At 44.6% G+C, this 57,671-nt stretch carries 42 protein-coding genes and 2 pseudogenes (1 of these 44 running past the window's edge); 26 read left to right on the top strand and 18 right to left on the bottom strand.

All coding sequences use genetic code 11. The annotated features are described in order from the left end of the window. The 3 genes from malG to malE form a co-directional block, all read right to left on the bottom strand. Nucleotides 1-10: the 5' portion of a maltose ABC transporter permease MalG gene (malG, locus tag ACED45_RS14030; RefSeq protein ID WP_019822930.1), read on the bottom strand. It extends 881 nt beyond the left edge of the window; only the first 10 of its 891 coding nucleotides appear in the window; its start codon is at nucleotides 8-10; its stop codon lies beyond the left edge, outside the window. Between the two features lie 11 nt (nucleotides 11-21). Beyond that, on the bottom strand, nucleotides 22-1,593 hold the full coding sequence (gene malF / locus ACED45_RS14025; RefSeq protein WP_017060049.1) for a maltose ABC transporter permease MalF: 1,572 nt from the start codon (nucleotides 1,591-1,593) through the stop codon (nucleotides 22-24). An 81-nt stretch (nucleotides 1,594-1,674) separates the two neighbouring features. Beyond that, nucleotides 1,675-2,859, bottom strand: a complete 1,185-nt coding sequence (gene malE / locus ACED45_RS14020; RefSeq protein ID WP_048661042.1) for a maltose/maltodextrin ABC transporter substrate-binding protein MalE — start codon at nucleotides 2,857-2,859, stop codon at nucleotides 1,675-1,677. 665 nt (nucleotides 2,860-3,524) lie between these two features. Between malE and malK the strand changes: the two genes are divergently transcribed. After that, a complete protein-coding gene (gene malK, locus ACED45_RS14015) occupies nucleotides 3,525-4,637 on the top strand; it encodes a maltose/maltodextrin ABC transporter ATP-binding protein MalK (protein ID WP_017060047.1) in 1,113 nt (370 codons plus the stop codon). A 240-nt stretch (nucleotides 4,638-4,877) separates the two neighbouring features. On the opposite strand, the gene ACED45_RS14010 is transcribed toward malK, so the two are convergent. Next, nucleotides 4,878-5,078 carry a hypothetical protein gene (locus ACED45_RS14010; RefSeq protein ID WP_010431457.1) on the bottom strand — a complete coding sequence of 67 codons (201 nt, stop codon included), beginning with the start codon at nucleotides 5,076-5,078 and terminating at the stop codon, nucleotides 4,878-4,880. 209 nt (nucleotides 5,079-5,287) lie between these two features. Then, nucleotides 5,288-7,204: a methyl-accepting chemotaxis protein gene (locus ACED45_RS14005; protein ID WP_048662415.1), complete on the bottom strand. Its 1,917-nt coding sequence runs from the start codon at nucleotides 7,202-7,204 to the stop codon at nucleotides 5,288-5,290. A gap of 456 nt (nucleotides 7,205-7,660) precedes the next feature. Between ACED45_RS14005 and ACED45_RS14000 the strand changes: the two genes are divergently transcribed. Genes ACED45_RS14000 through ACED45_RS13975 form a run of 6 tightly spaced genes read left to right on the top strand, consistent with a single transcriptional unit; the run spans nucleotide 7,661 to nucleotide 14,603 of the window. After that, on the top strand, nucleotides 7,661-8,617 hold the full coding sequence (locus ACED45_RS14000) for an AAA family ATPase (RefSeq protein WP_048662416.1): 957 nt from the start codon (nucleotides 7,661-7,663) through the stop codon (nucleotides 8,615-8,617). Between the two features lie 10 nt (nucleotides 8,618-8,627). Further along, nucleotides 8,628-9,554 (top strand): DUF58 domain-containing protein, encoded by a 927-nt coding sequence (locus ACED45_RS13995; RefSeq protein ID WP_102267585.1) that lies wholly within the window; start codon nucleotides 8,628-8,630, stop codon nucleotides 9,552-9,554. Beyond that, nucleotides 9,551-10,036, top strand: coding sequence for a DUF4381 domain-containing protein (locus ACED45_RS13990; protein WP_210441293.1), 486 nt, complete (start codon nucleotides 9,551-9,553; stop codon nucleotides 10,034-10,036). Before ACED45_RS13995 ends, ACED45_RS13990 begins: the two co-directional genes overlap by 4 nt. Next, the gene (locus ACED45_RS13985; RefSeq protein ID WP_102267590.1) at nucleotides 10,029-11,021 is read left to right on the top strand and encodes a vWA domain-containing protein; all 993 of its coding nucleotides are present in this window, start codon (nucleotides 10,029-10,031) and stop codon (nucleotides 11,019-11,021) included. The genes ACED45_RS13990 and ACED45_RS13985 overlap by 8 nt, the downstream gene beginning before the upstream one ends. Then, entirely contained in the window at nucleotides 11,014-12,918 is a 1,905-nt protein-coding gene (locus ACED45_RS13980) for a vWA domain-containing protein (RefSeq protein WP_371714291.1), read from the top strand. Before ACED45_RS13985 ends, ACED45_RS13980 begins: the two co-directional genes overlap by 8 nt. 2 nt (nucleotides 12,919-12,920) lie before the next feature. After that, nucleotides 12,921-14,603 carry a BatD family protein gene (locus ACED45_RS13975; protein WP_371714290.1) on the top strand — a complete coding sequence of 561 codons (1,683 nt, stop codon included), beginning with the start codon at nucleotides 12,921-12,923 and terminating at the stop codon, nucleotides 14,601-14,603. Between the two features lie 135 nt (nucleotides 14,604-14,738). Here ACED45_RS13975 and ACED45_RS13970 read toward each other — a convergent pair. From ACED45_RS13970 to ACED45_RS13950, 5 genes and pseudogenes are all read right to left on the bottom strand, one after another. Further along, a pseudogene (locus ACED45_RS13970) lies at nucleotides 14,739-16,883 on the bottom strand (GGDEF domain-containing protein). A gap of 336 nt (nucleotides 16,884-17,219) precedes the next feature. Further along, nucleotides 17,220-17,969, bottom strand: coding sequence for a phosphate ABC transporter ATP-binding protein PstB (pstB, locus tag ACED45_RS13965; RefSeq protein WP_004732036.1), 750 nt, complete (start codon nucleotides 17,967-17,969; stop codon nucleotides 17,220-17,222). 90 nt (nucleotides 17,970-18,059) lie between these two features. Further along, nucleotides 18,060-18,923: a phosphate ABC transporter permease PstA gene (pstA, locus tag ACED45_RS13960; RefSeq protein WP_048661034.1), complete on the bottom strand. Its 864-nt coding sequence runs from the start codon at nucleotides 18,921-18,923 to the stop codon at nucleotides 18,060-18,062. Nucleotides 18,924-18,938: 15 nt separating this feature from the next. Beyond that, a complete protein-coding gene (pstC, locus tag ACED45_RS13955; protein WP_371714289.1) occupies nucleotides 18,939-19,868 on the bottom strand; it encodes a phosphate ABC transporter permease subunit PstC in 930 nt (309 codons plus the stop codon). 111 nt (nucleotides 19,869-19,979) lie between these two features. Next, on the bottom strand, nucleotides 19,980-20,801 hold the full coding sequence (locus tag ACED45_RS13950; protein ID WP_371714288.1) for a phosphate ABC transporter substrate-binding protein: 822 nt from the start codon (nucleotides 20,799-20,801) through the stop codon (nucleotides 19,980-19,982). A gap of 466 nt (nucleotides 20,802-21,267) precedes the next feature. Between ACED45_RS13950 and ACED45_RS13945 the strand changes: the two genes are divergently transcribed. Next, nucleotides 21,268-22,911 (top strand): methyl-accepting chemotaxis protein, encoded by a 1,644-nt coding sequence (locus tag ACED45_RS13945; RefSeq protein WP_102432079.1) that lies wholly within the window; start codon nucleotides 21,268-21,270, stop codon nucleotides 22,909-22,911. Nucleotides 22,912-23,021: 110 nt separating this feature from the next. Here ACED45_RS13945 and ACED45_RS13940 read toward each other — a convergent pair whose 3' ends face one another. Together ACED45_RS13940 and ACED45_RS13935 are read right to left on the bottom strand one after the other, a co-directional pair. Then, nucleotides 23,022-23,915, bottom strand: a complete 894-nt coding sequence (locus ACED45_RS13940; RefSeq protein WP_371714287.1) for a lipase secretion chaperone — start codon at nucleotides 23,913-23,915, stop codon at nucleotides 23,022-23,024. Nucleotides 23,916-23,953: 38 nt separating this feature from the next. After that, complete coding sequence (locus ACED45_RS13935) at nucleotides 23,954-24,895, bottom strand: lipase family alpha/beta hydrolase (RefSeq protein ID WP_102432078.1); 942 nt, start codon at nucleotides 24,893-24,895, stop codon at nucleotides 23,954-23,956. A gap of 425 nt (nucleotides 24,896-25,320) precedes the next feature. On the opposite strand from ACED45_RS13935, the gene ACED45_RS13930 reads away from it, so the two are divergent. Beyond that, a complete protein-coding gene (locus ACED45_RS13930; RefSeq protein ID WP_371714286.1) occupies nucleotides 25,321-26,553 on the top strand; it encodes an SGNH/GDSL hydrolase family protein in 1,233 nt (410 codons plus the stop codon). A 171-nt stretch (nucleotides 26,554-26,724) separates the two neighbouring features. Here ACED45_RS13930 and ACED45_RS13925 read toward each other — a convergent pair whose 3' ends face one another. Further along, a complete protein-coding gene (locus ACED45_RS13925; protein WP_371714285.1) occupies nucleotides 26,725-28,056 on the bottom strand; it encodes a DEAD/DEAH box helicase in 1,332 nt (443 codons plus the stop codon). Nucleotides 28,057-28,417: 361 nt separating this feature from the next. Here ACED45_RS13925 and ACED45_RS13920 point away from each other — a divergent pair, with 361 nt between their 5' ends. After that, nucleotides 28,418-28,684, top strand: a complete 267-nt coding sequence (locus ACED45_RS13920) for an Lpp/OprI family alanine-zipper lipoprotein (RefSeq protein WP_017061882.1) — start codon at nucleotides 28,418-28,420, stop codon at nucleotides 28,682-28,684. Nucleotides 28,685-28,861: 177 nt separating this feature from the next. On the opposite strand, the gene ACED45_RS13915 is transcribed toward ACED45_RS13920, so the two are convergent. Next, nucleotides 28,862-29,836: a L,D-transpeptidase family protein gene (locus tag ACED45_RS13915; protein WP_055319663.1), complete on the bottom strand. Its 975-nt coding sequence runs from the start codon at nucleotides 29,834-29,836 to the stop codon at nucleotides 28,862-28,864. A 346-nt stretch (nucleotides 29,837-30,182) separates the two neighbouring features. Between ACED45_RS13915 and deoD the strand changes: the two genes are divergently transcribed. The 4 genes from deoD to ACED45_RS13895 all read left to right on the top strand — a co-directional run bounded on the left by deoD (nucleotide 30,183) and on the right by ACED45_RS13895 (nucleotide 35,681). Then, nucleotides 30,183-30,893 carry a purine-nucleoside phosphorylase gene (deoD, locus tag ACED45_RS13910; protein ID WP_048661021.1) on the top strand — a complete coding sequence of 237 codons (711 nt, stop codon included), beginning with the start codon at nucleotides 30,183-30,185 and terminating at the stop codon, nucleotides 30,891-30,893. Between the two features lie 82 nt (nucleotides 30,894-30,975). Beyond that, nucleotides 30,976-32,445, top strand: coding sequence for a lactate dehydrogenase (locus tag ACED45_RS13905; RefSeq protein ID WP_048661020.1), 1,470 nt, complete (start codon nucleotides 30,976-30,978; stop codon nucleotides 32,443-32,445). A 186-nt stretch (nucleotides 32,446-32,631) separates the two neighbouring features. Further along, nucleotides 32,632-34,101 carry a hypothetical protein gene (locus ACED45_RS13900; protein ID WP_371714284.1) on the top strand — a complete coding sequence of 490 codons (1,470 nt, stop codon included), beginning with the start codon at nucleotides 32,632-32,634 and terminating at the stop codon, nucleotides 34,099-34,101. Then, on the top strand, nucleotides 34,101-35,681 hold the full coding sequence (locus ACED45_RS13895; RefSeq protein ID WP_371714283.1) for a diguanylate cyclase domain-containing protein: 1,581 nt from the start codon (nucleotides 34,101-34,103) through the stop codon (nucleotides 35,679-35,681). Before ACED45_RS13900 ends, ACED45_RS13895 begins: the two co-directional genes overlap by 1 nt. Before the next feature lie 32 nt (nucleotides 35,682-35,713). Here the strand turns inward: ACED45_RS13895 and ACED45_RS13890 are convergent, their stop codons facing one another. Next, on the bottom strand, nucleotides 35,714-36,616 hold the full coding sequence (locus ACED45_RS13890) for a DMT family transporter (protein WP_017061876.1): 903 nt from the start codon (nucleotides 36,614-36,616) through the stop codon (nucleotides 35,714-35,716). A 249-nt stretch (nucleotides 36,617-36,865) separates the two neighbouring features. Between ACED45_RS13890 and ACED45_RS13885 the strand changes: the two genes are divergently transcribed. From ACED45_RS13885 to ACED45_RS13860, 6 genes are all read left to right on the top strand, one after another. Continuing rightward, nucleotides 36,866-37,261, top strand: coding sequence for a DUF3302 domain-containing protein (locus ACED45_RS13885; RefSeq protein WP_017061875.1), 396 nt, complete (start codon nucleotides 36,866-36,868; stop codon nucleotides 37,259-37,261). Further along, nucleotides 37,261-38,391, top strand: coding sequence for an HlyD family secretion protein (locus ACED45_RS13880; protein ID WP_017061874.1), 1,131 nt, complete (start codon nucleotides 37,261-37,263; stop codon nucleotides 38,389-38,391). The genes ACED45_RS13885 and ACED45_RS13880 overlap by 1 nt, the downstream gene beginning before the upstream one ends. A gap of 302 nt (nucleotides 38,392-38,693) precedes the next feature. Beyond that, entirely contained in the window at nucleotides 38,694-39,242 is a 549-nt protein-coding gene (locus ACED45_RS13875; protein WP_017066579.1) for an ECF-type riboflavin transporter substrate-binding protein, read from the top strand. Between the two features lie 6 nt (nucleotides 39,243-39,248). Continuing rightward, nucleotides 39,249-40,943, top strand: a complete 1,695-nt coding sequence (locus tag ACED45_RS13870; protein WP_371714282.1) for an ABC transporter ATP-binding protein — start codon at nucleotides 39,249-39,251, stop codon at nucleotides 40,941-40,943. Beyond that, on the top strand, nucleotides 40,940-41,779 hold the full coding sequence (locus ACED45_RS13865) for an energy-coupling factor transporter transmembrane component T family protein (protein ID WP_371714281.1): 840 nt from the start codon (nucleotides 40,940-40,942) through the stop codon (nucleotides 41,777-41,779). The genes ACED45_RS13870 and ACED45_RS13865 overlap by 4 nt, the downstream gene beginning before the upstream one ends. Before the next feature lie 224 nt (nucleotides 41,780-42,003). After that, nucleotides 42,004-42,474: a TetR/AcrR family transcriptional regulator gene (locus ACED45_RS13860; protein ID WP_371714280.1), complete on the top strand. Its 471-nt coding sequence runs from the start codon at nucleotides 42,004-42,006 to the stop codon at nucleotides 42,472-42,474. Between the two features lie 79 nt (nucleotides 42,475-42,553). Here the strand turns inward: ACED45_RS13860 and glgB are convergent, their stop codons facing one another. The 3 genes from glgB to ACED45_RS13845 form a co-directional block, all read right to left on the bottom strand. After that, the gene (gene glgB, locus ACED45_RS13855; protein ID WP_371714279.1) at nucleotides 42,554-44,737 is read right to left on the bottom strand and encodes a 1,4-alpha-glucan branching protein GlgB; all 2,184 of its coding nucleotides are present in this window, start codon (nucleotides 44,735-44,737) and stop codon (nucleotides 42,554-42,556) included. Between the two features lie 175 nt (nucleotides 44,738-44,912). Further along, nucleotides 44,913-47,093, bottom strand: coding sequence for a 4-alpha-glucanotransferase (gene malQ, locus ACED45_RS13850; RefSeq protein WP_371714278.1), 2,181 nt, complete (start codon nucleotides 47,091-47,093; stop codon nucleotides 44,913-44,915). A 175-nt stretch (nucleotides 47,094-47,268) separates the two neighbouring features. Further along, nucleotides 47,269-49,722, bottom strand: coding sequence for a glycogen/starch/alpha-glucan phosphorylase (locus ACED45_RS13845; RefSeq protein WP_371714277.1), 2,454 nt, complete (start codon nucleotides 49,720-49,722; stop codon nucleotides 47,269-47,271). 566 nt (nucleotides 49,723-50,288) lie between these two features. On the opposite strand from ACED45_RS13845, the gene malT reads away from it, so the two are divergent. From malT to rsgA, 6 genes and pseudogenes are all read left to right on the top strand, one after another. Beyond that, complete coding sequence (malT, locus tag ACED45_RS13840; RefSeq protein ID WP_285953840.1) at nucleotides 50,289-52,997, top strand: HTH-type transcriptional regulator MalT; 2,709 nt, start codon at nucleotides 50,289-50,291, stop codon at nucleotides 52,995-52,997. Between the two features lie 583 nt (nucleotides 52,998-53,580). Further along, a complete protein-coding gene (locus ACED45_RS13835; protein WP_371714292.1) occupies nucleotides 53,581-54,501 on the top strand; it encodes a DUF368 domain-containing protein in 921 nt (306 codons plus the stop codon). A 203-nt stretch (nucleotides 54,502-54,704) separates the two neighbouring features. After that, entirely contained in the window at nucleotides 54,705-55,145 is a 441-nt protein-coding gene (locus ACED45_RS13830; RefSeq protein WP_285953842.1) for a hypothetical protein, read from the top strand. Next, nucleotides 55,142-55,738 (top strand): SCO family protein, encoded by a 597-nt coding sequence (locus ACED45_RS13825; RefSeq protein WP_371714276.1) that lies wholly within the window; start codon nucleotides 55,142-55,144, stop codon nucleotides 55,736-55,738. Before ACED45_RS13830 ends, ACED45_RS13825 begins: the two co-directional genes overlap by 4 nt. Nucleotides 55,739-55,821: 83 nt before the next feature. Next, entirely contained in the window at nucleotides 55,822-56,280 is a 459-nt protein-coding gene (locus ACED45_RS13820; protein ID WP_146491016.1) for a copper chaperone PCu(A)C, read from the top strand. 403 nt (nucleotides 56,281-56,683) lie between these two features. Continuing rightward, nucleotides 56,684-57,355, top strand: a pseudogene (gene rsgA, locus ACED45_RS13815) (GTPase RsgA); the annotation flags it as partial. Nucleotides 57,356-57,671: the final 316 nt, after the last annotated feature.

Genomic DNA, 57,671 nt, shown 5'->3' with positions numbered 1-57,671 from the left:
CCATAGCCATTGTCGTGCTCCTTAATCTTGAGACAGTTTAGTGAAACGAAGGTTTAGTAACGCTAGTGCACCAACCAATAGGAAGATAAGCGTTGCGATAGCACTTGCTAGACCGAAGTCTTGACCGCCGCCGCCTTCGAATGCAATTCGGTATGTGTAGCTTACAAGCAAGTCTGTGTAACCCGCTGGCTCAGAAGTACCAATCATGTTCGGGCCACCGTTCGTCAATAGTTGAATCATTACGAAGTTGTTGAAGTTAAAGGCAAACGCTGCAATCAATAGCGGTGTAAGCGGTTTAATCATCAATGGGAACGTAATGCGCTTAAAGTTATCCAAGAAGTTCGCACCATCGATTGCTGACGCTTCGTATAAATCATCAGGAATCGCTTTAAGCAGACCCATACATAGAATCATCATGTAAGGGAAACCGAGCCATGTGTTAACCATCAACACCATGGTTTTCGCAAGAATCGGGTCTGAGAACCAGTTAGGGCTTAAGCCGAAGATATTCTCTAGCACCATGTTGATCTCACCAAAGCTTTGGTTGAATAAACCCTTAAAGATAAGAATCGAGATAAACGCAGGGACGGCGTAAGGCAGAATCAGTAGAACACGATAAATAGAACGACCTTTCAACTCTTCCCATTGCACGATGTTAGCCAGTACAAGACCGATAACTAGCGTGAACGCTACGGTACATACCGAGAAGATAACCGTCCAAATAAAGATGCTGATAAATGGTTCTTTAATGCCATCATCTTTCCATACACGCTCAAAGTTATGTGTACCAATGCTAACCACGAAACCGGGAGAGATGGTATTACCCGTAAACTCACCGTTTGCATCAACAGGCTGGTAGAAACCCACATCCATATTTGGCTTGAGAACTTCACCCGTTTCATTGTTGATTAACGTTTCTTCATCGTCTTGAAGGGTGTAAAGCGGAGCAACAGAAGCAAACTTACGTAAGCCACTCATGCGGATGTCACCACCGTCCGGTAGATTGAAATCAACACCACTGATCGCTGCTCGGTTTTGGATGATCGCTTTGATCTTCTCTTTTTCACCTTGCGCAGACTCGATGACAGATAAGTCCATCTCGGTTTCTGTCATATTGTCTAGAGAAAATACGTCAGTCGCTAACAGCTGGTCGCCATCTTTTACGACGATCTGGTGACCATCATCTGTCTTGTACAAAGTGAATGGGTAGCTCTCACCGCTTTGGAAAGAACGGTCTAAAAGAACGGTTTGAGTACGCTCAAGAGAAAGCTGGTTTTTCGCGCTGTAGTTAGTAAACGCAAGCCCTACGGTGTATGCCAATGGGAAAAGAATGAACAAGATCATTCCGGCAATACCTGGGTAAATATAACGGTGGGCGTAAGTTTTCTTACTACCAAAAATGTAAAGTGCCAAAGCCGTTAAGATCACTGTAAGCAGCGCAAAAGCGAGCTCACCGCGAGAATACATTAGAATTGTAGCGTAGCCGTTTATTAAGCCAACGCTACCAAGCAACCCCCATTTGATGAAGACGCTTTTACTGCCTGGAAGGCTTGATGGTGCTGGGATAGCATCTGTACCTTGAACTGACTGCATAGAGGAACCTGCTAGCGATATAGATAAAAAATAGAAAAGTAAGGAGAGGTTACCCCCTCCTTAAAAGGTAGTGCTTGGTTGTTACTTAGTCATGCGACCTTCAGCAGCTTTTAGTGCTTGGTCTACTGATTGACGGCCGTCAACTACGTTGCCGATCGCTTCTTCCATGCTGTACCAGAATGTTGTGAACTGAGGGATGTTAGGCATGATTTCACCGTTCATCGCGTTGTCCATTGTTGCTGCAATACGAGTATCGCTGTCTAGTTGACGTTGGAAAGAGTTAAGAGCAACTGCACCTAGTGGCTTGTCGTCGTTTAGGCTCTTCATACCTTCATCAGTTAGTAGGTAGTTTTCCATGAACTCAACAGCTAGGTCGCGGTTTGGAGAAGCAGTGCTGATACCACCCGCCCATACACCAACGAAAGGTTTAGACGCTTTACCGTTGAATTTAGGTAACGTTGTTACGCCGTAATCTACGCCAGCTTTCTTGATGTTTTCCCAACCCCAAGGGCCGTTAATTGTCATTGCAACATTACCCGCAACAAATTCAGACTCAGCAACTGAGTAATCCATGTCTGCAGAGATAACTTTGTCTTGTACCATCTTCTCGATGAAACCTAGAGACTTCTGAACACCGTCAGTCGCTACGCCCGCATCTTTAATGTCGTAACCTTCTGCAGTCTGTTTGAATGCGTAACCGCCGTCAGCTGCAAGTAGAGGCCATGTGAAGTAAGCGCCGCCACGTAGAGGCCACATGATCGCTTTTTTGCCATCTTTTTTAAGTTCAGCATCAAGTGCTGGGATTTCTTCCCAAGACTTAGGAGGGTTAGGAACAAGTGCTTTGTTGTAGATTAGTGAAACTGACTCAACCGCTACAGGGTATGCGATTGTTTTACCTTCGTATGAAACAGCGTCCCATGCGAAGTCTACGATACCTTCTTTAGTTTCTTTAGAAGGTTTGATATCAACAAGAAGCCCTGCTTCTGCATAGCCGCCAAAACGGTCATGAGCGTAGAAGATCATGTCTGGGCCATCGCCAGCTGCTGCTACTTGAGGGAATTTCTCTTCTAGCTTATCAGGGAAAGCAACGGTTACTTTAACACCAGTATCTTCTTCGAAGCGTTTACCTACTTCAGCCATGCCTTCATAAGCTTTGTCACCACCTACCCAGATTGTTAGTTGTCCTTCTTCGATAGCAGCATTTGCACCAAAAGAACCCAGAGCAACTATTGTACCTAGAGCTACAGCGCTTAGAGCGTTTTTCATGTGAATATCCTTTTTATATTTATACGTAGGGCACATCTACCAAGACGAGCCAGTTTTCGGAGGTTATGATCTGAGAAAACAGACCATAGCTCATCATCCTAGCCACTACGCCCTAGCTATTATGGCTTAAATTCGTGATCGCCATCCGGTCAGATTAGAGACTGAAATCACAAAACGTATAGTCATCGTGATCAACATCACCGTTATGTGGTGGATTTATTTGAACTGGATCGCCAATTGAGGATAACCCCATTTATCTACTCCTCCCCTCCTACTCCCCCTAGTTAATTTTCCATTAGGAGGATGTACCCTTACGCTAATTCACCGAAACTGCAGTCATCCAAGAGTGGATAGTAAGAACCCTTTACCGGCAAGTGTTATGCGTTGACGCATTATTCATTTAGTTGGCTTCACTGCTCGCTGGTGTCTTATTATTAGCATCGAGCTAAATCTGTGATTGAATCACGGGGGAGGTTTAGCTGGATGTGGGGGAAATGGACATCAGTTTGGCTATGACGGGTGGGCTTGGTTAAAGAAGCCAAGTCTCACCCACTTTTTTCTTACTCACTCAATACTTACCCATTCCTACAGTTACTGCTGACCCAAAAATTTCTTATAATGATAAGCAGTAAAACTTAAAATTTGATCGATCGAGGACAAGCTAGATGGCGAGTGTCACGTTAAAAAACGTTTATAAATCATATGGTGATGTACAGATTTCTAAGGACGTAACCTTAGACATCAACGAAGGTGAGTTCGTAGTATTCGTTGGACCATCAGGTTGTGGTAAATCGACGCTATTACGCTGTATCGCAGGTCTAGAGGACATTACGTCTGGTGATTTGTACATTGGCGACCAACGCATGAACGACGTTGAGCCATCAAAGCGTGGCGTAGGTATGGTATTCCAATCTTACGCGCTTTACCCTCACCTTAACCTATACGACAACATGTCTTTCGGCCTTAAGTTAGCAAACGCAAACAAAGCTGAAATCGACAAGCGTGTTGAGCATGCTGCAGAAATCCTTCAGCTTGGTCACCTTCTTGAGCGTCAACCTAAAGCACTTTCTGGTGGTCAACGTCAACGTGTTGCGATTGGTCGTACTCTAGTTTCTCAACCTAACGTATTCCTACTGGATGAGCCGCTATCTAACCTAGATGCTGCGCTGCGTGTTCAAATGCGTTCACAAATCACTAAGCTACAACGTCAACTTGGTTGCACGATGATCTACGTTACCCACGACCAAGTGGAAGCGATGACAATGGCGGATAAGATCGTTGTTCTTGATGGTGGTTATGTATCTCAAGTCGGTAAGCCGCTTGACCTTTACCACTACCCTCAAAACCGTTTCGTTGCGGGCTTTATTGGCTCGCCGAAGATGAACTTCATGTCAGTTCACATCGAGCAAGCTGAAGCAGAACGCGTGTTGGTACAACTTTCTAATGGCATGACTTTCTGGATTCCTGTTGACGGGACGACAGTTAATGCTGGCGATCGTATGTCTCTGGGTATTCGCCCTGAACACTTGATGTCTGCTGAATCAGGTGACGCGACGATTGAAGCTGACGTGATGATGGTAGAGAAACTAGGTAACGAAACTCAGGTTTACCTAAACCTTGAAAGTGCTGATGCTGATGTTATCTATCGCCAGCCAGACACGTTGAAAATCGAATCAGGTGACAAGTTGGCGATTGGTATTCCAGCACACCGTTGTCACCTGTTCCACAGCGATGGCCGCGCATGTCGTCGTTTGTACAAAGAATACGGCACAGACTAATCAGTTCGTCTTTTTAGGATATAACTTGCCCATATCGAATCCCTCTTACTTTGTAAGGGGGATTTTTTATGTGTGGGAGACAAGTTTCACTAACATCGAATAGTTCGTCAGTCAGCCATTCGTGTTTCGCTATCGGCGATAAAAAAGGTCTAGCAACCGCTAGACCTTTATCTGTTAGTCAGGCTATAAACCCAACCGCTAATATCACTTCTTTCAGACATGAAACCTATCTAAATCAAATTAGTGAATTGGCGTATCATTCTGTTTGTTGAACTGGCCAAAATGCTTCTCTAACACTTCAGGTGTCAGTTTGCCTTCCGCTTCTAATCGCTTGAACTCAGCAACAATTGCTTTTTGCTCTTCAAGTGATGGTAGTTTTACCTCAGGCTCATCGCCCATCTCTTGAGTCATCTGCTCTAGTTCTTTTTCAAAATCGCTCATGATACTTACCTAAATATTAAACCTAATCAGATTTTACTCATTTCCGCTCTGTGATGCTAGGTTGATTGAAAGCAAAGCCCGAAACCAGATCAAGCTAAGGTCAGTTAGAAAGAAACAAAACCACAAAATAAAAAGAGCTGGATTCATGATTAAATGAATCCAGCTCTTAGTCTATACCGCTATCTAAGCCATGTTACAGCTTGAAAGGGTTAAAGCTTAAACGAACCAACCATCTTATCTAGACGAGAAGACAAGTCACGAAGCTCTTGGCTCGCCTCTGCAAGTTGCTCAGCAGTACCGGTTGTCACTTCATTGATTGCGTTGATCTCTTCAATGTTCTGGTTGATGGTGTGAACCACGGTCGATTGCTCTTCCGTTGCCGTAGCAACTTGCGTGTTACGGTCAGTAATATCAACGATACGGTCTGAGATACCACCCAATACGTCTACCGCTTCATCCGATGCAGATACACCCTCAAGGGTAATAACCTTACCTGCACTCATTGCCGTTACCGCATCTTTCGCATCGCTTTGCAGTTGGTTGATCATCTTCTGAATTTCTTCCGTTGAATCCGCAGTACGACTTGCTAGGTTACGAACTTCATCCGCAACGACTGCAAACCCACGACCTTGCTCACCGGCACGCGCAGCTTCAATCGCAGCGTTCAATGCAAGTAAGTTGGTTTGCTCAGAAATATCACGGATAACACCCAGAATAGAGCCAATATCTTGAGTAGTAGAAGCCAGTTGCTCTACTACCTGCCCGGTGCTTTCGATGTCTTGCGCCAAACGGCTAATCGCATCTTTTGCTTTGTTAACCACAGAGCGGCCAACTTCAGTATTACCCGAAGCTTGTGTTGCCGTTTCAGCTGCGGTTGCCGCGTTCGATGCAATCTCGCTGATGGTCATACCCATTTGGTTAATGGCAGCAACCACTTGAAGGGTTTGATCACGTTGCTCTTGGCTGTTGTCATGGGTGATATGTGCTTTATTAGAAACACTCTCTGCTGCCACTTGAAGCGCTTGGCTTGTCGAACACACCTCTTTCATCGACTCGTGAATCTTTTCAATGAATCCATTGAAGCCTTTTGAAAGCTGAGCGATTTCATCATTGCCTTTCACTTCGATACGCTGCGCAAGGTCACCGTCGCCTTCACCTAGGTCGCCGAAACGCTTAGCCAAAAGTTTAATCGGCTGAGTAATACTGTTCGCCAGTACTACACCCATTAGGATAAACGCTAATGCCACAACCGCCGTCATGATCAGCATCTTTTGTGCCGTCTCATCTAGCTCAGCAAATACTTCGCCTGTTGGTACCACACCAATGACAAACCAGTCCATCGACGACACGTATAAACTCGCAACGAACAGCTCTTGGCCTTGGCTTTCAGTGGTAATCAAGTTGAAGCCTGACTTATTCAGTAGCTGACTGGCTTGAGGGCCGTAAAGTTGTTGAAGTGAAGAATCGCTGCGTGAACGTTCACGGTGAATTTGAACATCACCTTGGCTATCGGTTAAGAATACGAAGCCTGTATTCTCAATCTTAAAACCATTGAGTAGGTTAACCATGTCATCCATCGATTTTGATAGACCTGACATCGCCAAACCTGAAGGCTGTTGGTAGTTAGCAAACATCTTCACTTCGCCATTAGCTTCTTGGAACATGCTCACCATAGTCGGCTGTCCAGATTGCGTAAAGCCAAAGAACCAACCATCTTGCTGTTGGTTTAACTGACGCAGGAAACCATTTTGGTTCCAATAGTAAGCCGTTTGACGGTTCGCCACTGAAGCATCGTTTAACTGATATTGGTTACGAACATTATTCAGCTGTTTGACCAATTTGTTCTCTAGTGCAGGATCGCGATCGGTCGATTCAATCGCATCAGAAATAAATTCATTTGAAGCAATTTGCTCCGCTGCTAGCAATAGCTGAGACACTTCACGATCAATCTCGCCATTGATTCGCTCTAGCATTCCTGGAAGTTCAATATCGATCAATCGATGGCTTAATACATCTCTTGCTTGTTGTTGTGCCATCGCGCCGACAATCACTGTCGATGCAAGAACCGCAAAGGTAATTCCAAGTACAACTTTTTGCTTGATACTCAGAGAGTTAGTTTTAAACATATTTGGACCTTTAAAAAGAATCGCTCGTTATTGGTATACCCTGAACAGGACTTTTTTAGTGCACTCCAACAAGCAATGCACAATCTGAGTGATGTATCGGCCACAACTAATAAAACTAGAGACTTTTCTCTCAAAAAATTGCAAATATGATGTAACATTTAAAAACATTCACATTAAACATGAATTAACTAGACAAACACCGCATTGTCGAGAGTCGATTTTTAGCTCTCAGCCCTCAGATCTAACCGAACTCAAACCACTCTCCACCGTCGAGCTTTTGTATATAAAAACCAATTGATATGGTAATAATCACAACCTAACGATGTTTTTAGCTAAACACTTGTTAATATTTCCAATTTTGAAAAAATAAATTACGCAAATGTACTGGAACTTTTTCCTAGTAATCAGTGACCAATACTCAAAATAAAAATCAAATGGATACCCAGAGAGTCCAAAATGCACAAAACAAATTTCGAAGTCCTTCAAAACTATCTAGAGTCTCAAATTATTGGTCAAAAAGAGCTCGTTAAGCAACTGATGATCGCCCTTTTAGCGGATGGTCATATCCTCGTTGAAGGGCCTCCGGGGTTGGCAAAAACCCGCGCCGTAAAATCACTGGCTGATTGCGTTGAAGGGGATTTCCACCGCATTCAATTTACGCCAGACTTACTGCCTGCTGACTTGACTGGTACCGATATTTTCCGACCAGAGACAGGGGAGTTCACTTTCCAATCAGGCCCAATTTTCAACTCGCTTATTCTAGCGGATGAGATCAACCGTGCTCCGGCGAAAGTTCAAGCGGCTATGTTGGAAGCGATGGCAGAAAAACAAGTCACTGCCGGTCGAAAAACCTATGCGCTACCTGAACTGTTTTTGGTGATGGCAACACAGAACCCGATTGAGCAAGAAGGCACATACCCACTGCCAGAAGCCCAACTAGACCGTTTCTTACTTCACCTTGAAGTTGAATACCCAGATATGGAGAGTGAGCTTGAGATCCTGCGACTCAACCGCGGTGAAGCTCAAGGCAACGAATCTGTTCAGCCACAAGAGATATCTCAGCAAACTATCTTCGAAGCTCGCCAAGAAGTGCTCAACATTCACATGGCAGACACCATTGAGCAGTACATAATCAGACTGGTAATGGCGACTCGCCAACCTAAACAATACAGCGACCAACTTGATCAATGGTTAGACATGGGTGTTAGCCCGCGTGCAACCATCGCGTTAGACCGTTGTGCTCGCGCTCACGCTTGGCTTGCTGGCCGCGATTATGTTACTCCACAAGATGTTCAAGCGATGGCATTCCCTGTATTGCGCCACCGCCTGCTTCGCAGCTACCACGCACAAGCTGAAGGGGTCACTGCAAACCAAGTGATCGCACACCTTATCTCGTTGGTTGGCAGCGCATAGGGATACGCGCATGAATAATCAATTACCCAACCATAGTGACGGCGTCACGTTAAATCTGGATGAACTGCTGCAATACAAAGCGCAGTCTGTTCGCTGGTTGCCTCCAGCCAAGAGCCTGTGGTCGCAACTTAATGGTCAACACGAGAGCAATCGTAAAGGTCGCGGGATGAATTTCTCTGAGGTTCGTCAATATCAGGCAGGCGACGATATCCGCAGCATTGATTGGCGCGTCACGGCTAGAACAGGCAAGGCGCACACCAAACTGTTTTCTGAAGAAAGAGAACAGCCTGTGATTTTGTTCTTGGACCTATCAAGTAGTATGATTTTCGGCTCAACCTTGCTGCTTAAATCGGTTCAACTCGCACACTTTGCCAGCCAACTTTGTTGGTTAACCGTCGCTCAAAAAGACCGGATTGGCGCAGTGATAGATACTGGCCAAGAGATCATTGAGATTAAACCAAGTGCTAGCAACCATGCTCCGCTGCGTATTTTACAAAAAGTCATAGAAATCAATAACGCAGCGCTGACCAACCAAGACAATCACAGCGACACAACCTTAGAGCATGGATTGAAGTCTCTTCATCAGCTTTGCCCGAAAGGCAGCGATATCATTATGCTCAGTGACTTTGTCCGTTATAACGAAAGTAATTACTCACTTATCAATCAAATACGTCGACATAATCGAGTTCGCTTAGTGCATTTTTACGACCCATTAGAACAAGGTGTTACTTCATTCAAAGGTTCAAAACAGATCACCGATGGCAATAAAACCCAATGGTTTAACTTTTCATCAAACAGGGAAAAGGAAAAGCTCAGTCACGCATTTGATCAGAAGCAACAACAACTGATGCAAATGAGCCTTTCTCTGGCGATCCCATACAGTTCATTGTCTTGTGCGCAATCGTTAATGAGCCAAGTGTCAGGAGTTCAGTCATGAATCAACCTCTCGACTTGAGCCCTATTATTACACCAAGCGCACCGTCATGGTGGCCTTTGGCATGGGGGTGGTGGGCTGTGATTATCACGGCCATTGTTGTGATCGCCTTAGTATTTTTCATTATAAAACGCAGACAAAAGAACCAATACGCGAAGAACGAAGCACTTGCTTGCTTTCGTAACAGTCAGCCTTCAAATACCTTGTCTCCGAGCGCAGCTCAAGACATCGTTCGTCAGGCTGCATTGAGCTATTTTCCACGCGACAAAGTGGCAGGCTTATCTGGTGATGATTGGTTGGCTTTTTTAGATGCGCAATTAGCGAAGCCGTTATTTGTAGCAAAACAACCCCAGTGGCAGCAAGCGCTCTATCAAAATGCAGCCCTAATGAACGACGAACAGAAAAAGGCTCAACAGCAATTGGTTAATGACTGCGAAACCTGGCTTCGTAAAGCCCTTCCTCCAAAGCGAGGTCGTTATGACTGATCTTTTAAACACGAGCTTACTAAATATTGAATTCGTTTGGTGGTGGATGCTGTTCCTAGCGCCCTTGCCGATCCTTGTTTACTTATTCTCACCAAAATCAGAATCAAGCAGCGCTCTAAGGCTTCCGTTTTTGCCCGAGGACAGCAATACCCAAACACCGAGCAGTCGCTTACCCAAAGCCTTGTCAGTCATCATCTGGCTTTTATTGGTAACGGCCATGGCACGTCCAGTTTGGTACGGTGAACCAGTTGAGTTTCAGCCGAAACACCGTGATTTGATGTTGGTTGTCGACCTCTCCTACTCCATGAGCCAAGAAGACATGCAATTCAATGGCGAATACATCGATCGCTTATCTGCGGTAAAACATGTATTGAGTGACTTTATTGAACGACGAAAAGGCGACCGAGTCGGATTGGTGCTATTTGCTGATCACGCCTACTTGCAGACGCCACTGACGTTAGACAGAGACACGCTTTCACAACAGCTCAATCAAGCGGTGTTAAAGCTTATCGGTACTCAAACTGCGATCGGTGATGGTATCGGCCTTGCCACCAAAACCTTTGTCGATAGCGATGCCCCTCAGCGTGTAATGATTCTACTCAGTGACGGCAGCAATACCGCGGGCGTATTAGATCCACTTGAAGCTGCCGATATTGCTAAGAAGTACAACGCGACGATTTACACCGTGGGTGTCGGTGCGGGTGAAATGATGGTCAAAGAGTTCTTCATGACTCGTAAGGTCAATACTGCTCAAGACTTGGATGAACGCACCCTAATGGAAATTGCCAAACGCACTGGCGGTCAGTACTTCCGTGCGCGTGACAGCAAAGAGCTAGCAACGATTTACGACACCATCAACCAGTTAGAACCCGTGACGAACGCCACTAAGATATGGCGACCACAACAAGAGTGGTTTGTGTGGCCTCTGTCTGCGGCAATGTTCTTCGCATTTATGCTGTTAGCCATTAGGAGAAACAATGTCTAACTTTACTTTTATCTACCCATATTGGTTCTTGGCTCTTGCCGTGCTGCCCGCTATTTGGTGGCTTAGCAAGAGACAATCCAAGCAAGGGTTATTGGCGTCACACATCGCCCGTTATTTGGCTCCTGAATCGAACAAACCCTCGAAAAACCGCAGCACTTATTTCGGTGTTTGGTGGTTGGTCGGTGTCATCGCATTGGCCGGTCCAAGCTTTGAAAAAAATGAACAGCCAAGCTTTGAAAAAACGCAGGCACGAGTTGTGATCATGGATATGTCGATGTCTATGTATGCCACTGACATTAAACCGAACCGTTTAACACAGGCGCGATACAAGGCTCTGGATCTGCTTTCGTTATGGAAAGAAGGCCTAACAGGAATGGTGGCATACGCCGGAGATGCTTACACCATCAGTCCGCTAACGTCAGACATCAACACCATCAAGAACCTCGTACCCAACCTATCACCAGATATCATGCCCTTCCAAGGCGGCAATGCAGCATCGGCAGTTAAGCTCGCGATTGAGATGATGACTCGCGCTCATATCTACCAAGGCGATCTGGTACTGATTGCTGATGATATTGATGGTCAAGAGAAGAAAGATATCGACTCACTACTCTCTGGTAGTAATTGGACGTTATCAGTCTTGGCTGTAGGTACGGAAAGCGGCGCGCCGATCTCATTACCTACAGGTTCGATGTTACAGACTGACTCCGGACAAACCGTGGTTGCGAAAACCAACTTAGACAATATGCGCGACCTGACTCGTCGCTCTGGCGGCACATTCACTGAGGTACAATTTGATAACTCAGACGTTGAACACATCGCAAGTTATCTCGATCGAATTGCTACAACATCAGAAGTGACTAAAACCAATAACTCGCTCAATACCAGAGTGAACAACGGTTTCTGGTTATTGCCGTTTTTGTTACTTCCTGCCCTTGGGCTATTTCGAAAAGGGGTTATTTGGTGTGGCCTAGCTGTGCTTGTATCGTTCAGCCAGCCGAATTCTGCGTTTGCGAATCCTTGGAAAACCGATGATCAGGTGGGTTATCAGTTATATAAAGATGAGGACTTTCAACAAGCCGCAGAACAGTTCGAACAGCAAGAATGGAAAGGCATTGCGCAATACAAAGCCGGTGATTTCGAAGCGGCCGAACAGACGCTACAAAGCCTTTCCGGCGAAGATGCTCGCTACAACCTCGCCAATGCACAAGCAAAGCAAGGTAAGTACGACCAAGCGATAAAAGAGTATCAACGCATTCTCGAAAGCAACCCTGAACATGCTTATGCGAAGAAGAACCTAGAGATTGTCGAACAAGCTCAGAAGCAACAGCAACAGCAACAGCAACAGCAACAGCAACAGCAACAGCAACAGCAACAGCAAGGTGATTCTGAATCCAAAGATCAGAAAGACCAAGACCAGCAAAATGATTCTTCGAAAAGCTCGCAGGATCAACAACAAAGCTCTACTGACAATGGCAAGTCGCAAAGTCAAAGCGGCAACCAAGATCAAAGCAACAAACAAGATCAAAGTGAAAACCAAGCTCAGAATACTGACCAAAGCCAAGCTGATAACCGCTCTGATTCCAAGATGGATGAAGAAAACGACAAGCAAGCTGTGCAACAAAACAAAGCGGCTCAAGCAGGTAGGCCGTCACAAGACAAAGATGACTCTGCATCTCAGACAGCTCAAGCTCAAGAGGCTGCTAAGGAAGACAGTGATAACAACACTCAACAAACTTCAGCACAAGTATCAGGTCAACCTATGTCGAGCGATCCTGATATGCGAAAACTTGAACAAGTAGAAAGCGCCCGTGATCCGAGCCAACTGCTTAAAGCGCAAATGATTCTACAAGCACGACAAAAAAGTGCTCCTAACAACCAAAACAAAAAGTGGTAACCATGCGATTTTTAAACAAGCCATTTTTATCAATACTACTGACACTGCTAATCGGTGTTTTCTCGTCACATTCTGTATTAGCAGCAACCGCTGTTGCGAGTGTTTCGCAAAACAGTGTTACCAAAGATGAAGTCTTCCTACTTAGAGTGGCGACCGATGAAAAAGTATCGTCCGACGCTTTAGATCTCGCCCCCCTTCAGAAGGATTTCTACGTCGGCACCCCAAGCTTTGGGTCGTCGATGCGAATCGTAAATGGTAGCCGCACTGTGTCTAGCGAATGGAATATTACCCTTGCCCCACTTCGATTAGGCCAATTAGATATTCCTAGCTTTGATATTGAAGGGGCTAAAACTAAGCCTATCACTATCAACGTTTCGGTTAATAAAGCAGCTCCAAAGCAGAGTGATATGGCTGAATTTCAACTTAATCTCAGTAAAGACTCACTATACCCTCAAGAGGTCGCGGAGCTTGATGTAAAACTCATCATTAAGGCTGATCCTAGAAGACTGCAAGATCCTAAAATTGCACCACCAAGTTCAGCAAAATTAGACGTTGAGCCGATTGGAGAGTCTAAGCAATTTCAAGATGTTATCAACGGACAAGAAGTCACCGTTGTTCAGCAATCTTTCCATATATCGTCACAGCAAGCAGGACAATTTCAGCTTCAAGGGCCAAAGTTAACTGGTGCAGTTGTTTACTCAACCAACAACTCAAGCACAACGCGCCTTTTCCAGCTCGACACGCCTGTTGAAACCTTAGATGTCACAGTAAATCCGGTACCAAAAGGCTATCAAGGTGAGTGGTTACCAACATCGAACTTCAAGTTGATTCAGAAATGGTCAGATAGCCAAGGCAACGAGCTGACAGATAGCAATACTTTAGGTGGCGAGAAGCAGAATATTGAAATGGAAGCAGGTGATTCGTTAACTCGTACCATCACAATGACAGCCAGCAACTTGACCCAGCATCAACTGCCAAAACTGAAGATCACCTACCCTAAATCGGTACGTGTTTATGAAGAGAAACCGCAATTTGGCACTACCCAATCCGGTAATGCTCTCGTTGTGTATAAACAGGTTCTAATCCCTAAGGAATCTGGAAGCATCTCTCTGCCTGATGTTTCTCAAACTTGGTTTAACACCGATTCGCAATCACAAAAGACCAGTAAAGCTCTTGGACTTGAGTTGTCGGTTCAGGCAAGTGATCGCGCGATCTCAAGCACGCCGCCGCCTCTGACAGAAACACCAACCAAACAAGCCAGCCCGACGATTGTTACCGTTGATACCCCTGGCATATGGCCTTACCTAACCGCGCTGTTCGCTGCCTTGTGGTTAATCAGTTCTACAGTTGCTTTCTACTTCTGGTCACGCCGCGGCACAACAGTAAAACCAAAGCGCCAAGATGAACATCAATCCGATACAGCCGAAGCGCTGATTACCGCGCTGAAAGCGAAAGATGGGGTGATGACGAGAACCTTGTTTGAGCAATGGAAAACAGAAAACTCAAGCTTGAGTGGTGAAACGTTAGAAGCAATTGAAGCGGAGCTAACCAAGCTCAACCAAAGCCTCTATGCTGAAACTGGATCACCAAGTCAGTCATGGGATCCAGCTCTAGCAATCAAAGCGGTTAAGAAGCCAAAACGCATCTCGAACAAAGCTCATAAGAGCACGTTAGAAAGGCTTTAATTAACCAGCCATCTAAATAAGCAGAACGCTAGTTAAGCAGAGAATCTAAGTAAACAAAAAAACGAAGCCGTGATGATCACATTGTGATCATCACGGCATCAGTCGTTTTTAAGAGATGAAAAAATAAATGCCACACTAAGTCAGTGGCGTCGCAACCTTTCTTCGCTTTAGAGCAGAGACAATTCGATTTCGCCCTGAGTCTTTGGCTTGATACAAAGCTTTGTCTGCCTTGCCATACAGCAAATCGAAATCGAATTGATGCTGGTCTGAGGTTATCGACGCGTAACCAACAGATGCAGTTAAATACTGGCTGGTGCTGCTTTCACAATGAAGGATCTTCGCCTCTTCAATGCATTTTCTGATCGACTCTGCACGCTGTTTAGTTTCAGAGTGATGAGTGCCGATCATCAACAACATAAACTCTTCACCACCAATACGACAGAAAGTTTCCTTATCGCTATGAACATGAGCATTAAGTATCTTGCCGATGGTTCGCAGAGCAGCGTCACCCTCTGTATGACCATAAACACTGTTGTACAAGCCAAAATGATCTAAATCGACAAGTATAAGCCCAAATGTAATTTCATGTTGTGTGGCAAAAGCACCTTGATCGTCGCAGTTCAAATCTTCTAAGACCTGCGACAGCATACGACGGTTTCCAAGACGTGTTAGAGGGTCTAATTTAGAAATAATATCCAACTGTTCATTGGCTCTTTCAAGCTCTTGAGTGCGTTTGCTGACCTCTTGTTCAAGCGTTTCATTGAGCTTTTTCAGCTCCTCTTGAGCCATGGTTCTTTGCAATACCTCTGCAAGGCTAGAGGCAAATATACGAATCACTTCGCGAAGCTGTGAAGTTAAGGGACTGCGAGTTAACAAGTTATCAGCTGCGATAAACGCAATCGGCTCACCCGTGTTTGTGGTGAGCATAGTCATGGCCGTCCAACCGACTCCGACAATATTGAAGTCGTGATAAATAGGGACTGATTCTTCAAACGCCACTTGATTAGGGCAAGCACGAGCTGCGGCTACGATGTCTCGCTCTACCAGCTCAGAGCGATAATAGGACTCATCGACAATATCGCCTTTTATGTCCGTGCCCCACGTGCCTTGCATGTAACTGCAATTTTTATCGGTGAGGAAAACCGCCAGTCGGTCGATGCCTAAATGCTGAATCGCAAAGCTCACCGCCGATTTACACACTTCACTGACAGTATCGCAGCGAGATAGCTCCACCATACTTGAGTGCAACATGCGTATATTTTGTTCTTGGCGTTTGCGAATGTAGATCTGAGAAAGCAGAGAGCCAAAGGATTCAAGCATCTGCTTTTGATAATTGGTGATGGGTGAACGGTGAATGTAGTTATCCATCGCAATCCATCCGACGGGTTTATCACCTTCACGTAAGATGAGCATTCCATTCCACCCCTGCCCGACCACTTTACCTTCCGTGTAGAGCGGGGCTTGCTCGATAACAATGAGGTTGGTGTGATTGTCAGACAAAGCTTCAATATATTCAGCTTCAAGCTAGTGTAAATCATATTGAGTATGGTGCTCACTGTTTGTCTTACCGGACTCATCAGTGCCGTATGTCCCGCTAAAACAGCGCTTTTTCATATCCAATAGCATGAAGATCGCACGATCAAATCCTAACCGATCACGAACCGCCTCAACCGAGGCTTTATACAAGGCATCCAAAGAGTCAGGATTAGAAAGCTCTAATGCCACCTGATGAACCAGTTTCATATTCTCCACAAACAGTTCACGAAGCTTTATTTCATCAAGGTACTGCGCTTCACGCGTGTCGCGGTGTTTGATCTCCAGCGCAGCGTTCTTTTCTGCACGAATGCATTGCCAGCGGGCTGCTGCAAGTTGAAGAACATCAAGATCTTGGTCGAAGGTTTGGTTGATATGCTGAGCATTGCAATTTTGAACAATTAAATAAGTTCTACAGGCAGGCGCGTTGTCGAGCATCATGATGAATGACTCTCCACCTAACACTTTCATGTGTTCCCACTTACAAGTGTTGATAGACATTGGGAGCACGCCATCTGCGGTATCGAATTGAGAAACCCAAGGCCAAAACGTAGCAGGATAATTTGCCAGAGACGTTAGCTCTCCATAAGAAAACAAGGGGAACGAATCGACTTCTGGTATCGGTTCTGCAAATATCCCAATCCCTTTTGGAGCAAGCATCTTAGTCAAGTAGTCAAAAAGAGACTCTGCCAATAAACGGTGATCACGCGTAGCAGATATTTGTTTTGCAAAGGCTTTTACAGGCACAGCTTCCGTCCATTGGCTATTGAGAATACAGCAAAAATACAGAAGCCTTGATATGCAATCAATGTAACTAAAAATGAGATGTTAAGCGGGTCGCAATTTCACTTTTTACATTATCACAAGCATGAGAAGGACTACAAAAATGGGATTTCCTGCCCAAAATTTCATCGACATTGGGACTTTTTTAAAGGTATAAAAAAACCCCACCTAAAGTGGGGCAAAACTTCCATCGCTTATAGTTATTGTGATAATTCTGTCGATCTATTCGATTATCTAACCTGCGTATCAGTTAGCGTGCTGATTTCGCTAAAAGGCCAAACACAGCACTTGAATAATCAATTAACCAAAGTCACCGTTTACGTAACCTTTAGTACGATCATCTTTTGGCTCGCTAAAGATAACACTCGTTTCGTTGTGCTCTACAAGCTCTCCCATTAGGAAGAAAGCAGTACGGTCTGAAATACGACGCGCTTGCTGCATTGAGTGCGTTACGATAACGATAGTGAAGTCTTTCTTCAGATCTTCCATCAATTCTTCAATCTTATGCGTCGCGATTGGGTCTAGAGCCGATGTTGGTTCATCCATTAGGATTACATCCGGTTCCATTGCAATGGTACGAGCGATACATAGACGCTGTTGCTGACCACCAGACAAGCCAAATGCGTGTGCTTTAAGACGGTCTTTTACTTCGTCCCAAAGTGCCGCACTGCGCAGTGAGCTTTCTACTACTTCGTCAATGTGCTTTTTGTCTTTGATACCTTGAGCACGTAGCCCGTAAGCCACGTTCTCGTAGATGCTCATTGGGAATGGGTTTGGCTTTTGGAATACCATGCCGACGCGGATACGTAGGTCAGCCACATCAATATTGCCGTAGATGTTTGTGCCATCCATATCCAGCTTACCTTTGATAGTAACGCCTTCAATTAGGTCATTCATGCGGTTCAAGCAACGTAGTAGCGTTGACTTACCACAACCAGATGGGCCAATCAGTGCCGTAACCTGACGAGTTGGAATTGGCAGGTTGATAGATTTAAGCGCTTGGTTGTCGCCGTAAAACAGATCTAGGTTCTCAATATCAAATTTGTTCATTGTCGTAATCTCTAAATTCTTAAATTCGTGTCTAGCTTGATGCTTTCTTTATCACGGAGGCTCTCTTTATTGTTGAGCCTGCTAATCAGCTTAGTAAGTTGCCGTGTTGAAGCGTCTTGCAATCAGTTTTGTAACCATGTTGATCAAGAGAACCAATACGATTAGGACTGTCGCCGTACCGTAGGCTTGGTTCCACTCATCGATAGTAAATAGCTCTGTTGTCAGCTTATATAGGTGAACCGTTAGTGTACGGCCAGAATCGAATACCGACTCAGGAACACGTGCCACCATACCTGCTGTTAAAAATACAGGTGCTGATTCGCCAATTACACGACCAATACTAAGAATGACCGAAGTTAAGATACCTGGCATTGCGCTTGGTAAGATCAAACGCCAGATAGTGTAGATTTTTGAAGCGCCAAGGCCGTATGAGCCTTCACGGTAAGTTTGTGGTACTGCCATCAATGCTTCTTCTGTAGTACGAATGATTACAGGAAGAATCAAGATACTTAGCGTTAATGCACCCGATAGAATCGAGAAGCCAAGGCCAAGGATCGAAACAAAGAAGGTCATACCGAACAGACCGAAGATAATCGATGGAATACCAGCGAGCGACTCAGTACAGAATCGAATCACTTTCACCAAACGGCTACCTACTTTCGCATATTCTGTTAGGTAGATTGCCGTCATGATGCCCAGTGGCGCTGCCACTGCAATCGATGCAATTACCATGTAGATCGTGGCGATGATCATTGGGAAAATACCACGCTCTTCACCAGTACGAGTGTAATCGTCAGTGATGAAGTTCCAATCTACGTATTGCAGACCGTTCGATAGGATGTACCAAATAATCCAGAATAAGAAACCAACGGTTACAGCCGCAGCTGCCCAGATAAAACCTTTTAAGATGTTGTCTTTGATTTGACGTGCTTGCTTTAATTTTACGCGATCCATATTACTTATCCTCGCCTACTTCGCTTTTTCACGGTTAAGATAAAGTAGAGCACCATTTAACATCATGATGAACACTAGAAGTACAACACCTGTTGCGTACAGTGCGTTAGCGTGAACGCCACTTGCGTAAGACATTTCAATTGCAATGTTTGCTGTTAGCGTACGAGCCGAATCCAAAATACCTTCTGGCATTGCTGGCGCGTTACCCATAACCATGATGATTGCCATCGTTTCGCCAAGTGCGCGACCGATACCCAAAATCACACCAGTCATAATGCCTGAACGTGCAGCAGGAACGAGTAGCTTAAAAATTGTGTAGATTTTCGAAGCGCCCAGTGCAAGTGAACCTTCTTTGTATGTACGAGGTACAGCACGAATCGAAGTTTCAGAAACCGTGATAACGGTAGGAAGAATCATGATACCCAGAACAATGATACCTGCCAGGATAGTATTACCGGCTGGTACTTGGAAAATGTTCTGAATCATTGGAACGATAATTACCAGGCCGAAGAAGCCGTAAACTACCGACGGGATACCAGCTAGAAGCTCAACTGCTGGTCGAATAATATCTGCCAGACGCTTTGGAGCAATCTCAGCAATAAAAATAGCGGTTAATACACCAACCGGCACACCAACAACTACAGCTCCAAGTGTCGAAACGATCGAGGCAACGATCATGGTTGCAACACCGAATAGAGCTGGAGGTAACCAGTCAACACCCAGAACGATGCCAGAAACACCCGCCTCTTGGAATGCAGGGATACTCTCTGCAACGATAAAGTAAGCGATAACGGCTAGTGATACGATGCCGATTACAGCACTCGATAAGAACAAGCCGTGGAAGATTCTTTCTCTCCAGTCGATGCGCTTCTTAGCACGTAGACTTGGCTTGTTGATTTGAGTCGCTTCAGTATTCATAAGCTTTTCATTATTTGCGATGGTCATATATAAAATCTCAAACTTTGTGGCTCAACAAGAGCTCGAAATAGACAAAGTTGAAAGAAAAGGCTCAGCCTAAGTTAGGCTGAGCAATAATTAAGTGTTGGTCAGTTAAGATTAGTTAACTGTGATGTAGCCTTTTTTGTCAGCGATAGCTTGAGCTTCTTCTGCAACCATCCAATCTAGGAATTGTTGAGTTTCAGCTGTTGGAGCGCCTGCTTTGTAAAGAACTAGGAAAGGACGAGCAACTTTGTAAGAACCGTTCTTAACGTTGTCTACAGTCGCAGCAGCGCCGTCGATAGTTAGAGCTTGAACAGATTCGTCAACTGTACCTAGAGAGATAAAGCCGATAGCGTATGGGTTGCTTGCTACAGAAACTTTAAGTGCGCCGTTACCGTTTGCAACTTGAGCACGTTGAGAGATAGCCGATACTTTCTTGTCGCCAATCTTCTTCTTAAGTTTCATGATGTCTTCGAATGCACCACGTGTACCAGATGCAGTATCACGAGTGATTGCTACGATTGGCTTGTCTGCACCACCAACATCTTTCCAGTTAGTGATGTCGCCTTTGTAGATTGAAGTTATTTGCTCAGCTGTAAGAGCAGATACTTCGTTATTTGGGTTAACAACAACTGCGATACCGTCACGAGCGATAACGAGCTCTTTCAGGTCAGCTGTTTTCTCTTCTTCTTTTAGGTCACGAGAAGAGATACCAAGGTCAGCACTTCCATTTTTTGCTGCTTTGATGCCTGCAGAAGAACCCGGTGCTTGAATTTCGATGAACACTGGTTCGCCTTTATTCATGTAGGTTTCTGCAAAAACTTCAACCAGTGGAGAAGCACTGTTAGAGCCAACTACAGAGATAGTTTCTTTAGCTGAAGCTGTATTCACTGTTAGAGCGCCTAGTAGTGCGATTGCACCGATAACTGTCTTTTTCATCACAAATTTCCTTTAGTGGCGTTATTGCCGTAATGTTGTTTTGCTTGAACGGTGCCCACTTTAGAATCTGAATGTGACAGTTGTGTTTCACTTAATTGAAGCCTATATGACAACTACAACTTATTTTCTTGTTTTCCCCCTACCAAATAACCTTGAAGTAATAAATTAGCCTCACTTATAGGCACTGAATATTCATTCCAACCTATTTAAGCCAAACCACTCAATATCTCGCCATCCCTTTCATTACCTAATACCACACAGGGTTCTGTGTTAAATAACCCTATCTTAAAAATGGCTAAAGCCTTGTTTGTACGATAAATAATCAGAATTTATGAAATACCTATCGCATATATCAAAATCGAATCTATTACTGATTGAATTGTCATTCTCAGAAGTTAGAATCACTGACTAATAACAATAATAACAATTGCTTCTGCTCATTTATTTATTCAAAGAGGGACATTACATGCGCCAACTTCTCAGTGGCTTATCGATAAAAATACAAATTCTCATTCCAGTACTCTTTTCTGTCGTATTACTTTTGACGGGTGTCATCATCGGTGGTGACAAACTGGAAAACGCTTTTAAAGATGTATCAACAGCAACCGATCAACTCATCCTACATAAAGAAGAACTCAGTGAAATCGTCGACAACAGCTATGGCATGCGCATCAAAGCGATCTACAGCCTATTCAATGCTGATGACGTAAAAACACTGGTTGAAACACTAAACCAAAAACGCGACCAAAATACTCGCCTACTGAACTCATTAGACACAGTGCCAGGCATGCAAGATGAAGTAGCCGCAATGAGCAAAGCGATGAATCACTATGTCGATTTTTCTCGCACCACTATGCTTCCTCTATTAAGAGCAAAACATGGCAGCGCAGCGCTACCTTCTGACTTTGATAACCGCTATCAGATCGCAATCGACCAATATCGTCACGCGGGTAACGAAATGGTGCAAGCTATCAACCTCCTCTCAAAGCAACTGAACCGTATTGCCACTCAAGAAGTGGACATCAATGGCCAGCAACACACCAGCACACTCAACACCGCAACCATCGCACTGTTAGTGATTCTTTCAATCGCATTAGTCATCAGCTGGACGCTAGCTGGCATCATTGTTAAGCCGCTTAGCAATATCCAAGAAACCATGCGCGAAGTAGCAAAAGGTAACCTGCTAGTAAAAGCGGAAGAGCATGGCGACAACGAAATATCTCGCCTTGCCCAAGACGTAAACAAATCCGTTGAGCAATTGCGCGACACCGTAAGTTCACTATCTCGAATCAGTATTGAAGTGGCGTCTGCATCAACAGAGTTGGCGGCAGTAATGACGCAATCAAGTGCTAACTCTGATCAAGAGAAGCAAGAAGTGGAACAAGTGGCTTCTGCCGTGAACCAACTTGAGAGCACAGCATCGCACGTAAACGAGAATGCAGTACAAGCCGACTCAGCGTCTAAGCAAGCCGATGAAATGGCGACGCACAGTATGAGCTTGTTTAATGAAAGCAACCAAGCCAATGAGCAAATGGCGATTCAGCTCAGCGAAGCTGCGAACGTTGTAGGCACGCTAAAAGAGCACTCTGAACAAATTGGTAAAGTGATTGAGGTGATTCAAAGCATCTCTGAACAAACTAACCTGCTTGCGCTTAACGCAGCAATCGAAGCCGCACGAGCTGGTGAGAGTGGCCGTGGTTTCGCAGTTGTAGCCGATGAAGTTCGAATGCTGGCTGCTCGTACGCAAGATTCAACCAAAGAGATCCAAGCAATTATCGAAGGCTTGCAGGTTCAATCGGGTAACGCCAATGAGAGCATGAGCAGTTCACTGTCTATGTTAGAGCACAACCAAACACTCTCAGGCGAGGTGAGCGCAGCACTTTCTGGTATTGCTAACTCAGTAACCGACATGACAGAAATTAACACTCAAGTTGCCTCTGCCGCAGAAGAACAAAGCCAAGTGACAGCAGACATCAACCGTAATATCTCAAACATCTACAGCCTAGTAAGCCAAAACGTAACCGGTATTACTCAAGCCGCAGCAGCGAGCCACGAGCTATCTAACCTAGCCGAGCAGCAAAAGCAGCAGTTGGATTATTTTAAGGTTTAAGGGATAAAGACATTTAGCTTTATTTACCTTGCAACTCACCCATAATAAAAAACCAGTCACTCTTGACTGGTTTTTTATTTTCGATAGATTTTTGACTAAATCACCAAACCTTACTGGCCGTTCTCAGCGGCTCTGATTCTCTCAATCGCTTCTACCCTTCTAAGCTGTTGTGGCTGAAAATGAGCTTCTCTAAGCTGAGCGATCGTCTCTTGTTGCTCAATTGTCGAGAGGGCTGAGTCATTCAAAATGTCATTTCGTTCAACAAAATAAATCTCTAAAGCTCCTTCAAAGTCCGCTCTTTGTTTATCGAGTGCTTCGAGCCTCTGTGTCGCTTCTTCGCCAACCAGTTCATTTCTCTTCAAGTATTTACCTTGTTCGTCTAGACCTTGTGAGCTGGATAGTTGCTGTAATAAAACCTGATTTTGATGACTGGACTGAATATAATCGGGTTGTTCAGATAGGTAAGATTCAAGCCTTTGCTGATATTCTTGTTCCTCTAGCCCTTCTTGTTTCAGAAGTAACTTTTCTAAAGCGATTTCCCTCATTTTATTGTCATGGGTAAACAGGATACTTATCTCGCTCTCACTGAAAAGTTGAGTTTGAAGGTCAAGCAGAGCTTGATTCAGTGCGCGTAAGTCCTCTGCGGATATTGAGGTGGTGTCGAATTGAACATCCAATGTTGTCAGTGCCGACTTGTACTCGAGATACTTTGCGAACAATGCTTCATCGACCACCGCTGCTTGTGATTGCTCGTGGTGATTTGCCACATTGTCACGAATCTCTTCGAGGGTTAATTCTGTATTGCCTGACACGAAATATTCCATCATGTCTTTGGCTGACGCACTATCGATTTCGGTATCTTGTTGAGAGCTAACCTTCAATGAAGAAGCGCTTTGTTCGTTGTTATTATATGAACTTACCTCTTCCTTCTTTAGATATAAAAAGACCGCCGCTGTGCTCATCAGGGCTATCGTGGTTATCGACAAAATGGCGGTCTTTTTCATTATATTTTCCTTATGATCTTAACTTTGGGCAGCGCGACTTACAGGCCAGCCAACTTCAATCGATTCGCGTGTTGGCGATATAACGTCACTGGATCAGTCTCAAAGAGATGATGAATACCCAACAACCCATTAATCTCATCTAGGTGGTTCATTTTGTAATCATCACCAATCACTTTGCCCAAATGCGCGCTACATGCTCCCACTAACCCGTCATTAGGTTCATTAAAAGCTAAACCAAGGATTGTCATCGCTCCGTCGGTAGGATCCAGAAGGTTGGTAAAAGTGGAAGATCCTGTCCATGAATAGTAATAAACACCGTTGTTTGCTTGCCATTCACCATCACCACACGCAGACGTCGGAACGCCTTCAGGGTAAAACTGGTTGAATGCAAGCGAACCTTCAGTGGTCAACGCTTCAAGAGATGCAAGGCCATCTTGGTCTAGATCCGTTCCACCAGATAAAAGGTTAATCAGTGTCGTCAATCCACCAGCCAACTTAACCGCGATACCTTCCGCAGCTGAGCCTTCTGATACGCTTCCACGCACGAGATCGGCAACTTTAGATCCTTTATGGACGCCACCAATGCTTGTCACTGAGGCTACCAGATCAGGACGAACTGAAGCCACATAGCGCGCTGTTGGTCCGCCGTGGCTGTGACCAACTAGGTTCACCTTACTTGCCCCGGTCGCGGCTAACAGTGTTTCAACTTGAGCCAGCAACTGCTCTCCACGCACTTCAGAGCTGTTGGTCGCAGAAACCTGAGCGACGTATACACTCGCGCCATCTTTTGTCAGAGATTCCGGTACGCCATAAAAATAGTCGACGCCCGCCAATGTATCGAAGCCAAACAAGCCATGTACCAACACAATGGGATATTTCGTTTCAGTGTATCCGCTGACTTCTAATGCCGATGCGCTCGTTCCTGCATAGGCACCAAAACTGGATAGACAAGCTATCGTCCAAATTAATATCTTTTTCAATGCTCTTTCCTTAAACAGATTAGACCTCTGATGAGTAAAAGAACCGTAGTTGATGATTTTATAAAACAGAAAGTAGGGACTCGATATTTGTGAGATTGAACTGGAATTAAACAGTAGTGATGAACATTGCTCAACCAAAGTCACAATAAACGATAAAACAAGTAATCAATTGATTAATAATAATTAAGTGAGATAACTATTAATAGTAAATGTGAATAAAGTAGGTATGGACTCTCGCCCAGATAAAAATTAATGAACGCAAAACCGTTGAAAGTTGGATCTATGTAACACTTATTATACGTGCTTCATATGAGTTATTGACGCAACAATGAGTAATATTCAATACATTGCCTAAATGATATTTATTCTTATTATTAATAATAAAGTAATTAACCTTACTTACTTTGCTAAATGAGTACTCTAAAATGAAGAAAATGATCTTGGTATTTACATTGACAATGCCTCTAATTGCATCAGCTATCGCCGATACATCAATGCCTCTAGATGCAACAATTCCTGACGAAGTAGCACAAGGGCAGATGCTTGATACACGATCATATATCAGATGCTGGTACCGAACCGACATATCGAATGACTCAGTTGCAACTGATTGGAAATGGGCAAGAAACGAAGATGGCAATTACTACACTATCGATGGATATTGGTGGTCGCCCTCATCGTATAAAAACATGTTCTTTAGTGGAACACCACAATCAGAAATAGAACAACGTTGCGAAGAGACACTAGACATCCAGCATGATGCCGCCGACATCACTTATTTTGCAGCAGACAGTCGGTTCTCCTACAACCACTCAATATGGACCAATGACGAAGAACTCCAAGACAATAAAATTAATCGAATCATCACATTTGGGGATAGCCTTTCTGATACTGGAAACTTATTCAACGGTTCGCAATGGGTTCTTCCGAATGCCAACTCATGGTTCTTAGGTCACTTCTCAAATGGCTTAGTCTGGACAGAGTACCTAGCTAGAGAGAAAAACATACCTCTGTATAACTGGGCAGTTGGTGGGGCGGCAGGCACAAATCAGTATGGAGTCCTCAAAGGAGTTTATGACCAAGTCACGTCGTACCTGAAATACATGGAAGCCGCGAAGAATTACCGTCCAGAAAACTCGTTATTTACTTTGGAGTTCGGCCTTAACGACTTTATGAATTACGAACGATCGGTGGCTGATGTAAAAGCTGATTTCAGCAGCGCTCTAATTCGTTTAACGGGAAGTGGGGCTCAAAACATTTTGCTCTTCACTCTCCCTGACGCCACAAAAGCTCCACAATTTAAATACTCGACAGAAGATGAAATTTCTATTGTGCATAGCAAAATAATTGAGTTTAACCTCTTCATCAAAGAGCAAGCTGAGTATTACCAAGCTAGGGGGGTCAATGTCGTACTTTTCAATGCTCATGATCTGTTTAACCACATTACTGAAAACCCGCAGCAACATGGATTTCAGAACGCCACAGATGCATGTTTAGATATTCAGCGCCATTCAGCTTCCGATTACTTATATCGCCATAGCTTAACTAACGAATGCGCAACCTATGGTTCAGACCGCTATGTGTTTTGGGGCGTGACGCACCCAACTACCGCAATCCATAAATATCTAGCGGATAATATTCTCATGTCTTCATTTTAGACCTTCGACTTTGAATAGATGCAAGGATAGGTGTCCTTTCAAGCTTTTCAGAAGTTAAATGAGCATAGGGCAAGATAAAGGGAGACGAGAAATAGACAAGGTACAGACACAAAAAAACCGCCTAATATTGGCGGTTTTTATTTACGTTAGCTTTTGGCTCACGCGAGTTGGTTACTCATCGTCAGTTTTTGGCGCAACTTTCTTCTTAGGGATAAACACGGTATCACCCACAGCCACATTTTGGTGGAAGCTCTTATCGCGCTTAACCGGTTTCTTCGGCGTCTTCTTAACTTGAGTGTTGGTCTTCTTCTTCGCAGGTCCGCCTTTAGCAAAAGCAGGTTTACGAGGCTTAATGCCTTTGAATTTACCTTTCAAGCCTTCAAGCACTGAGAAAGTAAGATCTTGTTGAAGGTAAAGCTCAACACGCTTGAAGCTGTCCCAGTCTTTTGGACCAACCAAAGAGATTGCATCGCCTTTGTTACCTGCACGGCCAGTACGACCAACACGGTGAACATACTCTTCGGTGTGCTTCGGCATATCAAAGTTAATAACGTGGCTCACGTTCGGAATATCGATACCACGAGAAGCAACATCGGTTGTTACCAAGATTTTGTAAACCGCACGCTCAAACTGGCTCATTATAGCATTACGTTGCGTTTGGTTTAGGTTACCACTCAGTGCAACCGCTTTAAGCTTCTTCTCGTTCAACTTATCTGTTAGACGATCGGTATCAGCACGAGTTGCAGTGAAGATCATTACCTGACGGTATTCAGCTTCTTCTAGTACACGGTCTAGAATCGCTTCTTTGTGATCGAGGTGATCACATAGGTAGAATTTCTGAGTGATATCTAAATGCTGCTCGTTAGAAACACCAACAGAGATACGCTTAGGCGCATCTAGCATTTCATTGGCAATGCCGTTTACTTCAGCGTGATCTAACGTTGCAGAGAACATTAGTGTCTGACGACGACGGTGTTTAGCAGCATTAGCAATGCGACGAAGTTCTGGAGCGAAACCCAAGTCAAGCATACGGTCTGCTTCATCAAGGATTAGCGTTTCAACACCATCTAGGAACAATGAACGATGTTCTAAGTGGTCAGCAAGACGACCTGGAGTTGCAACGATAAAACGAGGGTACTTACGCAGTGCTTTAACTTGGTCGTTAAAGTTTTCGCCACCCAAGATAAGCGCCGCTTCGTAAGATAAACCACCAAGCATGCTACGCAGTTCACCGTAAACTTGCTTAGCCAGCTCACGAGTAGGAGCCAAAATTACACCACGAGGATCTTTAGCAGAAAACGCTTTTGTTTTTAAAGCCTTATGTATCATTGGCAACACAAACGCCAATGTTTTTCCTGATCCCGTTTTTGATGAAGCCAATAGATCCTTACCAGCAATAGCAACAGGGATCGCTTTTGATTGGATCTCTGTCGCCTTCTTGAAGTCGTAATGTTTTAAGTTCTTCAGTAAGCGGTTATCTAAGCCTAAATCTTTAAAGTGCAAAGGACTCTCCAGTCATGATGGTATTGAATAAAATTAATTTAACGTGACATGATACCGCGAAAGTACTTTATAAGGATAGAGATCACAGTAAATTTATCCTTTAATCTATCTCTAGCTAGAACATTGTATGCATTGCCAACAAAGGGATGGCTCTCCAAGAACACATTACAGTCGCCTCTAAACCCTTCATCTCATAAGTGAGACAGAACGTGATGCTCAGCTAATTACCTCAAAAATTTAGCAATTTCTTTATTTATTGTTTTTGCAGTTAAAAAATTAGTCGCTACAATCATTAATGAAGCGACTATATGATAGAGAATGTATAGCGCATCTTTTGATGATAAATAAGCAAGGAGTTCTTATGAATAAGACGTTAATCGCAGCTGCAGCCTCAGTTTTCATTTTAGCCGGTTGTTCTTCAGAGCCAGAAGAAGCTGCAGTGTCAGAAATGGATCAACTAACTAACCAAGTTGCTCAACTTACTAGCGAAGTTGAAGCACTTAAGAGTGACAAAGCAGCCGCAGAAATGAAGGCACAAGAAGCAGAAGCAGCCGCTATGGCAGCAAAAGAAGAAGCGGATCGTGCTAACGAACGTATCGACAACATCGCTGAGTCGTACACTAAGTAGTTTGAGATCTAAGTGCGATTAAGCTGTAGTTTAAATAAGTCGCAAAAGCAGTATATGGACAGCACCACCTCTTAACGGATGTGGTGCTTTTTTTTTGGGCGATACTAACTTGAGTAGAAGGGACTAATTCGAGTAGAGAAAGGGAAACCGCCCCTTGTTACAGAAGAGGCAATCGAATTAAAACTCAATCACAGGTGGTGCTATCTCTACAGGCACGCCGTTTTGAGCAAAGATAACCGCCTTCGCTTTTGAATTAGGCAGTTCTGCGTCTTCAAGCCACCATTTTAATTCCACAGGGATCTGTAATGATTTCTTTGAACCATCACTTCGAGTTAATGGTTCGTGCGCTTCGACAAACACACTTCTATCTGGCTCTAGTGACACTTTGATTGGCTCATTGATAATGGTGACCTGTTCGCCACGGTTCACTTGCTCAAACAGCCATTCAATATCCTTAGGTTCCATTCGGATACAACCAGAGCTAACTCGTAAACCTATTCCGAAGTCTTTATTAGTACCATGGATCAAGTAGTCACCAGCGCCATAAGCAAGCCTCAAAGCGTACTCACCCAATGGGTTTTCCGGTCCGGCAGGAACCACTCTCGGTAATTCAATGCCCTTTTCAAGATACTCTTTGCGGATTGAATTTGGTGGCGTCCATGTTGGATTCGGTCTTTTTTGACTTATCTTGGTGATCATCTCGGGGGTATCGCGTCCCACTCGACCGATGCCGACAGGAAAAACATGTACTTGATTTTTATCGGGCTCAAAGTAGTACAACCTCAACTCAGCAAGGTTGATAACAATCCCCTTTCTTGGGGTATCAGGCAGAATCAGACGACTTGGAATGCTCAACACATAACCTTCCGCGGGAAGAAAAGGATCCACTCCTTTGTTGGCTGCCATTAAAGAGAGGAAACCAATATCGTATTGCTTGGCAATGATGGCCAAGGTTTCGCCCGCCACCACTTCATGCTGCTGTATTCTGCCAACAATACGGCTTTCTGTTGGTGGCAATTCAAAGGTTGCAGCAGACACCCACGATGAAGCTATTCCACTGGCAAGCAAAGTAGTTCTTACAACAAGCGATGCTGCCCTGTGAAGTCGGGTTTTCATTGACTGCAAAGGCGTCGAGTTAGCGCAATACGACATACAAATCCTTGGTTTGTCTTTTATCAAAGTTTAGATTATCGCTGATCAAACGTCTCTACAACGTATTGTTGTCTCGAAACTGATAGGCAACAAGTTTATATGTGGGCCTTTTCCTCTCATTGGCTTGCAATTTACCCATACAAAATCGATTGCCTTTACGCTTTCAACATATTTGGTTATCAATATTAATAAAACTATAATGACAGACCTATTTTGTGACTAAAGTCTCATGGAGCCACGTTCTAACTCGCTAATATTGCCTCAACAAAACGAATTCAATTCAACAGAATCGGTAATTGATTAAATCCTGTTCCTATAATTACCGTTTAAACTTTGGAGAACGACCATGGCTACACCTCATATTAATGCTCAAGCTGGTGATTTCGCAGAAACAGTACTTATGCCGGGCGACCCGCTTCGCGCAAAATACATTGCAGAAACATTCCTTGATGACGTGAAGCAAGTTTGTGACGTTCGCAACATGTTTGGCTACACAGGCACTTACAAAGGTAAGAAAGTTTCTGTAATGGGCCACGGTATGGGTATCCCATCATGCTGCATCTACGTACACGAGCTTATCGCTGAGTACGGTGTGAAAAACGTTATTCGTGTAGGTAGCTGTGGCGCAGTACGTGACGACGTTAAACTAATGGACGTTGTTATCGGTATGGGTGCTTCTACTGACTCAAAAGTAAACCGTATTCGTTTCAACAACCACGACTTCGCGGCTATCGCTGATTTCGGCCTTCTAGAAGAAGCAGTAAACCAAGCACGTGCACAAGAAGTTCCAGTTAAAGTTGGTAACGTATTCTCTGCTGACCTTTTCTACACTCCAGAAGCTGACCTTTTCGAAAAAATGGAAAAACTAGGCATCCTAGGTGTTGATATGGAAGCAGCTGGTATCTACGGTGTTGCTGCAGACCTTGGTGCTAAAGCATTGACTATCCTAACAGTATCTGACCACATCATCCGTGGCGAGAAACTAAGCTCTGAAGAGCGTCAAAAGTCTTTCAACGACATGATGAAAGTTGCTCTAGAGACAGCAATCAACATCTAACGACTTGATAAAAGATACATTGAAAAGCGTTACCCCGCAGCCAAGCTCGCTTGGCTGCTCAAATAATCCCGAGGGGGAGATCGTGTCTAACGACAAGCTGCCAAAAGATGCGGATGGTTTGCAACTCAACTTTTGTAAAACATTGGCGTGTGACAACTTTGGCTTGAGCGATGCAAAACGGTATGTTTTGCAACACGCTAACCCTAAGCGTCCTGCGATGGTTTGTCGTGAATGTGGAGCTTTCCCCCCCTTACTTAACAATCGTGAAGTGTTAAGCGAACTTCATCGCCTAAGACAACTTCACAGCGATGGGCTCCCTGCTTGTCGTAATGATGATTGCGATAACTTCGGCTTATCGGTTCATACCCACAAACATCTTTATCATGCCTTCGGCTATAGTGGCGACAGGCAGCGTTATCGATGCAAAGACTGCCAATCAACCTTCGTTGATAAATGGTCTGGATCCAATAAAAAACTTCAATTTCAAGAAAACCTCATGGGCTTACTGTTCATGGGCTATTCCGTACGTGAAATCTGTAGAAAATTAGAGATCAATCCAAAGACTTTCTATGATCATGTTGACCATATCGCGAGCCGTTGTCGTCGTAAATTAGCGATGATCGATGCACGATGGGTTAACCATGCGAAAGATTACGAGTTCGCATCTCACTACCAGCGTCTACAGCCACAAAGTAACAACGGTGTGGTTTGGATAGCGACTGGCGAGGCGCATTCTGGCTACATCCTTTGCCAACACGTTAACTACTCTCAAAATGAAGAGCCATCAGGGAATGTCGACCACAACCCTTATGATGATGTTGCACGCTTTGTATCCAAAGAGCACTCTTCAGAAGCGAATCTCGAACTACCTCAGCCCTCTGACAAACTAAAAGAGCGCATTGAACAGCAGTACCAAGTGATTCTTGCGAGAGGTAACGTTGAGGACCCTATGGGTAACCTCACCACATTTAGCTACCCTTCAAAAGGCGCACTAATTCGACCGCCTTATACCTCTTATGCTCACTTCCTACATGTATTGGATATGTGTAATGAAGACAAACATGTCGCCATCTATATGCCACAAGATCCATTACTAAGATCTGCCGCTTTAAGCGTATGTTTGCCGCGCATTCAGAGTCAAAATATTGACCTTATGTATGTAGAGGAAGATTCAGGCTGGCAAGACGATCAAAGTTTTGAAAAGATCGACATCGTTCATATGAGTTGGTGGCGAGATCGTTGGGCTATTGCGAATCAAGGTGATAATCAGAAAGGCATCTGCTACCTAACAGGTAACAATCCAGAACCAAAACAGTGGTTTAACACGGCCTCAATTCAACAAACTAAGTTCTATCAACAGCGCTTTCAGCTGTTATTTGATAGCTTCATCAATGAGCCCAGACGTAAACTTCGTCCTGGGGGCATTCTTCCATTGCTCGACATATTTAGAGCTTGGCACAATCTGTGCTACCAAGATAAGCAAGGGCTCACGGCAGCGCAACGCTTGGGCGTAGCAGAGCAGCCATTAACTCTAAAGCAACTACTTTCATAGCAACAAAGCCTCTAGATAATTATTCGGGAACTCATTGATTTTAAAGCAACAACATGAGGTAACACCCATAATTAGAAAAGATCGATGTTCCTTTGACGCTCTAAGAAAGATAATTGGTGCTTATCTCAAATTACACTCTTATAATGATTGTGTTATCAATATGTTCGATAATCATGGATCTAAGTCTTGGACAAAAATCAGTACCTTCTTGAAACAGAATTAGAAAAACTCAAAACTCGTGTTGACTCTGAGCCATCGGTGATCCTAGAGATCGCTCAACAATGCCTAGTCAGATCAGAGCAAGTTCTGTTTGAAGAGGGTGCCATCCAGTCATTGATGTTAATGGCAAGGTGTAGCTGGAACCTGATGGATTACCAGAAAGGTTTAAAGCACATCAAGGAAGCCTATAAGCGCCAAAGCCGATTAGATACCGACCTTTTTCTCCCTGAAATCCTCCATTTACACGCTCTCCAGTTCTGGGGGCAAGCCAAATATTATTCCGCCCAACAGTTTTGGATCAATGCTTTAGAGCAATCTGCGTTGGTTGATGAAGTCGAAATTCAAATTGAATGCCTCATTGGTCTCGGCAATATTTGGCGAATGACCCACGAATATAAACTTGCACGTTCTACTCACCAACTTGCCGTTAAAGTGGCTAACAACAGCCGCATTGGTTGGTTAGAGGGCAAAGCCAGAATACTGCTCGCGTGGGATTACTATCTGCTCAACAACTATGTTGAAATGCTATCGGTACTAGACGGTGCAGAAGAAGCATTAAAAGACCATAAAGATAACACTTGGCATGCAGAAGTATGGGACTTCCGAGGCCTTGCTCTACTTGGTCTTGAACGCTTAGATGACGCAGAGCGCGCCACTGCCAAAGCGCACAGTCTGGCAGTCGAACACAACCTAGTTTGGATGAAGGCGCATTCATACATCAGTCGAGCTCGATTGGATCTCCTGAGAAAAAGGCCAGAACAAGCGGCAGAATTACTGAGACTCGCTGAACAATCCGCCAATGAATTTGATAATGGTGAATTGCTTAGCCAAATTTGTTACCAACAGTCCTTGGTTGCAGAAGAAAACCAGGATTTCAAAGCAGCATTAGTCGCCTTTAAAAAGTACCGTCAATATTCTATCTGCATGCTTAAAGAGCAAACTAATCGTGTCGGTTTGGACAAAGCACGCAGTTCAAAACGCCAGCTTGAACAGAGGGCACGAAAGCTGATTAATCGTATTCGTGGCCAACACGAATACGATCCTGAAAAGCACCTATCTTACGTTGTTTCTGAAACCTTTTGGTGGGAAAAACTGGTCCTCTTTAAGACAGAGCTTAAGCGTTCAAACCACAGCATCATTATGTTCCATCATGTCGATACTGATTACTTAGATGTCTGTACCGAGATTGCTCATGCTTTATGTAACCAGAATGACTTCATTGCAAGGCTAAGTTCTGAACGTGTGGCTCTTATGCTTTCCGAAAAAGGCGAAGCCGCAGAGCAAACCTTCCAAACTCTCAGCACCATGCTTGATATTTATCCTTGGCATAGAAAAGGATTAAAAGGTTCAAGACCGACCGTCAGCCTCAATGATATTTTGACGTTCCCGTTTACGCTTGAACAATTAGAAGAAGACGATGCTGAGGTAATAGAATAATGGAAACGCTATTAAGCAAGATCACAGACGCCGGTTTAGACCCTTCATCGGTATCAGGTGAAGAAGCGATCATCTTCTGGAACCACATTCGCCAGCACGTTTCGACAACGCAAACAGAGCAAGCGCACTGCTATATCATCAGCTCTGAATACCGTGCCGAGTTACAACAAAATCAAACCAGTATCGAAGAGTTGAGACGAGCACTCGATCTGCTCCACCTTCCTGCCGATATTGAAGACATTCTGACAGTCAAGACCAGCCTAAGTGACCGCTTAGTTGAAATTGGTGATTACACGTCAGCACTCAATGAATTCATCAGTTCATCGACAATCGCGGTTGAACACGGCCATATCGATGAGTATGTACTAGCAATTTTAGGCATGGGGAACCTGTGTGATTCCTATGGCGATCACAACAGAGCCCTTCGTTATTACCAAAAAATCAGCAGCATAGACCATGCGATAAGCAGTCGCTCACTTCGCCTCAAATTCAAGCTGCATATGGTGGCGAGCTTGCTTCTGCTCAACCGTATTACTGCAGCCAGCGATTTACTGAATGAGTGCGAAGAACTGAGTATTTTGGTGAGTGACAAGTTACTCACAGCTCAAATATTGCTTTACCAAGCAAAGGTGCTGCGCGCTAAGAAAAAATATCATGAAGCGCTACGCTGTCTGTCCAAGGTTCAATACCCAGCCAACAGCACTCAAGCAAGCTGGCTTGCAACCATGACTCGTCTAGAGCTCGCACATTGCCTAAGTGCAACCGGCAAGCAAGACTACGCGAGCATGATTTTGTCGAGCACAGACAAACGCGTGAAAGCCTACTCGTCGCCAGTACTTGCAAAACGATTCTACGATTCGCTGAGTGATGTGTGTATGAATCAAGGGCGTTTTCAAGAAGCGCTAAGCTATGAGAAAAAAGGCTACCGAATTGAAACCGATCTGATGAAGCAGATCCCGATCAGTGAACTCGGTGCAAGCCAACTACGCCGCCTGTCCCGTTTTGAATTACAACTCAAACTCATTCTCTCTGAACAAGAGAACAAAGAGCTCAAAGAGACAACGGAACAACACAAGAATGCGGTTGCTCAGCTTCAACAAGACGTATTCACCGATCCATTGACAGGGTTACACAACCGTCGCTGGTTAGATGTGAAATTGAAAGACATGCTGTTGCACGATACCTCTTTCGCACTGATGGTTATTGATATTGACCACTTCAAGTCTATCAATGATGAACTGAGTCACTTAGTGGGTGATAAAGCGATTGTTAGCGTGTCTCAAGAGCTGCGTTCATACTTTAAGTTTAGAGGCGCATCGTGTGTCAGGTTTGGCGGAGAAGAGTTCCTCGTCATTCTAGAGAACACTGATCTTCCGAAGGCAGAAACGCACTCTGAAAATTATCGAGAGCGCATTTTCCAATTCGGTTGGCATGAGATACTTGGGGAGCGCGGTTTGACCGTGAGTATTGGTATCACTTTGCATCGTGACGGAGAGAATACTCAACGCACCTTCTACCGTGCGGATAAAGCGCTATACCGAGCTAAAGCCAACGGCCGTAATCAAGTGTGTACAGAGTAGTGGCATATAGCTCTGTAGCTTAGGCCAACTGCTTATTGATAAAAGAACAGAGAAATACCAGCAAGGGCGGCAAGTGTGCCTATGATACTTTGCTTTGACACCTTCTCCCCTTTCAGCGCATAAATCACCAAAATAAAGACCGGGCTGGTCGCTATCAACGTTTGTGCAATCGCAGGGTTAGCATTCTTCAACGCCACTTGTTGAAGCCATAGAGCGAGAAACGTCCCGACAAAGATTGCTCCTAGTAACCACAGTTTATCGAGCTTGGTCATTTCCCATAAATCTCTTTTTATCGATGAATACGGCTTCTTTTCAACGAAAGGGATAATCAGCATCACAGCAAACACGCCAATCGTCAGGCGAATCAAAGCACCTAACAATGGTGGGATATCACCCGCCACTAACGCGTAATGAGAAATAACCACACCAGATGCCTGACAGACACTCGCCACAAGCCCATAACCAATGCCACCCCACTGCGCTTTGTTATTCGATTCACCGCTCGCCGATTTTGATGGCTGGAAGACAACGAAGGTCACCGCTAGTGTTGTAATCACGACACCGAGCCAACTTTGCACTGTCAATACAGCGCCCAGGAACATTAATGCCAGCACACCAGAAAGAGGCGGGGCTAAAGATTCCAGTAACAGCGTCTTATTGGCACCGATTCTTTTCAACGCCGCAAAATAGGCGCTATCTCCAATCGCAATGCCAATCACACCTGAAATTGCCAATATCAGAAAATGGTTGGTACTCAGTTCAAACTCCGGCATCGGAATAAGAGGCATCACCAGCAACATCATCCCTGACGCCACTACACCCTTAACAATGTTCAATTGCATCGCAGAGAAGCGATGACCAAACTGTCCATAAATCCATGTCGCACACGCCCACACAATCGCAGCACCAATAGCCGCCAATTCACCTATATACATCCGTGTTTATCCTTTGTGGTTGTGCACGTCATTTAGAATCGTAGCTGTCATCATTTCAGCTAAAATACCAACCAGAAAGCCGAAATAGCCTCTTCAAACGCGATGAGATTTATAAGATTCGTCAATGGTTTTGCTCACATTAGAAGCGAACACTCATTATTTACAACTCAGCAAATCATTTTTATAACAATTACTTGGATGATAGCGTACTATATTTATAACTAACATCTAACATTACAAGGATCTGTTATGTTTTTAGACTACTTTGCACTCGGCTTACTCATTTTCGTTGCTCTAGTCATCTTTTACGGCATCATCGTTATTCACGATATCCCTTATGAAATAGCCAAAGAACGTAATCATCCTCACCAAGACGCAATTCACGTCTCAGGCTGGGTTAGCCTATTCACTTTGCACACAATTTGGCCCTTTCTATGGATTTGGGCAACATTATGGCGGAAAGACCGAGGCTGGGGCTTCGAAAAACTCGAAGAAGAGCAGCACGATATTCATCACCGAGTGGATGTTTTAATCGATCAAGTTAGCACCCTTCAAGAAGAGATCGCACAGCTCAAACAAGCAAATACTAAACAAAGCAGCACAAAAAAAGAGTCAAACAACGTTCAAGATCAGGAGGCTAAGTAATGGATTTACTACTGATAATGACCTACGCGGCACTTTGTATCACTATTTTCAAAGTATTTAATATCCCACTAAACAAATGGACAGTGCCTACCGCAGTGCTCGGTGGTGTGGTCATCGTAGGAACATTGATCCTATTAATGAACTACAACCATCCTTTCACACAACTTGGCAACCAAGTTTACTCAACGACTCCAATTGTTTCAGGCGTTAGAGGTAAAGTCATTGAGGTTCCTGTTGAGGCGAATTCTCCTTTAAAGAAAGGAGACATCCTCTTTAAAATTGACCCTATCCCTTTTGAAGCAGAAGTCGCCAAGCTCGAAGCGAAAGTAAAAGAAGCAAGCCAAGGAGCACTTGGGCTTGAATCTCAAGTTGCTGAAGCTGAAGCTGCTAAAATCAAAGCGATTGCAGAAAGAGACAAAGCGCAACGCGAATTTTCTCGTTATAAGCGTGGCTTTGAAAGTGGTGCGTTTACCGAACAACAATTGGATACTCGTAGACAAGCTTATAAGGCATCGGAAGCAGCAGTAAAAGTAGCAGAAGCAAGTCAACAACAAGCTCAGATCGCTCTAAATTCTGAAATTGGTGGCGAGAACACCGCAGTGGCAGGATTACTTGCAGACTTACGTAAGGCTCAATTCAACCTTGACCAAACGGTCGTGAGAGCACCAACGGATGGATATGTTACACAACTAGCACTGCGTCCAGGCGTAATGGCTGTACCGCTACCTCTTGCTCCTGTCATGACATTTGTCCATACGGAAGAAAAATACTACATCGCAGCATTCAGACAAAACTCATTGCAACGACTGCATCCTGGTTTCGAAGCTGAATTTTTATTCAGAGCACTACCAGGCAAGATTTTCAAAGGACGCATTGATGAAATAATCCCAGCTATTGGTGAGAGTCAAATTCAAGCGCGCGGGACACTTATTGGTACCAATGCACTTCGTACTAATGGACGCGTATTTGCTAAAATGACCATCACTGATGACCTGTCTGACTACCATTTACCTATGGGTACCGCGGTTGAAGTTGCCGTTTATTCTGACAGCTTCACCCACGTTTCAATCATGCGCAAGGTCCTTATTCGCATGAAGAGTTGGCAAAACTATCTATACCTAGACCACTAAACGGTCAAAGGTACGTGACGAACCCGCTTAACACATAGTTAAGACGAATGAAAAAGTCAGACTCGCTCTGGCTTTTTTGTTGCTGGATTAACCGTAAAATTACGCTTTTTACACGATATTTAGGTGTTCAGATGGAATTTTAGACATCTAGACACTTACCTTCCCTTATGAAAGGGTTCTACTGTATAATGCGCGCCTTATTTTTTATATTTGCCCAAAAAACGTTCTCATTGAGACGCATATTAATAATGGCGAATATTTATTCTTTATTTTGCTTTATTTTTCAGAATTCGAGGTTATCTATGAACTTTTCAGCTAAAACAGTGGTCGTTATCGCCATTGGCGCGGCACTGTACGGCATTGGTGGTTTACCTATGTTTGGTGTCCCAGTGTTTGCTAACACGACATTGAAACCAGCAATGGCAGTTCTAGCACTGTTTTCTGTTTTGTTCGGCCCTATTGTTGGCTTCTTAGTTGGCTTTATCGGTCACTGGGTAACGGATCTGTTCGCAGGCTGGGGTGTGTGGTTAACTTGGGTTTTAGGCTCAGGTATCGTAGGCATGGTTATCGGCTTATTCCCGATGTTGACCAAGAACCGCCTTCAGCAAGGTGAGTTGCCTATGAAGGACTTCGCGCTGTTTGTGGTACTTGCCCTTGCCGGTAATGTGGTTGGTTACGGCTGCTCTGCATTCCTAGATACCATCCTTTATGCAGAACCGTTTACTAAAGTCTTCACTCAACTCTCTATCATTGCTGCGGGTAACACCGTTCTGATCGCTGTTGTTGGCTTACTGATCCTAAAATCAGTCGCTAAACGCAACAAACAAAGCCGTAACCTGACTGAGGCATAAGCGATAATGACTATAGCATTTTCGAACTTCTCTTTTAGATATGAGTCGCTGGATAAACCGACGCTAAAAAATATCAATCTAAGGATAGAGAAAGGAGAGAAAATCGTCATTATTGGAGCAAGCGGTAGTGGTAAATCTACCCTAGGTCAATGCCTTAACGGTCTGATTCCTCATGCTATCAAAGGTGAGGTGACTGGCTCTCTAGAGATCAACGGTAAGAACATTTCTGATTTTTCTATGCACGACTATACCGAGCAGGTTGGCACAGTATTACAAGATACTGATAGCCAATTTGTCGGTTTGAGTATTGGCGAAGACATCGCATTCGCACTGGAAAATCAGTTAGTGTCGAACATTGATATGTACCCTCTGGTTAAGTCGACAGCAAAAATGGTCGACTTAGCAGATATGCTTGATCGCTCGCCACATGATTTATCCGGCGGCCAGAAACAACGCGTGTCATTAGCGGGCATCTTAGTTGATGACGTTGACATCCTGTTGTTTGATGAACCTTTGGCTAGCCTTGACCCGAAAACGGGTAAAGCGACTATCGAAATCATCGACCAACTTCATAAAGAAACCAACAAGACTATAGTCATCATCGAGCATCGCCTTGAAGATGTACTACATCGCGATATCGATCGAGTGATCTTGATGGAGCGCGGTGAAATTGTCGCGGACATGACACCCGATGAAATCTTAGCTTCTGAACTGCTTGAAACACACGGTATTCGTGAACCACTTTATTTATCTGCTCTGAAGGCAGCGAAAGCACCTTTGACCAGTGAAGATAAGCTATCAAACCTCAAAGCTCTCGATTACAAAAGATTCCGCCCTGCGGTTCAGGCTTGGTTTGCAGAGCGCCCGACTCCAGTTGCCGAGAAGCAGTACCAACCTTTGCTTGAGGTCCACGGCCTGACTTACTCTTACGATGGTGAAAAGAACGCTCTCGAAGATGTCAGCTTTAAGATTGGCAAAGGCGAGTTTGTTTCGATTCTGGGCAAGAACGGTTCGGGTAAATCTACCATCACCAAACTCATCATGGGTGTGATCGATGCCGATTCAGGCTCTTCCTATCTAAATGGTGAAGACTTATCTGAGCTTTCTATCTTCGAAAGAAGCCAAAAGGTCGGTGTGGTAATGCAGAACCCAAATCATATGATTTCGCATCATATGATTTTTGACGAGATTGCTTTTGGTCTTCGTAACCGCAATATTGCAGAAGAGCTGATTAAAGAAAAAGTTGAAAACATTCTTGAGCTGTGTGGGCTGAGTAAGTTCCGTCACTGGCCTATCGAAGCTTTGAGCTACGGTCAGAAAAAGCGTGTAACCATCGCTTCTATCTTAGTGTTGGAACCTGAACTCCTCATCTTGGATGAACCAACAGCAGGCCAAGATTACCGAAACTACACGTCAATGTTGGCGTTTATCCAAAAGCTTAACCGTGATTTGGGTATTACTGTGGTGATCATCTCACACGACATGCATCTCGTTCTAGAGTACACCACACGTTCAATCGTAATCGCAGACAGCAAGCTTATTGCCAATGCCGCCATGACAGAAGTGTTTAGTCAGCCATCGCTTCTAGAACGTGCAAACCTCTGTACCACTAGTATTTATGAACTCGCGACTATGATGAAAATCGACGATACCAATGCGTTTATGCAGTACTTCATCGACTACGAGAGAAGTTCTCTATGAACGCATCAAAAGTAAAATTCGGCATCAACTACATTGATACCAAATCCCCCCTGCACGCATTGAATGGCATCACGAAATTTGCACTCTTCTTAGCTTGGGTAACCGTGGTATTGACTACGTTCGACCTGAGATTGATTACGCTGCTTATTATTACTGGTTTATACCTATTAAAGCTCACCAATGTGCCTATACGCGTGTATAAGCCTTTGTTATTAGGTACGGCGAGTGTCTTAAGTCTAAATGCTTTATTCATGTTCCTGCTTGCTCCGCAGCAAGGCACTGAGCTCATCGGTAGCGAAACTGTATTACTGACATTACCGGGTAACTACTCGTTGAGCCAGGAGACTCTGTTTTACTTAGTCACGGTTACGCTCAAGTACATGAGTATGTTCCCGATAGCGTTAATATTCGTCTTCACTACGCACCCGACTGAGTTTGCAGCGAGCCTCAACCGTATCGGTGTTCCTTACAAAATAGCTTATGCGGTGAGTCTAACCCTGCGTTACTTGCCAGAAGTTAAAAAAGACTTCATCAATATCATGCATGCACAGCAAGCTCGTGGTGTAGATCTCTCAAAGAAAGCGCCTCTAATTACTCGAATCAAAAATGTAGCTAAGGTTCTAGGCCCGCTCATTTTCTCTAGTTTGGACCGCGCAGACGAGATCTCTAACGCAATGACATTACGAGGTTTTGGTCGACACAAAGCACGCACTTGGTATAGCTATGCACCTTTGAAACGTATCGATTTTGTTTGTTTAAGTGTCATCGCTTTTATCGTGGTGTTAGCCATTGCGAAACGCATTCTAGAGCCGCAGTTATTTTGGTATCCGTTCTAGTCATCTGAATTAGCAAAGATAAACAAAGACTTTAAATAATACACCGCTCAATAGGGCGGTGTTTTTGTTTATGCCAAAATCTGATTGATAATTGAACCAATGACACAATACTGACTATATTTAACGATAAATTGACCAGTTATTTACCCTTGGAGTTTGAGATTTAATTCAGAAACTCTTAATATACTGTATTTACAGAATGCTACACTCAATAGAGATTTGTAATGGCTCGAATAACTCAAGTACAGAAACTAGAAAACCAAAAACACTACGATGAAATCGTACTAAACCTTTTTCTGGCTGAAGGACATGAAGCACTAACTTATGCAAGGATTGCTCAAGAAATTGGCATTAGTTTAACGACGCTTCAGGGTTACTACCCATCGACCCGTGCTATCCGCTCCGTGTTACATCAACACATGCTATCGATCGTAATCGAGAGCCTAAGCTTCTCGTCAGAAGCAGCGTTTGTTCAATCTTGGCAAGATGCACTAGATGATGAACAGTTCCGTTACGTTATTAAACTCATGTTTTTCCACGCATCTCAGGTTAAGAGCCCTGAAGAATTCAATATCAGCTCAGATGGTGCTTTTCGAAATAAGATGCTTGAGAGCTTTGGTACCGACTCGGTTCGTATTCTTGAAACTGTCGTCGGACGCTCAATGTTCCATCTTACGAACTTCAAGCAGCATTAAGCTAAACGAACATTTATATTCAATACAAAAAGGGAGCCAGAAGGCTCCCTTTTTTATACTTTCTACTGCGCGAATTATGTTACGAATTCAGCTTATAGAAGACAGTCGATAGCGGCGGTAGACGCAACTCAATTGATGTATCCAGACCTTCGCTTTCTACTGATTCGATCTCCGCAGTCTGCTTCACTTCAAAACCACTACCGGCGTAGTCACTCGAGTCTGTATTCAACAATAGTGAGTACTCACCTTGTACTGGCACACCTAAACGGAAGTGCTCGTGAGGAACTGGCGTAAAGTTAGATACTACCAATACACGCTCACCAGATTCACTGATACGTTCGTGCGCTAGGATACTCGCTTCTGCTGAATCTTGAAGACGCCATTCAAAACCTTTCGGGTCAAAATCAAGATCGTGCATTGCAGCTTCAGAGCGATACAGGTTATTCAGGTCTTTAGTTAAACGCTTAACACCTTGATGACGCTCGTAATCCAACAAGAACCATTGTAGTTGGTCATCATGATTCCATTCAGCCGTCTGACCAAATTCTGCGCCCATGAAGTTCAGCTTCTTACCCGGCTGCGCATACATGTAACCCATATAAGCACGAAGATTTGCCGTTTGCTGCCATTCATCACCAGGCATCTTGTTGTGGATAGAGCCCTTACCGTAAACTACCTCATCGTGAGACAGAGACAATACGTAGTTCTCACTGTGAGCGTAAACTAACGGGAACGTAATTGTATCGTGATGATATTTACGGTTAATTGGGTCTTCTTGAATGTATGACAAACTATCGTGCATCCAACCCATGTTCCACTTAAAGCCAAAGCCCAATCCGCCCATGAAAGTGGGTGCCGAAACACCTGGGAAAGCCGTCGATTCTTCGGCAATCGTCATCGCATTCGGGAAGTGCTTGTACACTTCTTCGTTCATCCACTTAAGAGTTGCGATAGCGTCATAGTTTTCGTTGCCGCCGTCTGCGTTCGGAATCCATTGATCATGGCTGCGTGAATAATCGAGGTAGAGCATCGAAGCTACCGCATCAACACGGATACCATCAATATGGAATTGCTCAAACCAGTACAACGCATTTGCCACCAAGAAACGACGCACATGTTCACGACCTAAATCATAAATATACGAGTTCCAGTCTTGATGCCAACCACGACGTGGGTCTGGATCGTGGAACAACGGCGTACCATCAAAATTAGCTAAACCGTGATCGTCACTTGGGAAGTGAGCTGGAACCCAGTCAAGCACAACGCCAAGGCCCGCTTGGTGACATTGATCGACGAAGTATTTAAAATCATCTGGAGAACCAAAACGGCTAGTCGGTGCAAATAGACCAACAGGCTGATAGCCCCAAGAACCGTAGAATGGGTGCTCTGAAACTGGCATTAGCTCAACGTGCGTGTAGCCAAGGTCTGTTAAGTATGGGATCAGCTCTGCCGCAAGCTCGCGATAATTTAAGAACTCACCTTCAGCGTTACGCTTCCAAGAACCCGCGTGCAGTTCATAGAACGAAAGCGCTTCTTTACGCTTTTGCGTTACAGGGCGATTCTGCCATTGAGTATCTTGCCACTCGTAACGAGCGTGATCGTAAGTCACAGATGAGAACGAAGGGTATTGCTCAGAGTAGAAACCCCATGGGTCAGCTTTGTGTGGTAAGCCTTCGCCATTTGGTCCTTTTAATTCAAACTTATATTGAGCGCCTTCTTCCAGTTCAGGAATGAATAGGCCCCACATGCCGTAATCTAGGCGCTGCATTGGGTGGCGACGACCATCCCAAGCGTTGAAGTTACCCACCAAGCTTGCCGCAGTTGCATGCGGTGCGTACACCAAGAAACGCGTACCTGAAATTGTCTGACCATCACGCTCTAGCGTAATAAACTGAGCCCCCATGTGATGGTACATATCTTTAGGTGTGTGAAGATCTTCGTAGCTCGCGTACAGATCGTGGTACTGGTACGGATCATCGATGATCTGTTCTACGCCAGCCCAATCAACCGCAAGCTTATAGTGAGTGAAACGTAAGTCTCTCTCTTGCTTAAGAATAAAACCACTTTCACCCTCTCGCGATAACTCAATACGAGGTTCCTTTCCAACTATCAACTCGACTTTATCTGCCCCAGGAATCCACACACGTAATGCACCTTGCTCAGAAGGTAAGTATGGCCCTAAAAACGCAAATGGGTCTGTGAAACAAGCCTGTGATAGTTGGGTATATATTTGTTTTTGCTTTGAAATCGAACTTAGTTCCAAAACGTTTCTCCCTAACCAAACATCCAAAAAATATAATACAAAAATGCCCGCTATTAGTGCGGGCAATATAACGACGGTTTATTCTACCAGATGAGCATTCATTATTGAGTGACCGAAGTTGTAGTTTCGTACGGCGTAAGCAAAAAACCACCTAATTTCAAGTCACTCAACGTCATTACTTACCTGCTTTTTCTCGAACGTCAGTTAGCTTAGAAGCGATACGATTAACGCCTTCATGAGCAAAGATTTCGTCCAAGTTCATTGATAGTTTACGACGCCAGTTAGGGTACTCATCGACCGTACCAGGAATGTTTACCGGCTTATCCATCTCTAACCAATCTTCCAGCTGAACACTCAGTAGTGTTGAACCACCCGCTGCTACGTGCAGTTGAAGAGCTTCAGCAAGGTAAGAATCCATCGGCACTTGGCTCGCATCGCGACCCACACCTTCAGGTAGGAAACCATGCCATGCCACTGAGTCTAAGATACCTTGTTTGCACTCAAGACGGTCATCGAACAGAGTTTCTAGCTGTGCTGCGTCTGGGTATAAACCAATCTCTTGACCCATCTTCAAGTCATCACAGTGCCAGAAGCCACGTAATGTTGGCATATCGTGCGTACACAGTGCCGCCATTGATTGTGATGCGTAGTGTTTCGGAGATATGAAACCACCATCTTCTTCTGATGTTTCGAAGAAAAACACCTTGTAAGAGTGCACGCCAGCATCTGCTAAGATGTCTACGATCTCATCTGGCACCGTACCTAAATCTTCACCGATAACGCTACATTGGTAACGGTGAGATTCAAGCGCAAGAATCGAGAGCATGTCTTGTACTGGGTAGTAGATGTACGCGCCTTTCGTTGCGTTCTCACCTTTTGGAATCCACCATAAACGCAGTAGACCTAACACGTGGTCAATACGCAGTGCGCCACAGTGTTTCATGTTCGCACGAAGCAACTTGATGTATGCATCGTAGCTTGTTTCTAGAAGCACTTCTGGGTTCAGTGGTGGTAAGCCCCAGTTTTGGCCTAGCGGACCAAGAATATCTGGTGGAGCACCGATGCTCGCATCCATTACTAGGTTGCCTTCGTCAGCCCAAGTCTCGCTGCCTGAATCTGCAACACCTACCGCTAGATCTCGGTACAGACCAACCGCCATGCCTTTCTCTTCAGCAAGCGATTGAGCATCATTGATTTGGCAATCTGCTAACCATTGCAGGTACATGTAAAGATGCACTCGCTCTAGGTTCTCTTTGATGTATTTCTGTGTTGCTGGGCTTTCGAACGTGCGGTACTTCTCAGGGAATACAGGCCATCCCCACATGCCAGAATCTTCAGCATGCAGTTCACCGTGCAGTGCATCGAATGCCGCTTGGTGCATCAGGCTGTCGCCGCCCTCTTCCACAAACGCTAGGAAGGCTTGTGCACGATCGCTGTTCTTATCTAGGTGACGAGTCTTAAACTCTGCGAATAGCAAAGGCAAGATGCTCATCTTCAGCTCAGACACTTCGGTGTAGTTCACCCAGTGTGCGTCACGAGCTTTCTGTAGACGCTGTTGGAACTCTGCGCTGCCTACGGTTTGTTGTGCTTCTGCACTTAATGCAAATTCAGGTACTGAGCTCACATCAATGTATAGGATGTTCAACCAACGACGTGACGACGGGCTGTACGGGCTCGCACCTTCCGGATTCGCAGGGAACAAGGAGTGAATCGGGTTTAGACCAACGAAGTCACCGCCGCGAGACGCGATATCAGCAACCAACTGCTTTAAGTCGCCGAAGTCACCAATACCCCAGTTGTGCTGAGTTCTTAGTGTGTAAAGTTGAACACTTGGTCCCCACAGCTTTTTGCCTTGCTCGATTGGTGACTGCTTGAAACACGCTTTTGGCGTAATAATCAGTGTCATCTCGTAAGGCTTCTTACGGCGCTTACGGCTCACAATTAGCTTGTGATAACCCCATGCCAAATCACTTGGCAATGCAAACACTAAAGGGCCACCCTCGGCACGCTCGTCACGAACGACTTGAGATTGAAGATAGCCTTCAAGTACCTCTCCTTGCTCGGTTTCCAAGCGCCAGCTGAACTCACTTTCACGAGCACTCACACCTAGATTAAGCGCCACTTCTACTGGCTCACCGTCACGCAAGACAAGAACTGGGTCTAGTACATCTTTTTTATGTTTTCTTTCTGCTGACTTAAGCAGTGCATCATCGCTGCTTGTATCGTAGCCCAACGAAGCCAATAGAGACGTAATCGTCTCGTCTGATACTTGTGCTTCATCGCCCCACGCACTAACGTAACTGTCGGCAATGTTTGCCATTTCTGCGACTTGTTTTAATACGGTCTGTTCTTTCATCGCTCTCTCCGAAAACGTTCTGACGCTTTCTATTTTGTAGGGTTGTTATCTAATTTGTTACTAATCAATTAGCTTGTGACAATCAGTTTGTAAGCATTGCTACCGGATAAGCCATCTGTTTGCTCACAAGCTAATTGAGCCAAGGCAGAAACTGCCTTGGCTACTTTTGGAACTATTAACGGTTAACCGCTTCAAGTTTCCAGATGTTGTTCACGTAGTCGCGGATAGAGCGGTCTGATGTGAACTTACCAACCAATGCTGTGTTAAGAATCGCTTTCTTAGCCCAACCTGCTTGGTCTTTGTATTGCGTGCCCATGTCTTCGTGCGCTTTCACGTAAGATGCGAAGTCAGCAAGACATAGGTATGGGTCACCACCGTCTAGCAGGCTATCAAACGTTGCACGTAGAAGACCTGGTTGACCTGGAGTGAACTCATCGCCAGTCAATAGATCTAGAGATGCTTTCAGTAGTGGATCTGCATTGTAGTAGTCGTATGGGTTGTAGCCCTGAGCTTTCAGTGCTTGAACGCCATCAACGTCTAGGCCGAAGATGTAGATGTTCTCATCGCCAACTTCTTCACGAATCTCAACGTTCGCGCCATCCATCGTACCAATAGTTAGAGCACCGTTTAGAGCCATCTTCATGTTGCCCGTACCTGATGCTTCTTTACCAGCCAGTGAGATTTGCTGAGAAACGTCTGCTGCAGGGATGATGATTTCAGCCATGCTTACACGGTAGTCAGGGATGAATACCACTTTAAGCTTGTTGCCGATGCGAGGATCGTTGTTGATCTTCTCTGCAATCTTGTTAACTGCGAAGATGATCTCTTTCGCTAGGTGGTAACCCGGTGCTGCTTTCGCTGCGAAGAAACATACGCGAGGCTCACACTCGAAACCAGGTTCGTTAAGAATACGGTGGTACAGAGATAGAATGTGTAGCAAATCTAGGTGCTGACGCTTGTATTCGTGAAGACGCTTGATTTGAACGTCGAAAATAGCGTTAGTATCTAGCTCGATACCCATGTTCTCTTGAACCCAATCAGCAAGACGCTGTTTGTTTTCTTTCTTAACAGCCATGAATTCTTTTTGGAATTTCGCGTCTGTTGCAAACTTAGCGATGCCTTCTAGCTGCTCAAGTTTTGCAGGCCACTCAGTACCGATCTTGCCAGTAATTAGTGTAGATAGACCTGGGTTACAGAACTTCAACCAACGACGTGGCGTGATGCCGTTTGTTACGTTAGTCAGTTTACCTGGGAAGATTTCGTTGAACTCTGGGAACAAGTCTTTCTTAACCAGTTGAGAGTGAAGTGCAGCTACGCCGTTTACTTTGTAAGAACCAATCACACATAGGTTTGCCATGCGAACCATGCGGTGGAAACCCTCTTGGATGATAGAAAGCTTCGCTTGCTTCTCACCGTCACCAGGCCACATCTTGCGAACTTCTTGCATGAAGCGGTGGTTGATTTCAAAGATGATTTCCATGTGACGTGGAAGAAGACGATTGATCAAAGATTCAGACCAAGTTTCTAGCGCTTCTGGAAGTAATGTGTGGTTCGTGTAAGCGAACGTGTGAGCACTGATTTCCCATGCTTGATCCCAAGATAGACCTTTCTCGTCAATCAGGATGCGCATTAGCTCAGGAATCGCAATCGTTGGGTGCGTATCGTTAAGCTGAATCGTTTCTTGCTTAGGCAGATCTTCTAGAGCAAAACCTGCTGCTTCGTGGCGACGTAGAATATCGCGAACCGATGCTGCTGAGTGGAAGTACTGCTGCATTAGACGCAGTGTTTTACCTTTCTCGTGGTTGTCATTCGGGTAAAGAACCTTAGTAATGTTACCTGCATCGATTAGCGAGTGTTGCGCTTCGAAGTAATCACCGTTATTGAAGCTTGCTAGTGAGAATGGTGCGATTGCCTGACATTCCCAAAGACGCAGCGGGTAAACCGTGCTTGACTCGTAACCTACGATTGGTAGATCCCAAGGCATTGCTTTTACTTCCATACCTGGAACCCAAGTACGTACTTCTTTACCGTCAATGAATTCAACTTCTACATGACCGTAAAAACCAATGTGTTGTGCTAGTTCTGGACGAGCTACTTCCCATGGGTAACCTTCAACACCACGCCATGCGTCAGGTGCTTCTTGCTGGCGACCGTCTTGGAAAGACTGTTTGAATAGACCGTATTCGTAGTGAAGACCGTAGCCTACTGTTGGGTATTCTTGAGCGGCACAAGAATCCATGAAACAAGCAGCAAGACGACCAAGACCACCATTACCTAGTGATGGGTCGCGTTCTTCTTCTAGAAGGTCAGTTAGGTTTTGACCTAGCTCTTCCATTGCATGCGTGATCTGTTCGTATAGACCCATGCTGATCAGGTTGTTACCTGTTAGACGGCCAATCAAAAACTCTAATGAAAGGTAGTTAACGCTTTTCGCGTTCTTAATTTTTTCATCGTTTTCAGTTTCTAGCAGGTCGAATGTTGTGAGTTCTGCTAATGCGCGACCCATTGCTAGGTACCATGCGCGGCTATCCGCGTTTTCAATCGTTGTTGCGTAGGTTGCAGATAAATGCTTCTTAACGCTTTCTTGGAACGACACTTTATCGAAAGTTTTTTGCTGAGTTGGTTTCATTTCAGAAATCTCGCTTTAATAGTTCTAATTCATCTGTGACATATCGTGCATGGTCACCATAAACTAAACATCCTCCCGCTAACGCGACTAACTAGGAGTAGATGGGAGGGCGTAGGGGGCGTACCGACTTAGGGTTAGTGATCTGACTCTCATGTTCTGACTTCGAACAAAAACTTGAAGTGACTAAGATCACAAGCTCCCGTTCGATAACTTAACTTCAATTAATGTGACTTTTATTTAACCAGATTAAAGTCATTGTCAAATCTGAGTTTCAGATCACAAAAATAATTTCCAGCTCTCATCTTTTGCATAGATCCCCGTGTAGGGAGGAACGAAGTCACATTCACAAACCAACCCACAACGTGAGCAAAGTCTCAAATAAAGGGCGTAGACACCCAAAAACATGCAGGAGCGCAAGGTTTCTGAGGAGGATCATAGTCGGTAACGTTTTGCTTCACGTAATATGAGTAAAGACTTAAGTAATTAGGCTAATGTCATTGGAATGCACTCAACAATAGATTGGGATATTCCAGAACATAGCCACGGAATAGGTGTAAAACTTCGATATGTGGATCCCTTCGAAACTGACTCGTCCCGGCCGCTTACATAATGCAATCCTACGACCTAGGGTTCTCGATCTGCTTCACAATGCAGATTGCTATAAGCTTGTGTTGTTCCGCTCTCCAGCGGGCTACGGTAAAACCACCATGGCTGCACAATGGCTGGTAGATAAACCCAATGTGGGTTGGTACAGCATTGATGATAGTGACAACGATGCCTTCCGCTTTATCAACTACCTACTTCAATCACTTAATAAAGCGACTCAAAATGCCTGTCCGAATGCCCAAAAACTGGCAGAAAAACGACAGTTTTCATCGCTGCATTCTTTATTGAGTGAAGTGTTCGCCGAGATGTCGGAATTCCATCACGAATGTTTTCTGGTGTTGGATGACTATCACTTGGTCAACAATGACGACATCCACGAAGCCATGCGCTTCTTCCTCAAACACATGCCCGACAACCTAACGTTGGTTGCTACCAGTCGAGGTACCCCACCACTTGGTACAGCAAACCTGCGCGTTCGTGACTTAATGATCGAATTAGGTAATGACTCGTTGGCGTTTGATACCGAAGAAACCACACGCTTTTTCAACCAACGCGTAGCTGACGGCATTGATGACACCACTGCAGACAGTATTTGTAGTTATGTAGAGGGTTGGCCTTCTGCACTGCAACTTATCGCGCTACAGGCACAACACCAAAAACGCACCCTGGCACAGTCCGCAGAGTCTTTCTCTCACTTTAACCACGCCCATCTTTGGGACTATTTGGTTGAAGAAGTATTCGACCTGCTAGACAAAGAAACCCGACAGTTCTTGATGCAATGTTCTGTGCTTGATCACTTCAACGATGAGCTTGTGTGTGCACTTACACAGCGTGAAGATGCGTTAGGTATGATCGAGTCACTCAACCGTTTTGGTTTGTTCATCTACCCGCTTGAAGGTGAAAAGAACTGGTATCGCTTCCATAACTTGTTTGGTGAATTCCTCGCACATGAGCGTCAAGCTCGAATTCCTCAACAGGAAGCTGAACTGCATCGAAGTGCTGCAAAAGCGTGGATCAAGCAAAACACTCCACACCAAGCTCTGCGTCACGCACAGCGCGCTGAAGATCCAGAACTGATCATTCAAATCCTGACTGAGCACGGTTGGCCGATGTTCAACCAAGGTGAGCTTTCATCTTTAGAGATGGCGATCAAGCAACTGACTACTGATCAACTCTACAGCGAGCCAAAGCTTTCAATGCTGCGCGCATGGTTGGCACAAAGTCAGCACCGCTATGACCAAGTGGGTACTTTGTTGGAAGAGGCTGAGACTCAATATCAAGCTCGAAACATTGAACTCGATACTCAACAGCAAGGCCAATACAACGCCTTACGTGCACAAGTTGCCATTAACAGCAATGAGCCTGAAAAAGCATTGGAATTGGCTGAGCTTTCGTTGAGCCAACTGAACACCACCGTTTATCGTAGCCGCATTGTCGCAACCTCAGTTGTGGGCGAAGTGAATCACGTAATGGGTAACCTAAGCCGTGCGCTACCGATGATGCAACAAACCGAAAAACTGGCACGTCAGTATCAGGTTTACCATCAGGCTCTATGGGCGATTCTGCAACAAAGCGAAATCTTGATTGCTCAAGGTTATGTTCAAGCGGCATTTGAACTGCAAGACAGTGCATTCAAATTGATTGAAGAACATCAGCTTCAATACGTACCTCTGCACGAATTCTTATTGCGTGTCCGCGCTCAGATCTTCTGGTGTTGGAACCGATTGGATGAAGCGGAAGAGTGCTGCTACAAAGGCTTAGATATCCTTGGCCACCACTCTCCGAGTAAACATCTGCACAGCTATTCTATGCTGGCTCGTATTTCACTAAGTCGCGGCGAGATTGATAAAGCGTCGAAATTTATTGACCAAATCCAACACCTTCTGCGTCAATCGACTTACCACGTAGATTGGACAGCGAATGCGTCACTTTCTCTGATCTTATTCTGGCAAGTGAAAGGCGATAAAGACGCAATCCGCGACTGGTTGAGCGTTGCTGTTCGACCTGAATCGGCAAGCAACCACTTCTGCCAGCTTCAATGGAGAAACATCGTTCGTGCTCACATCATCCTTGAGCAATACGAAGAGGCCGAAGAAGCGCTGACTTTCCTTAAGAGTGAAGCCCAGCGTTCGCACCTGATTACAGACACCAACCGCAACTTGATCGTTGAAGCCGTGTTACGTACACAAATTAACGATGAAGACAGCGCACGTGTACTGCTTGAAGAAGCGCTTCATATGACTAACCAAACCGGTATGGTCGGTAACTTCTTAGTAGACGGTGGGACTATCGGGCATATCTTGGATAAGTTGAGCAACAAGCCTGGCTTAGGTGACTTAGAACGTCACCGCGCACAACAAATCATGAAGGATATCTCCACCACCCAGCGCAGTCGCTCGGTTCACTTCGATGAAGACTTTGTTGAGAACTTGGTTAATCACCCGAATATTCCTGAGCTTGTGCGCACTAGCCCACTCACCCAGCGTGAATGGCAAGTACTTGGTCTGATCTATTCAGGGTTCAGTAATGAGCAGATCGCTCAAGAACTCGATGTAGCAGGTACCACGATCAAGACTCACATCCGTAACCTTTACCAAAAGCTCAACATTGCTAACCGTAAAGAAGCGATCAGCACAGCGGAGAACTTGCTGCAGTTGATGGGGTACTAAAACAGGTTCACGATTCGAGATTGATTCGAGATTGATTCGAGATTGATTCGAGAAAGCATAAGCTAGTCACCGATGGTGGCTGGCTTTTTTTTCGCTTGGAAAATGAGGGATAACCGATAAAAACTAGAGATAACCAAACGACAGGCAAAAAAATAGCCAACCGCAATAATCGCGATTGGCTCTATATATTTGTGAACAAATCATAAGTTCACTAACAACGTCAGTTGGCTAGGTGACCCTCGGCTTAAGAAGGGTCAATATACATAATGCAGTTAGCGTGCCAACTTTTATTCGACGTTTTATAAGCCCTGCATCGCATAAAAACCATGAATTTGTCATGCGAATTGCAAAGTGCATTTGCATAATGCAACCAAGATGCAATATCGATAAGAGATCAGTTTCATCTCTGCTGTTAATGACAAATTACTAAGTGGTTGTATTTTAAATGTTAGGCAAATGTTCACTTCAACTTATTGCCTTACAGTTAAGAGAGTAATAAAAGCCCTTCCCCAATGGCATATTCATACTTTTTTTACACTAAAGTTTGTATACTGCACAAAATCACCCTCAACTCTATGAAGCAATGAACTACTTAAGTACTTTTTTCAAAGGCATGGCGATGGGCGCAGCAGACGTTGTTCCTGGCGTGTCGGGCGGAACCATCGCATTCATCACTGGTATCTACGATACGCTGCTAGAAAGCATTCGAAGAATTAACCCTAGCGTACTTGGCTTATGGAAACGTGAAGGCTTCAAAGCCGCGTTTAATCACATCAATGGTTTCTTCCTAATTTCACTGTTCGCAGGCGTATTCACGAGCATTGCGACATTTGCAAAACTGATTTCTTGGTTATTGGTCACCCACCCCGTTCCACTGTGGTCTTTCTTCTTTGGCCTAATATTGGTGTCGGTTTTCCATATTCTTAAGCAAGTAGAAAAGCGCGATATGATTCGATTCGTGTTTTTACTGCTTGGCGTTACTTTCGCTTACAGCATTACCGTGCTTAAGCCGCTGCAAATGGAACCAACCAGCATCAATGTTCTGATTGCAGGTGCGATTGCGATCTGCGCGATGATTTTACCGGGTATTTCAGGCAGCTTTATCCTGCTTCTAATTGGCATGTATGGCCCAGTACTTGGCGCCGTTAAATCGTTTCAAATCGATGTGCTTGCCCTATTCCTTGGCGGCTGTGTGATTGGTCTACTGACTTTCTCACATGTACTGTCTTGGCTATTGCGTTCATTCCGCGACTTCACGCTTGTGTTCTTAACCGGTTTGATGATCGGTACGCTACCTAAGATTTGGCCGTGGAAAGAGACCATCAGCTGGCGCACAAACTCAAAAGGTGAACAAGTTCCTCTGATTCAAGAAAACCTATCGCCGTTTGATTTTGAAGCCGTAACCTCTCAGCCTTCTCAGTTGGTGTTGGCAATTGTGATGATGCTTGTAGCCATTGCCTTAGTTCTAGGGCTAGAGAAATTTGCAGAGCGTAACGCTGACTAATCATCCGGCGTACTTCTGGAACATGTTCAGAACGGATAGAACTTAGAAATACTAAGTTCACCTCTCTATTAAGCAGACAAAAGCGAAGCCAATGGCTTCGCTTTTTTAGTTCTACCATACGCACAAAATTGCTTTTTGATACAAGCACGTATTGAGGGGTATGATAACATCGCCGCTCTTATAAAATTAGATGAGAACACGACATGCACTCTGCATTAAAGGTTGCTGCTGTTGGGATCGCTCTCGTGGCAGGCTTTTATGGGCCGCAAGCAATTCAGCAATTTAAATCAGCGATGGAGCAAGCCTCTGCTGACGTTAACTTAGATGATTACTGCATGCTTTCAACCACATCGTGTGAGCAAAATGCGGTTGCGATGACACTCGATAGTGAAACGGCTCAGCCACTCGTTCCAAGCAAAATCAAAGTAGTTTGGGAAGGCGCAGCTTCTGACACATTAATGCTGTCGCTTATTGGCTTAGAAATGGAAATGGGATCTGCTCGTTTTCAATTAAAGAGCATTGGCAATAATACCTATGAAGGTGATGTGATTTTACCTGTATGCACTTTAGATAAGATGACATGGATCGGTGAGCTCACCGATGGTGTCGATACTGTAAACCCTGCAATAAGGATGGCAAGATGAGTAGAAATTGGTCGTTAGCATTGGTTGTTGCTTTCGTACTTGGCTTTGGTATCAAAAGTTATCTTGATGGGCAAAACGAAACTCAAGAAAAACACGCTGCAAAACAAGAGTTCTCCGCAACGACTCTTTTCGGCAAGGACAACCAGCCAACGGAAATCTTTGACCAAACCGATGACAGAATTCGTATCGTTTACTTCGGTTTCACACGTTGCCCAGATGTGTGCCCAACTTCTCTAGCTATGTTAGCCGGTGCACTTAACCAAGTTTCTGATGAAGCAAAAGCCAAGATTCGCCCGATGTTTGTCTCTCTTGACCCTGAGCGTGATGCAGCAGAAGCCTCATACGAATACGCACAATACTTCCACCCAATGATGGAAGGGTTAAGTGGCCCGTTAGATGTGACAACAACGCTTGCACATAACTACGGTGTTATTTTCAGAAAGACCAAGCTTGAAGGTTCAGAGTTGGAATATACCCTTGACCACAGCTCATATTTTTATTTTTTAAAGCCCGACGGTACCTTGATTACTAAAGTACCGCACACGTTAACACCTGCACCAATTGTTGAGGCTATCAACAAGCTGACGCAGTAAAACGTAACAACAAAGAACTTAACGAATAAAGTTCAAACCTAAAGTCAGGTCCCAGACCAAAACATAAAAATAAGGACAACAACATGAAGTTAAAAGCACTTGCTCTAGCAGGCTTATTGCTCACTCCCTTTGCTCACGCGAATAGCGACATTATGGTTCACGACGCGTACGCACGTGCAACACCGCCCTCAGCAGTGAACAGCGCGGTATTCACGACTCTGATGAACCACAGTGACAAAGATCGCGCTATTGTTTCTGCGACTACACCCGCAGCAGGCAAAGTAGAGCTTCATGATGTTATCGTTGATGGCGACGTAATGAAGATGCGCCAAGTTCATGAGATCACAATTCCTGCGAATGGTGAAGCGGTACTTAAACCTGGCAGCCTGCACATTATGTTGTTCGACCTAAAAGATGGTCTAAAAGAAGGTGAGCAGATCGAGATGACTCTGACCTTCGCTAACGGTGAAACGCAAACCTTTGAAGCGCCAGTTAAGAAAGTAATGAGCGGCATGAAAAAGATGAATCACGATCATCACTAATCGGATTCACAATCAATGAAATAAATTAAGCCACGATGACTTCTCGCCATCGTGGCTTTTTGCTAAACTGAGCTCGCTTTTTATTCAAAGCCTGACCACATTAATAACCAAGGAGAATAGAAGATGATTGTAATGAACACACTAAAACTGGCAGTAAAAGTAACGCGTTAATTTGTTTGGTTAATCAAACTTAAACACCGAGCTACCAACTTATCGTCATCCATTGACGACCGCACACTTTTACCCGGTTTACGTTTGATCGCACATGGTCAAAGCATGCTCATTATGCATGAATCAATCCGGGGTCCTATCTATTGAATTCGACCCAAACTCTAAAGCAATTTTGACGTCTCGACGCTTTTAAATTCATACCATCAAAGCTCGCACGTCTGGGTAAATAGACATGAATTCACAAAACGCATTTTCTCATCCAATGTCACTTCAACAACTTGGATGGCAACCTGTATTTCAACAACAACTGACACTTGAAGACTACGACCATTCAGTGATCGCCCGTATCACCGCGCACCATCGCAGTGGCTACACATTTGCGTCTGAACAAGGCGAAATCACTCTACCTATTCATCACAACCAACCTGCAATGACGGTTGGCGATTGGGTAATATTGAACTCTGAACTGCAATTCGATCGCTTACTAGAACGCCAATCGCTCTTTAGCCGAAAAGCTGCAGGCAGTCGTGTGGCTGAACAATATATTTCAGCCAATATCGACACAGTGTTTATCGTGGTTTCATTGAACAACGACTTTAATCTGAGTCGCATTGAACGCTACCTGGCACTCGCAAATGAAGCACAAGCTGAAGCGGTTATCGTCCTGACTAAGAAAGACTTGTGTGACGACTACGAAGGCAAAGTACAACAGGTACAAAGCTTAGACCCGATGCTCATGATCGAAGCGGTCAATAGCCTAGATCAAGGCTCAACCCAAGTACTGTCACCTTGGTGTAAAACCGGCAAAACCGTCGCGCTAATGGGGTCTTCTGGTGTGGGTAAGTCGACTTTGGTTAACTCATTGCTAGGTGAAGCATCGCAGGCAACTGGTGGTATTCGTGAAGTAATCACACCTATCCAAGTTACGTACTAACTACACCTTGCTATAGCACTCTCATGTATTACAGTTATGTTACTAGCCTACAGAACGTAACATACATTGATTAGCCCCTAGCTACTCAGGATACAAGAGAGAAATGTGATTGAAATAAAGTATGTAAAAGTAAACTTAGGACGCCTGCCCAGCTTTAATAATGAACTGGTTAGTGTGCCTAGTACTGCTCACATGATTCGCTCAATCTATTACCAAGCTCCCCACGTTGAGAACTGATCTGCTCCAGTCAGACTGGACACTTAGCTAAGCGACATTTCGCTTTTCA

The sequence above is a fragment of the Vibrio crassostreae genome (genome assembly GCF_041439375.1).
GTDB classification, from domain to species: domain Bacteria; phylum Pseudomonadota; class Gammaproteobacteria; order Enterobacterales; family Vibrionaceae; genus Vibrio; species Vibrio crassostreae_D.
The sequence above is the reverse complement of the archived record's forward strand: the minus strand, read 5'-3'. Positions and strand labels throughout refer to the sequence as shown.

Excerpts from the sequence above, each read along its gene's own strand:
- ACED45_RS13880 (WP_017061874.1), top strand. The coding sequence starts at position 37,261 with ATGGATTTACTACTGATAATGACCTACGCGGCACTTTGTATCACTATT.
- ACED45_RS13980 (WP_371714291.1), top strand. The coding sequence starts at position 11,014 with ATGTCTAACTTTACTTTTATCTACCCATATTGGTTCTTGGCTCTTGCC.
- ACED45_RS13930 (WP_371714286.1), top strand. The coding sequence starts at position 25,321 with ATGAAGAAAATGATCTTGGTATTTACATTGACAATGCCTCTAATTGCA.
- ACED45_RS13820 (WP_146491016.1), top strand. The coding sequence starts at position 55,822 with ATGAAGTTAAAAGCACTTGCTCTAGCAGGCTTATTGCTCACTCCCTTT.
- ACED45_RS13975 (WP_371714290.1), top strand. The coding sequence starts at position 12,921 with ATGCGATTTTTAAACAAGCCATTTTTATCAATACTACTGACACTGCTA.
- ACED45_RS13830 (WP_285953842.1), top strand. The coding sequence starts at position 54,705 with ATGCACTCTGCATTAAAGGTTGCTGCTGTTGGGATCGCTCTCGTGGCA.
- ACED45_RS13920 (WP_017061882.1), top strand. The coding sequence starts at position 28,418 with ATGAATAAGACGTTAATCGCAGCTGCAGCCTCAGTTTTCATTTTAGCC.
- deoD (WP_048661021.1), top strand. The coding sequence starts at position 30,183 with ATGGCTACACCTCATATTAATGCTCAAGCTGGTGATTTCGCAGAAACA.
- ACED45_RS13915 (WP_055319663.1), bottom strand. The coding sequence starts at position 29,836 with ATGTCGTATTGCGCTAACTCGACGCCTTTGCAGTCAATGAAAACCCGA.
- malF (WP_017060049.1), bottom strand. The coding sequence starts at position 1,593 with ATGCAGTCAGTTCAAGGTACAGATGCTATCCCAGCACCATCAAGCCTT.
- pstC (WP_371714289.1), bottom strand. The coding sequence starts at position 19,868 with ATGACCATCGCAAATAATGAAAAGCTTATGAATACTGAAGCGACTCAA.
- ACED45_RS13885 (WP_017061875.1), top strand. The coding sequence starts at position 36,866 with ATGTTTTTAGACTACTTTGCACTCGGCTTACTCATTTTCGTTGCTCTA.
- malQ (WP_371714278.1), bottom strand. The coding sequence starts at position 47,093 with ATGAAAGAACAGACCGTATTAAAACAAGTCGCAGAAATGGCAAACATT.
- ACED45_RS13875 (WP_017066579.1), top strand. The coding sequence starts at position 38,694 with ATGAACTTTTCAGCTAAAACAGTGGTCGTTATCGCCATTGGCGCGGCA.
- ACED45_RS14010 (WP_010431457.1), bottom strand. The coding sequence starts at position 5,078 with ATGAGCGATTTTGAAAAAGAACTAGAGCAGATGACTCAAGAGATGGGC.
- ACED45_RS13990 (WP_210441293.1), top strand. The coding sequence starts at position 9,551 with ATGAATCAACCTCTCGACTTGAGCCCTATTATTACACCAAGCGCACCG.
- ACED45_RS14005 (WP_048662415.1), bottom strand. The coding sequence starts at position 7,204 with ATGTTTAAAACTAACTCTCTGAGTATCAAGCAAAAAGTTGTACTTGGA.
- ACED45_RS13985 (WP_102267590.1), top strand. The coding sequence starts at position 10,029 with ATGACTGATCTTTTAAACACGAGCTTACTAAATATTGAATTCGTTTGG.
- pstA (WP_048661034.1), bottom strand. The coding sequence starts at position 18,923 with ATGGATCGCGTAAAATTAAAGCAAGCACGTCAAATCAAAGACAACATC.
- ACED45_RS13890 (WP_017061876.1), bottom strand. The coding sequence starts at position 36,616 with ATGTATATAGGTGAATTGGCGGCTATTGGTGCTGCGATTGTGTGGGCG.
- ACED45_RS13870 (WP_371714282.1), top strand. The coding sequence starts at position 39,249 with ATGACTATAGCATTTTCGAACTTCTCTTTTAGATATGAGTCGCTGGAT.
- malE (WP_048661042.1), bottom strand. The coding sequence starts at position 2,859 with ATGAAAAACGCTCTAAGCGCTGTAGCTCTAGGTACAATAGTTGCTCTG.
- ACED45_RS13945 (WP_102432079.1), top strand. The coding sequence starts at position 21,268 with ATGCGCCAACTTCTCAGTGGCTTATCGATAAAAATACAAATTCTCATT.
- malT (WP_285953840.1), top strand. The coding sequence starts at position 50,289 with ATGTGGATCCCTTCGAAACTGACTCGTCCCGGCCGCTTACATAATGCA.
- malK (WP_017060047.1), top strand. The coding sequence starts at position 3,525 with ATGGCGAGTGTCACGTTAAAAAACGTTTATAAATCATATGGTGATGTA.
- ACED45_RS13895 (WP_371714283.1), top strand. The coding sequence starts at position 34,101 with ATGGAAACGCTATTAAGCAAGATCACAGACGCCGGTTTAGACCCTTCA.
- ACED45_RS13825 (WP_371714276.1), top strand. The coding sequence starts at position 55,142 with ATGAGTAGAAATTGGTCGTTAGCATTGGTTGTTGCTTTCGTACTTGGC.
- ACED45_RS13995 (WP_102267585.1), top strand. The coding sequence starts at position 8,628 with ATGAATAATCAATTACCCAACCATAGTGACGGCGTCACGTTAAATCTG.
- ACED45_RS13950 (WP_371714288.1), bottom strand. The coding sequence starts at position 20,801 with ATGAAAAAGACAGTTATCGGTGCAATCGCACTACTAGGCGCTCTAACA.
- ACED45_RS13940 (WP_371714287.1), bottom strand. The coding sequence starts at position 23,915 with ATGAAAAAGACCGCCATTTTGTCGATAACCACGATAGCCCTGATGAGC.
- ACED45_RS13865 (WP_371714281.1), top strand. The coding sequence starts at position 40,940 with ATGAACGCATCAAAAGTAAAATTCGGCATCAACTACATTGATACCAAA.
- ACED45_RS13845 (WP_371714277.1), bottom strand. The coding sequence starts at position 49,722 with ATGAAACCAACTCAGCAAAAAACTTTCGATAAAGTGTCGTTCCAAGAA.
- ACED45_RS14000 (WP_048662416.1), top strand. The coding sequence starts at position 7,661 with ATGCACAAAACAAATTTCGAAGTCCTTCAAAACTATCTAGAGTCTCAA.
- ACED45_RS13835 (WP_371714292.1), top strand. The coding sequence starts at position 53,581 with ATGAACTACTTAAGTACTTTTTTCAAAGGCATGGCGATGGGCGCAGCA.
- pstB (WP_004732036.1), bottom strand. The coding sequence starts at position 17,969 with ATGAACAAATTTGATATTGAGAACCTAGATCTGTTTTACGGCGACAAC.
- ACED45_RS13860 (WP_371714280.1), top strand. The coding sequence starts at position 42,004 with ATGGCTCGAATAACTCAAGTACAGAAACTAGAAAACCAAAAACACTAC.